Annotated in this window: 56 protein-coding genes (2 of these 56 cut by a window edge); 21 read left to right on the top strand and 35 right to left on the bottom strand. The window is 63.9% G+C overall.

Annotated elements, in window-relative coordinates:
• The 9 genes from HYR72_23925 to HYR72_23885 form a co-directional block, all read left to right on the top strand.
• Positions 1-85, top strand: partial view of an LLM class F420-dependent oxidoreductase gene (locus HYR72_23925; GenBank protein ID MBI1818040.1) — the end only. It extends 761 nt beyond the left edge of the window; only the last 85 of its 846 coding nucleotides appear in the window; its start codon lies beyond the left edge, outside the window; it ends in the stop codon at positions 83-85.
• A gap of 12 nt (positions 86-97) precedes the next feature.
• Positions 98-613: an AAA family ATPase gene (locus HYR72_23920; protein ID MBI1818039.1), complete on the top strand. Its 516-nt coding sequence runs from the start codon at positions 98-100 to the stop codon at positions 611-613.
• A gap of 50 nt (positions 614-663) precedes the next feature.
• Complete coding sequence (locus HYR72_23915) at positions 664-1,320, top strand: class I SAM-dependent methyltransferase (protein ID MBI1818038.1); 657 nt, start codon at positions 664-666, stop codon at positions 1,318-1,320.
• Positions 1,317-1,913, top strand: a complete 597-nt coding sequence (locus HYR72_23910) for a hypothetical protein (GenBank protein ID MBI1818037.1) — start codon at positions 1,317-1,319, stop codon at positions 1,911-1,913. Before HYR72_23915 ends, HYR72_23910 begins: the two co-directional genes overlap by 4 nt.
• Positions 1,914-2,172: 259 nt before the next feature.
• A complete protein-coding gene (locus HYR72_23905) occupies positions 2,173-2,790 on the top strand; it encodes a RedB protein (GenBank protein MBI1818036.1) in 618 nt (205 codons plus the stop codon).
• Positions 2,791-3,374: 584 nt separating this feature from the next.
• Positions 3,375-5,126 carry a response regulator gene (locus tag HYR72_23900; GenBank protein MBI1818035.1) on the top strand — a complete coding sequence of 584 codons (1,752 nt, stop codon included), beginning with the start codon at positions 3,375-3,377 and terminating at the stop codon, positions 5,124-5,126.
• A 111-nt stretch (positions 5,127-5,237) separates the two neighbouring features.
• The gene (locus tag HYR72_23895; protein ID MBI1818034.1) at positions 5,238-7,106 is read left to right on the top strand and encodes an alkaline phosphatase family protein; all 1,869 of its coding nucleotides are present in this window, start codon (positions 5,238-5,240) and stop codon (positions 7,104-7,106) included.
• A gap of 84 nt (positions 7,107-7,190) precedes the next feature.
• The gene (locus HYR72_23890; GenBank protein ID MBI1818033.1) at positions 7,191-7,688 is read left to right on the top strand and encodes a signal peptidase II; all 498 of its coding nucleotides are present in this window, start codon (positions 7,191-7,193) and stop codon (positions 7,686-7,688) included.
• A complete protein-coding gene (locus tag HYR72_23885; protein MBI1818032.1) occupies positions 7,669-8,346 on the top strand; it encodes a hypothetical protein in 678 nt (225 codons plus the stop codon). The genes HYR72_23890 and HYR72_23885 overlap by 20 nt, the downstream gene beginning before the upstream one ends.
• A 27-nt stretch (positions 8,347-8,373) precedes the next feature.
• Here HYR72_23885 and HYR72_23880 read toward each other — a convergent pair whose 3' ends face one another.
• The 7 genes from HYR72_23880 to HYR72_23850 form a co-directional block, all read right to left on the bottom strand.
• Positions 8,374-9,582 (bottom strand): aminotransferase class I/II-fold pyridoxal phosphate-dependent enzyme, encoded by a 1,209-nt coding sequence (locus tag HYR72_23880; GenBank protein MBI1818031.1) that lies wholly within the window; start codon positions 9,580-9,582, stop codon positions 8,374-8,376.
• A 91-nt stretch (positions 9,583-9,673) separates the two neighbouring features.
• Positions 9,674-11,080 carry an MATE family efflux transporter gene (locus tag HYR72_23875; GenBank protein MBI1818030.1) on the bottom strand — a complete coding sequence of 469 codons (1,407 nt, stop codon included), beginning with the start codon at positions 11,078-11,080 and terminating at the stop codon, positions 9,674-9,676.
• 121 nt (positions 11,081-11,201) lie between these two features.
• Entirely contained in the window at positions 11,202-12,032 is an 831-nt protein-coding gene (gene folP, locus HYR72_23870) for a dihydropteroate synthase (GenBank protein MBI1818029.1), read from the bottom strand.
• The gene (locus HYR72_23865; GenBank protein ID MBI1818028.1) at positions 12,032-13,225 is read right to left on the bottom strand and encodes a CoA transferase; all 1,194 of its coding nucleotides are present in this window, start codon (positions 13,223-13,225) and stop codon (positions 12,032-12,034) included. The genes folP and HYR72_23865 overlap by 1 nt, the downstream gene beginning before the upstream one ends.
• Positions 13,226-13,351: 126 nt before the next feature.
• Complete coding sequence (locus HYR72_23860; GenBank protein MBI1818027.1) at positions 13,352-14,452, bottom strand: HAMP domain-containing histidine kinase; 1,101 nt, start codon at positions 14,450-14,452, stop codon at positions 13,352-13,354.
• 18 nt (positions 14,453-14,470) lie between these two features.
• Positions 14,471-14,908: a response regulator gene (locus HYR72_23855; GenBank protein MBI1818026.1), complete on the bottom strand. Its 438-nt coding sequence runs from the start codon at positions 14,906-14,908 to the stop codon at positions 14,471-14,473.
• A 278-nt stretch (positions 14,909-15,186) separates the two neighbouring features.
• A complete protein-coding gene (locus HYR72_23850; GenBank protein MBI1818025.1) occupies positions 15,187-16,386 on the bottom strand; it encodes an acyl-CoA dehydrogenase family protein in 1,200 nt (399 codons plus the stop codon).
• Positions 16,387-16,605: 219 nt separating this feature from the next.
• Here HYR72_23850 and HYR72_23845 point away from each other — a divergent pair, with 219 nt between their 5' ends.
• Positions 16,606-19,890, top strand: coding sequence for an AAA family ATPase (locus HYR72_23845; GenBank protein MBI1818024.1), 3,285 nt, complete (start codon positions 16,606-16,608; stop codon positions 19,888-19,890).
• A 120-nt stretch (positions 19,891-20,010) separates the two neighbouring features.
• Positions 20,011-20,916, top strand: a complete 906-nt coding sequence (locus HYR72_23840) for a hypothetical protein (protein ID MBI1818023.1) — start codon at positions 20,011-20,013, stop codon at positions 20,914-20,916.
• On the opposite strand, the gene HYR72_23835 is transcribed toward HYR72_23840, so the two are convergent.
• Together HYR72_23835 and HYR72_23830 are read right to left on the bottom strand one after the other, a co-directional pair.
• Complete coding sequence (locus HYR72_23835) at positions 20,868-22,124, bottom strand: metallophosphoesterase (protein MBI1818022.1); 1,257 nt, start codon at positions 22,122-22,124, stop codon at positions 20,868-20,870. The two genes, HYR72_23840 and HYR72_23835, sit on opposite strands and share 49 nt — an antisense overlap.
• Positions 22,124-23,362, bottom strand: coding sequence for an MBL fold metallo-hydrolase (locus HYR72_23830; protein MBI1818021.1), 1,239 nt, complete (start codon positions 23,360-23,362; stop codon positions 22,124-22,126). The genes HYR72_23835 and HYR72_23830 overlap by 1 nt, the downstream gene beginning before the upstream one ends.
• Positions 23,363-23,482: 120 nt before the next feature.
• Here HYR72_23830 and HYR72_23825 point away from each other — a divergent pair, with 120 nt between their 5' ends.
• From HYR72_23825 to HYR72_23815, 3 genes are all read left to right on the top strand, one after another.
• Positions 23,483-24,478, top strand: a complete 996-nt coding sequence (locus HYR72_23825) for a hypothetical protein (GenBank protein MBI1818020.1) — start codon at positions 23,483-23,485, stop codon at positions 24,476-24,478.
• 6 nt (positions 24,479-24,484) lie between these two features.
• A complete protein-coding gene (locus tag HYR72_23820; protein MBI1818019.1) occupies positions 24,485-24,925 on the top strand; it encodes a PaaI family thioesterase in 441 nt (146 codons plus the stop codon).
• Between the two features lie 327 nt (positions 24,926-25,252).
• Positions 25,253-26,560 (top strand): 3-hydroxyacyl-CoA dehydrogenase family protein, encoded by a 1,308-nt coding sequence (locus tag HYR72_23815; protein ID MBI1818018.1) that lies wholly within the window; start codon positions 25,253-25,255, stop codon positions 26,558-26,560.
• Between the two features lie 7 nt (positions 26,561-26,567).
• On the opposite strand, the gene HYR72_23810 is transcribed toward HYR72_23815, so the two are convergent.
• Together HYR72_23810 and HYR72_23805 are read right to left on the bottom strand one after the other, a co-directional pair.
• Positions 26,568-26,981, bottom strand: coding sequence for a PIN domain-containing protein (locus HYR72_23810; protein MBI1818017.1), 414 nt, complete (start codon positions 26,979-26,981; stop codon positions 26,568-26,570).
• Positions 26,978-27,211, bottom strand: a complete 234-nt coding sequence (locus tag HYR72_23805) for a ribbon-helix-helix protein, CopG family (GenBank protein MBI1818016.1) — start codon at positions 27,209-27,211, stop codon at positions 26,978-26,980. Before HYR72_23805 ends, HYR72_23810 begins: the two co-directional genes overlap by 4 nt.
• A gap of 182 nt (positions 27,212-27,393) precedes the next feature.
• Between HYR72_23805 and HYR72_23800 the strand changes: the two genes are divergently transcribed.
• A complete protein-coding gene (locus tag HYR72_23800) occupies positions 27,394-28,620 on the top strand; it encodes a thiolase domain-containing protein (protein MBI1818015.1) in 1,227 nt (408 codons plus the stop codon).
• A gap of 78 nt (positions 28,621-28,698) precedes the next feature.
• Here the strand turns inward: HYR72_23800 and HYR72_23795 are convergent, their stop codons facing one another.
• Both HYR72_23795 and HYR72_23790 read right to left on the bottom strand, forming a co-directional pair.
• A complete protein-coding gene (locus tag HYR72_23795; protein ID MBI1818014.1) occupies positions 28,699-28,938 on the bottom strand; it encodes a hypothetical protein in 240 nt (79 codons plus the stop codon).
• Between the two features lie 187 nt (positions 28,939-29,125).
• Complete coding sequence (locus HYR72_23790; protein ID MBI1818013.1) at positions 29,126-29,782, bottom strand: hypothetical protein; 657 nt, start codon at positions 29,780-29,782, stop codon at positions 29,126-29,128.
• Between the two features lie 724 nt (positions 29,783-30,506).
• On the opposite strand from HYR72_23790, the gene HYR72_23785 reads away from it, so the two are divergent.
• From HYR72_23785 to trmB, 4 genes are read left to right on the top strand one after another with little or no spacing between them, the layout of a single operon-like run.
• Positions 30,507-31,679, top strand: coding sequence for an NADP-dependent malic enzyme (locus HYR72_23785; protein ID MBI1818012.1), 1,173 nt, complete (start codon positions 30,507-30,509; stop codon positions 31,677-31,679).
• Positions 31,680-31,685: 6 nt separating this feature from the next.
• Positions 31,686-32,291: a hypothetical protein gene (locus HYR72_23780; GenBank protein MBI1818011.1), complete on the top strand. Its 606-nt coding sequence runs from the start codon at positions 31,686-31,688 to the stop codon at positions 32,289-32,291.
• Positions 32,292-32,345: 54 nt separating this feature from the next.
• Entirely contained in the window at positions 32,346-33,086 is a 741-nt protein-coding gene (locus HYR72_23775; protein MBI1818010.1) for an SDR family oxidoreductase, read from the top strand.
• The gene (gene trmB / locus HYR72_23770) at positions 33,076-33,627 is read left to right on the top strand and encodes a tRNA (guanosine(46)-N7)-methyltransferase TrmB (GenBank protein ID MBI1818009.1); all 552 of its coding nucleotides are present in this window, start codon (positions 33,076-33,078) and stop codon (positions 33,625-33,627) included. The genes HYR72_23775 and trmB overlap by 11 nt, the downstream gene beginning before the upstream one ends.
• A 2-nt stretch (positions 33,628-33,629) precedes the next feature.
• On the opposite strand, the gene HYR72_23765 is transcribed toward trmB, so the two are convergent.
• The 11 genes from HYR72_23765 to HYR72_23715 form a co-directional block, all read right to left on the bottom strand.
• Complete coding sequence (locus tag HYR72_23765; GenBank protein ID MBI1818008.1) at positions 33,630-35,498, bottom strand: transketolase; 1,869 nt, start codon at positions 35,496-35,498, stop codon at positions 33,630-33,632.
• A gap of 4 nt (positions 35,499-35,502) precedes the next feature.
• The gene (locus HYR72_23760) at positions 35,503-35,865 is read right to left on the bottom strand and encodes a MoaD/ThiS family protein (protein MBI1818007.1); all 363 of its coding nucleotides are present in this window, start codon (positions 35,863-35,865) and stop codon (positions 35,503-35,505) included.
• Positions 35,865-37,145, bottom strand: coding sequence for an NAD(P)/FAD-dependent oxidoreductase (locus HYR72_23755; GenBank protein MBI1818006.1), 1,281 nt, complete (start codon positions 37,143-37,145; stop codon positions 35,865-35,867). Before HYR72_23755 ends, HYR72_23760 begins: the two co-directional genes overlap by 1 nt.
• A 29-nt stretch (positions 37,146-37,174) precedes the next feature.
• A complete protein-coding gene (locus HYR72_23750; protein ID MBI1818005.1) occupies positions 37,175-37,663 on the bottom strand; it encodes a 4Fe-4S dicluster domain-containing protein in 489 nt (162 codons plus the stop codon).
• 82 nt (positions 37,664-37,745) lie between these two features.
• Positions 37,746-39,110, bottom strand: coding sequence for an amidophosphoribosyltransferase (gene purF, locus HYR72_23745; GenBank protein MBI1818004.1), 1,365 nt, complete (start codon positions 39,108-39,110; stop codon positions 37,746-37,748).
• Positions 39,111-39,164: 54 nt separating this feature from the next.
• Positions 39,165-40,376 (bottom strand): molybdopterin-synthase adenylyltransferase MoeB, encoded by a 1,212-nt coding sequence (moeB, locus tag HYR72_23740; GenBank protein MBI1818003.1) that lies wholly within the window; start codon positions 40,374-40,376, stop codon positions 39,165-39,167.
• A 91-nt stretch (positions 40,377-40,467) separates the two neighbouring features.
• Positions 40,468-41,067 carry an NADH-quinone oxidoreductase subunit I gene (locus HYR72_23735; GenBank protein MBI1818002.1) on the bottom strand — a complete coding sequence of 200 codons (600 nt, stop codon included), beginning with the start codon at positions 41,065-41,067 and terminating at the stop codon, positions 40,468-40,470.
• A gap of 49 nt (positions 41,068-41,116) precedes the next feature.
• Positions 41,117-41,767, bottom strand: coding sequence for an LON peptidase substrate-binding domain-containing protein (locus HYR72_23730; protein ID MBI1818001.1), 651 nt, complete (start codon positions 41,765-41,767; stop codon positions 41,117-41,119).
• Between the two features lie 43 nt (positions 41,768-41,810).
• Positions 41,811-42,233: a transcriptional repressor gene (locus tag HYR72_23725; protein MBI1818000.1), complete on the bottom strand. Its 423-nt coding sequence runs from the start codon at positions 42,231-42,233 to the stop codon at positions 41,811-41,813.
• Entirely contained in the window at positions 42,230-42,820 is a 591-nt protein-coding gene (locus HYR72_23720) for a DUF3501 family protein (GenBank protein MBI1817999.1), read from the bottom strand. Before HYR72_23720 ends, HYR72_23725 begins: the two co-directional genes overlap by 4 nt.
• 50 nt (positions 42,821-42,870) lie before the next feature.
• On the bottom strand, positions 42,871-43,296 hold the full coding sequence (locus HYR72_23715; protein MBI1817998.1) for a rubrerythrin: 426 nt from the start codon (positions 43,294-43,296) through the stop codon (positions 42,871-42,873).
• A 152-nt stretch (positions 43,297-43,448) separates the two neighbouring features.
• On the opposite strand from HYR72_23715, the gene HYR72_23710 reads away from it, so the two are divergent.
• Positions 43,449-44,195 carry a hypothetical protein gene (locus HYR72_23710; protein ID MBI1817997.1) on the top strand — a complete coding sequence of 249 codons (747 nt, stop codon included), beginning with the start codon at positions 43,449-43,451 and terminating at the stop codon, positions 44,193-44,195.
• Positions 44,196-44,208: 13 nt separating this feature from the next.
• Here HYR72_23710 and HYR72_23705 read toward each other — a convergent pair whose 3' ends face one another.
• From HYR72_23705 to uvrC, 11 genes are all read right to left on the bottom strand, one after another.
• Positions 44,209-44,958 (bottom strand): urate hydroxylase PuuD, encoded by a 750-nt coding sequence (locus HYR72_23705; GenBank protein ID MBI1817996.1) that lies wholly within the window; start codon positions 44,956-44,958, stop codon positions 44,209-44,211.
• 56 nt (positions 44,959-45,014) lie between these two features.
• A complete protein-coding gene (locus tag HYR72_23700; protein ID MBI1817995.1) occupies positions 45,015-45,620 on the bottom strand; it encodes a glutathione S-transferase family protein in 606 nt (201 codons plus the stop codon).
• Between the two features lie 82 nt (positions 45,621-45,702).
• A complete protein-coding gene (gene lipA / locus HYR72_23695; protein ID MBI1817994.1) occupies positions 45,703-46,575 on the bottom strand; it encodes a lipoyl synthase in 873 nt (290 codons plus the stop codon).
• Positions 46,572-47,219 carry a lipoyl(octanoyl) transferase LipB gene (lipB, locus tag HYR72_23690; GenBank protein MBI1817993.1) on the bottom strand — a complete coding sequence of 216 codons (648 nt, stop codon included), beginning with the start codon at positions 47,217-47,219 and terminating at the stop codon, positions 46,572-46,574. Before lipB ends, lipA begins: the two co-directional genes overlap by 4 nt.
• A 3-nt stretch (positions 47,220-47,222) precedes the next feature.
• On the bottom strand, positions 47,223-48,365 hold the full coding sequence (locus HYR72_23685; protein ID MBI1817992.1) for a 2-oxo acid dehydrogenase subunit E2: 1,143 nt from the start codon (positions 48,363-48,365) through the stop codon (positions 47,223-47,225).
• 50 nt (positions 48,366-48,415) lie between these two features.
• Positions 48,416-49,069: a ribonuclease HII gene (locus tag HYR72_23680; protein MBI1817991.1), complete on the bottom strand. Its 654-nt coding sequence runs from the start codon at positions 49,067-49,069 to the stop codon at positions 48,416-48,418.
• Positions 49,070-49,117: 48 nt separating this feature from the next.
• Positions 49,118-49,636: a VanZ family protein gene (gene vanZ / locus HYR72_23675; protein MBI1817990.1), complete on the bottom strand. Its 519-nt coding sequence runs from the start codon at positions 49,634-49,636 to the stop codon at positions 49,118-49,120.
• A 502-nt stretch (positions 49,637-50,138) separates the two neighbouring features.
• Positions 50,139-51,263, bottom strand: a complete 1,125-nt coding sequence (locus HYR72_23670) for a response regulator (protein ID MBI1817989.1) — start codon at positions 51,261-51,263, stop codon at positions 50,139-50,141.
• 51 nt (positions 51,264-51,314) lie between these two features.
• Positions 51,315-52,508, bottom strand: a complete 1,194-nt coding sequence (locus HYR72_23665; protein ID MBI1817988.1) for a Coenzyme F420 hydrogenase/dehydrogenase, beta subunit C-terminal domain — start codon at positions 52,506-52,508, stop codon at positions 51,315-51,317.
• Positions 52,509-52,586: 78 nt separating this feature from the next.
• Entirely contained in the window at positions 52,587-55,052 is a 2,466-nt protein-coding gene (locus HYR72_23660; protein MBI1817987.1) for a DNA internalization-related competence protein ComEC/Rec2, read from the bottom strand.
• A gap of 41 nt (positions 55,053-55,093) precedes the next feature.
• A complete protein-coding gene (uvrC, locus tag HYR72_23655; GenBank protein MBI1817986.1) occupies positions 55,094-56,968 on the bottom strand; it encodes an excinuclease ABC subunit UvrC in 1,875 nt (624 codons plus the stop codon).
• A 349-nt stretch (positions 56,969-57,317) separates the two neighbouring features.
• On the opposite strand from uvrC, the gene HYR72_23650 reads away from it, so the two are divergent.
• Positions 57,318-57,671: the 5' portion of a response regulator gene (locus HYR72_23650; protein MBI1817985.1), read on the top strand. It continues 78 nt past the right edge of the window; the window shows 354 of its 432 coding nt (coding positions 1-354); the start codon lies at positions 57,318-57,320; its stop codon lies off the right edge, out of view.

The following is a 57,671-nucleotide window of genomic DNA, read 5'->3' as shown; positions in this document are numbered from 1 at the left end:
ATCGTTCGCCCTCCCACCTGCCGATCGCGACACCGTGCTACCGCTGCTCGATCGCTACGCAGAGGTCATGCGCCAAGCACGGTAGTAGGATGCGGTAGTGAGACGCGTAGCAATCATCGGTTCAGGCGGAACGGGCAAGAGCACTCTCGCAACGCTCGTCTCCCAGCGCACGGGGCTTCCCGTCGTTCACCTCGACCCTCTTTTCTGGCGGCGAGAGTGGACCCAGGCACCGAGGGACGAATCGCTGCGCGACTTCGACGCGGTGATCGCTCGTGATCGGTGGATACTAGACGGTAACTTCCTTGTGGGTCAGAGCGGCAAGGAAGACGCCCGCTTCGGGCGGACGGACACAGTGATCTTCGTCGACCCGCCGCGCACCACGTGCCTGTGGCGAGTTCTCCGGCGGTTGGTGCGGGATCGGAACGCGTTGCGCCCGGACTTGCCGGAAGGCTGTACTGAACGACTCGACTTCTCCTTCTTGCGATGGGTGTGGTCGTATCCGCAGACCACGCGCCCGCGCGTGCTCGAACTCCTTGAGCGAATCCACCAGAGGGTAGACACCTATCGTCTCTTCTCGCGCGCGGATGTAAAGCGATTTCTCGATTCCCTGTGAGCAGTGAGTCGCGGACCAGCAGCACCTGGCGATTCATGGGAGGCACGAGCATGGATCAACCCGAGCGAAGCTACATCCCAGCCGCGGGACAACACTGGCTCCTTCGGCTCTATGATCCGCTTCTGTGGATTCTGCGCGGGGACGCTCTCAAGCGGCCGTTGATTGAGCAGGCGGCCATCACACCCGGGTTCCGTGTGCTCGATGTCGGATGCGGGACCGGCTCGCTGACGGTCCTCATCAAGAGGCTGCACCCACAGGCTGCGGTCGTCGGGCTGGACCCAGACGACAAAGCGCTCGCGATCGCGAAGCGGAAGGTGGAACGGGCTGGATTGTCAGTCGAGTTCGATCGAGGCTTCGCAGACCGGCTGGCCTACCCGGATGCGTCGTTCGACCGCGTCTTCTCATCCTTCATGTTCCATCACCTGACGCGGGACGAGAAGTCAGCGACGCTTGGCGAGATTCGCCGCGTCCTCAAGGTGGGCGGCTCACTGCACCTGCTCGACTTCGCCCCGCCGCGGAGTTTCCTCTCCCGAGTTGTCGGTCATCTCTTCCATCAGGCGGCGCACGTCGAAGACAACGTCGCCGGGCGTATTCCATCGCTCATCGCTGAGGCGGGTCTCGTCGATTGCGAGGAAGTGGCACATCGGAATACCCTCGTCGGAAGCATTGCCTACTACCGCGCCGTCACTATCGAGGGTTCGCCGTGAAGGTCGCGCTCGGCTTGAAGGCCCACTCGGGATGGGCGGCCCTCGTTGTTCTCGGCACACGCGGCGGCGATCTCCACGTCGTCGATCGGCGCCCTATTGAACTCGTCGCGCCGAACGATGCGCGCTGGGCGAAGCAGCCGTACCACGCTGCCGAACACTTGCGCCCTAACGATGCGCGAGATCTGGTCAAGCGGGGTCTCGCGGCGGCATACCGGAGCGCGGTCCGCGAGATGCGCGCCGCGGTAAGCCGAACCCGTGAAGACGGACACGAGATCGCCGCGTGCGCTGTCCTGGTCGCCAATCCCATGCCCAGTTGGACTGTTGACGAAATCCTCGCCGTGCACTTCCGTATGCACAAAGCCGAAGGGGTGCTGTTCCGCGACGCGCTAGCTCGCGCTGCCGAGGCATGCAACTTGAGGCTCGTGACCATTCCAGAGAAGCGCCTGGTTGAGCACGCTGGGGCCGCGCTGGCGATTTCCGTGAGCAGCTTGGTGAAGACGATCGCGACCGTTGGACGATCCGTCGGCGCTCCTTGGGGCAAGGACCAGAAGGAGGCCGCGCTGGCTGCGATGATTGCACTGCGAGGCGAGTGAAGTGAGCACTCGTGCGGCCAGCCGCCGGAAATCGGTTGATCGTCGCCCAAGCGTCGCACGATGGCCGTTCTGCGAGATTCGCCACTTCTGACTCACCCCGCCGCCGCGCCGAGTCTTGCGCTCACGCCTACGGACTCCCCCCTTCGCACGGGCATGCCACATGCTCTAACCCGGCAGGCGAATGACCGGGTCGACAGTGGGGCGAGCACATGCCCTATCGAATTGCTCAGCGCGTCGACGACTTCCGCGAAGGCGCCGGGTGAATCGCTCGCTGGTCGGCCTCGGTGTCGTGTGGGTCTGCGGAGTCGGGTTGGGTTTGTGGATGTTGACCGATTACGCAAACGCTCCTGGCCGGGCGGCGGACACTCCGGCATTGTGGCCGATCGCGAGCAGCATCGCGCGCGTTCCCGGTCGCGCCACCTTGATCATGTTGGCCCATCCGCGATGCCCCTGTACGCGCGCGAGTATCGGCGAACTGGCTCTACTCATGGCACAGACGACGGAGTTGGTCTCAGCGTACGTGCTGTTTCTGAAGCCAACTGGCTTTGACAGTGATTGGTACCGCAGCGACTTGTGGGACAGTGCCGCAAGTATCCCGGGCGTGACGGCGCTGGCGGACGAGGGTGGGCGAGAAGCTCTTCGCTTCCACGCCGCCACCTCTGGCCAAACCATTCTCTATGCTGCCGACGGGCACTTGTTGTTTAGCGGAGGCATCACTGCCGCGCGCGGACATTCCGGGGATAATAGCGGGCGCACTGCGGTGCTGTCGCTACTCACCACTGGCGCGGCGGACAGGACCGAGACCGCGGTATTCGGTTGCGCATTGATCGAGGGAATCGCCGCGACCGACGACGGAGCACTGGTATGTCGTCAGTAGGGCGAACGCACATTCATGCCGCGCGTGCGACAGTCCTCTTCAATGAGCACCGGCGGCGCATCTTCGAGCGCACCGATCGCATGTTCGCCGGCCTGATGGCGTTGCAATGGTTCGCCGGCATCGCCGCTGCCTATTGGATCTCGCCCAAGACCTGGACCGGAACGCTGAGCTCGACACATCCACACATCTGGGCCGCAGTGCTTCTCGGCGGCACGATCAGCAGTCTGCCCATCGTTCTCGCCATCGCGCGACCGGGCCGACCCGCCACGCGCTACGTGATCGCGGTCAGTCAAATGCTGTGGTCATCGCTATTGATCCATCTCAGCGGCGGACGGATCGAGACCCACTTCCATGTCTTTGGCTCCCTGGCATTTCTTGCCTTCTACCGCGACTGGCGGGTGCTCGTGCCCGCCACCGTTGTCGTGGCGGCGGATCACTTTCTTCGCGGTGTCTACTGGCCGCAATCGGCGTACGGCGTTCTGACCGTCAGCTCGTGGCGGTGGTTGGAGCATGCCGGCTGGGTCATCTTCGAAGATGCATTCCTCATGTATGCCTGTGTCCAGAGCGCGAGAGAGATGCAAGACATGGCTGGCCAGAGAGCCCAACTCGAAGCCGTGAACGAACGGATCGAAACGACGGTGCTCGAACGAACCGCTGATCTCAGCCGAGCGCACATCGACCTGCTGCAGGCCAAGGACGTCGCCGAGGCGGCCAACCGCGCCAAGAGTGAGTTTGTCGCCAACATGAGCCACGAAATCCGCACGCCGATGAACGGCATCATCGGCATGACCGAGCTGGCGTTGCAGACCGAACTGAACGCCGAACAGCGGGAGTACCTGCAAATGGTGGCCGCCTCCGGCGATGCGCTCATGGCGGTGATCGACGACGTGCTCGACTTCTCCAAAATGGAAGCCGGAAAGATCGACCTCGACCCGATCGACTTCGACTTGCGGAACGGCATCGGCGACATCATGCGGGCAATGGCCGTGCGCGCTCACCTCAAGGGTCTGGAGTTGGCCTACGAGGTCCACGCCGCTGTTCCCACCGCGATCGTCGCTGATCCCCATCGGCTGCGCCAAGTGCTGACCAACTTGGTCGGCAACGCCATCAAGTTTACCGAGCGGGGCGAAGTGGTAGTCTCGGTCGCGCTCGACTCGTTGGCGCACGACGAACTCCGCCTCCACTGCAGCGTGCGCGATACCGGCATCGGCATCGCCGCCGAGAAACGAGACGCCATCTTCCGCGCCTTCGAGCAGGCCGACGGCTCCACGACTCGCAAGTACGGGGGCACCGGGCTCGGCCTGACCATTTCGCGCCGCCTCGTCGAAATGATGGGCGGGCGCATCTGGGTGGACAGCGGAGTCGGGCGCGGCAGTACTTTCCACTTCACACTTTGCGCCCGCGTCTCTTCGAAACTCCTGGGCCGGGCGGCCCCGATCGAGAGCCTCAAGGATCTGCTGGTGCTGGTGGTCGATGACAATACGACCAACCGCCGAATCCTCAACGAGCTGCTCACTCACTGGCAGATGCGCCCCACCACCGTCGACAGCGGAGCGGCCGCGCTCGGCTGCATGATGCACGCGGTGGCCAACGGCGCACCTTTCCCGCTCGTCCTCGTTGATGTGCACATGCCCGAAATGGACGGCTTCGAGCTCGCCGAGCGGATCAAGCACACGCCCGCACTCGCCAGCGCCACCATCATGATGCTGTCCTCCGCCGATCTGATGGGTGAAGCGGCGCGCTGCCGTGAGTTGGGCGTGGCCGCCTTCTTGACCAAACCGCTGCGCCAATCCGAGCTCCTCGACGCGATGCTGCTAGCCCTCGGCAGCGTGACGCAGCTCGCGCCGCCGACCGGGCACCACTTACCGCCACCGGACGCTACGACGCGGACGTTGCGCGTCCTCCTCGCCGAGGACAACGCCGTGAATCAAAAGTTGGCTCAGCGCCTCTTGGAGAAACGCGGCCATACGGTTCGTGTCGCTAGCAATGGGCAGGAGGCGTTGGCCGCCTTCGCCGCGGAAGCCTTCGACTTGATTCTGATGGACGTGCAGATGCCCGAGATCGACGGCCTCGAAGCGACCGCCGCCATTCGCGCACGAGAAAGAGTGAGCGGCACGCACACTCCAATCATCGCATTGACCGCGAACGCGATGAAGGGCGACGAGGAACGCTGCCTAGTCGCAGGCATGGACGGCTACGTCAGCAAGCCCCTGCAGCCGGCGAAGTTGTATGAGGCGATCGAGCGCCTTGTCCCTGCCCCGGCGGATCCAACGGAGGATTCAATGATCTCGGAAGGGCCGGGATGTGCAAGAGAGTATGCCGCGGCCCGACCATGACTGCGGACTCATAACAAGCGTCCCTCGGGACTGGACCGTTGGTGTTTGCCGATGAAGCTCGGGGTTTGTCGGTCTCGCCGCGCTCTTGTATGAGTCGCCGCCGAGCCGACGATGACCACCGACACGCAATCAGCCGCAATCGGCCGCCGCATCGTCGTCGCCGCCGGCGCCTGGGCGAGTGTGGGGGCGGTGTTCGGCTTGTTTGTTGCCTATCTCACCGTCATCACCAATGAATCCTTGATCGGTTCCGGGGCGAGTCTGCGGTTCGCGCTATTCGTGAGCGTCACGTACGCCGGCATCTGTTTGCTACTCGGCGGGATCGTGGCCAGCGGCGGCGCCTTGAATCAACGAAGACGGCGGTCACGTACCCTCAATCCGGCCGACGCGTCGCCCCCGATCGCTCCTTGGTTCACCGCTCATCTGATCGCGGCGTTAGCAGCGCTGCTGGTCGTCACCGTGGGCGGTATGCTGGCGCGGAAACCGCATCTGCGACGATATCCTGCGAGCGCGACTGCGACCACAGCGATGGCCGGCTTCGCAGCCGCCGCGGCAGTGGCGTCGCGCGCCACGAAGCGCTTGCGAGTTCGGCGTTGTTGGTCGTCTGTGCTTGCGTTGTTCGCGATTGCGGTCACCCTTGTGCTCGTTCTCCTCTCTCTCGATCGGCCACCAATGCGACCGGACCGAGTCGCACTGCCGAGACGCAGCGCATCGGCGGCGCGCCTGATGCTGCTCGGTCTCGACGGGGCGGATTGGCGGCGGATTCGCCCGCTCGTTGCCCGCGGCCGGCTGCCGACGTTCGCGACCCTGATGCGCGATGGCGTCACGGCGCCGCTGCATACGATGCGCCCGACAAACTCACCGATCCTGTGGAGCACGATCATCACCGGCACGACGGCTTCGCAGCACGGTGTGTACGACTTCAACGAGACGCCACTACCCGGCCTCCCGTGCGGCGTGCAACGCCTGCACGTCGCCCGCTTCCTGCCGCTGCTGGGCGGCATGCGCGCACTCATGCGGGGGCTGCACGACGCCGGCGTACTCGCCTTGTTCCCGGTGACCTCATGCCATCGGCGCGCCAAGGCGCTGTGGAACATCCTCTCGGATCAGGGCGAGCGCGTCGCCGTCATCAATTGGTGGGCAACCTGGCCGAGTGAGTCGGTCAATGGATATCTCGTCTCCGACAACAACCCGTGGCGCGCTGCCCGCATCGCGTTGATTTTCGACCACGTCAATCCGGCAATCCAAGGCGTCACGTATCCAGAGGGCCTGATGGCCGAACTCGCGGCGGTGGCGCCAATGCCGACGCAACGATCGAACGACGAAATCCTGGCCACACCGTTCTTCGCCGACTTGAACGCGGCGGACCGCCTCGCGCTGACACGGGCTGCAACCCTGAAGTATCTCGACACCACGCGCGCGGTCGATGCCTTCAGCGCTGCCAGCAGTTTCTACCTCGCCGATAAGGAACGCTTCGCATTGCTCACGGCCTATCTCCCCGGCATCGACAACTCGAGCCACTACGCCGGGCACCAGCCCGCCGTCATCGACCACTACTACGAGTTCGTCGATGGGTTGCTCGCCGGATTCTTGCAGCGTATGGATGCGAACACTACCCTCGTCATCGTTTCCGACCACGGCTGGGACTACGGGCGCCGCAGGAGCTTTGGACATGAGAGTGGACCCGACGGGATTTTGCTGCTCTACGGCGCCGGCGTGCGGCGCGGCGTCGAGCTGTCGCAGACGCCGTCGCTTCTCGACATCACGCCCACGCTGCTAGCTCTGCTCGGCCTTCCGGCATCGGACGAAATGCCGGGGCGCGTCATCGAAGAGGCGCTGCAACCCGACGTGCTGGCGGCCGTGCCACGCACGCCTCTCGCCAGCTACGGCGCGTACACGCCGCCCGCGCGCATCCCCTCCCGCAACGACGAGCTGACGAGCGAAACGATGGAGAAGCTGCGCGCGCTCGGCTATGTGCGCTAAGACGCATAACGCTAGCGCACGAATTGACCGCCTTCTATGACGTTCTCTCGCCTTCTTCGCGCTCTCCTCATTCTCGGAACCGTCGTGTCGACCATCGGATGCGACCAGGCCACGAAACACCTCGCCCGCTCGCATCTCGCTGGTCTGCCGCCACGCTCCTTTCTCGGAGGTTTTGTGCGCATTGCCCTCGCCGAGAACGAAGGGGGCTTTCTGAGCCTCGGTTCGTCCCTTCCCCCTGCGCTACGGGCTACCGTGTTCTTTCTCGACGTCGCCGCCGTTCTCGCCCTCGCCGCGGTCTACCTCGTTCGTCCCGCCGGGCTGCGCTTCTCGGTGCTTCTCTGCGCGTGGGGCATCTGGGCCGGCGGCCTCAGCAACTTCCTCGATCGGATTCTGTTTGAGGGTCGGGTCACCGACTTCATGATCGTCGGTCTCGGGCCACTGCACACCGGCGTCTTCAATGTTGCCGACGTGGCGATTGTCGCGGGCGGTGTCTTCCTCGCTCTGTCGGCTTGGCGAGTCCACCCAACCGGGCCTGGACCTGACGGAGTTCATGAGGGCAATAGTGAACGATCAATCGAGTAATCGAATTGCCGCAGTTGCCGCGATAGGTGGCGCACTCCTCCTCTTTGTTGGCACCTATCTTCATCCGATGGGCGCAGATCCAAATGTGCCATTGGCCGCCTTCACCGAGTACGCCGCCGATCATCATTGGGTGGCGAGTCATCTGATGCAACTGTTTGGCGTTGCGCTGATGGTGATGGCGATGGTCCTCCTGTCCCGCTGCTTGGCAGGCGGTCCCGCCGACACAGCCGCTATCTGCGGCATGGCTGCTGCGGTTGCGAGTCTGGCCCTCGCCGGCGCACTGCAAGCTGTTGACGGTGTCGCGCTGAAGTCTATGGTCGACGCGTGGGCGGCAGCACCGGAATCAGAGAAGGTGGCTCTCTTCCATGCCGCACTTGCGGTCAGGCAAATCGAGATCGGACTGGCGAGTATCGCCAGCTTGCTCCTGGGTCTGACCGCGACGATCTATGGCGTCGCGCTGTTGATTGATCCGCGTTTCCCTAAATGGTCGGGCGCACTGGCGCTTGTCGGTGGACCACCGACCGCGGTCGCCGGCGTGGTGATGGCCTACACCGGCTTTTCGGAGCTGGCGATGGACATCAACATGCCCTCTAGTGTTCTGCTGCTGTTGTGGATGATTGCTCTCGGCGTCCATCTGTGGAAACGCCGCGCGCTGTAGTTAGCGATCTTCTCGCGCCGATCGACCCTACATCTCCGCCAGCAACGCCTCGATGCGCTGGAAGACCGTCTGAATGGTCTCCTCGTCGGGCAGGATCGTAATGCGGAAGTGATCGCTGTAGTCGACGTTGAACGACGAGCCCGGTACGACCAGCACATGCTTCTCATCGAGCAACGCCATTGCGAAGGCATTGTCGTCGAAGTTCGGCAGGACATCCTTCTTGGCACGGATGAAAGCGTAGAGTGCACCGCTGGGCGCTGTCAGAGTGAGGTAGCGTGAACGCGCGACCCCGTCGATGACGGCTTGGCGCTGGCGACCCAATCGTCCCGTCGGAGCCGTCAGGTCGTAGATACTCTGCACGCCGCCGAGCGCGGTCTGCACCGCCCACTGCCCCGGTACGCTGGCGCACAGCCGCAGCGACGCCAGCATTTCGAGGCAGCTCAGATACTCCGCGGCGTGCTCGCGCCGGCCGCTGAAGAACACCCAGCCGGTGCGGAATCCGCACGCGCGGTACACCTTGGAGAGACCACCGAAGGTGGCACACAGCGTGTGCTCGCAGAGCGTCGCCACCGGAACGTGTTTGGCGTCGCCGTAGAGCACGCGGTCGTAAATCTCATCGGAGAAGATCGCAATCTTCCGCGCCTCGGCGACACGAACGAGCCCCGCGACGACATCGCGCGGATACACTGCGCCGGTGGGGTTATTCGGATTGACGATGACCAGCGCCTTGCAGCGCGGACCCACCAGCCGCGCGACCTCCTCCGGGTCGGGAATGAAGTTCGCCTCGGGACGGCACTGATAGTAGATCGGTGTCCCACCGGCGATCACCACGGCCGCGGTCCACAGCGGATAGTCCGGCGCCGGCAGCAACACCTCGTCGCCCGGTTCGAGCAGCGCCTCCATGGTCATGAGGATCAACTCCGAGACGCCGTTGCCCATGAACACGTCTTCGGCGCTGACGCCGGGAATGCCCCGCGTCTGCGTGTCCATCACCACCGCTTCGCGCGCCGGGAAGATGCCCTTCTGATGGCAGTACCCCTCGGCTTGCGCGAGGTTCTCGAGTAGTGCGAGGCGCAACGTCTCCGGTGGGCGGAAGCCGAACGCCGCCGGGTTGCCGATGTTCAGCTTGAGCACCTCGTAGCCCTTGCGCTCGAGCTCCTGCGCCCGCCGCGAGAGCGGGCCGCGGATCTCGTAGCGCACATGCGCGAGGTGCCGCGCCGGCAAAAGATGTGGCAGCGTTGAGTCTGGCGGCGTCATGGCGACCTCCGCCTTATGCTTCGCGCTGCACGATTGCGCAAGTGCCGGCTCTCCCAGCGCGATCCAGCGCTCACGCCGCTTGTGCCTTCTCGGCGCGTACCGATGCGCGAAAGTCGCCGGCGAGTTCTCGCACGCGCAGCGTCCACACAACGAGCAGCACTGTTGCCACCGCCACGAGTCCAACGCACAGTCCGATCCACAAACCGATCACGCCCCAGTCGAGTTTGAAGCACAGCAGGTACCCCAACGGCAGTCCCAGCAACCAGTGGCCAATCAGGTTGCTCAGCAACGCCGTGCGCGTGTCGCCGGTACCGCGCAGGGCGCCGGTGGCCACGACTTGTATGCCATCGAACAACTGAAACACCGCGGCAATGATGACCAGCGTGGCGCCGATCGCAATCACCGTTGGATCGGCGGTGAACACACGGACGATCGCCGCGGGAATCGCGAGAAACACGACCCCAGCACTAATCATGAACAACCCGCCGACTAGCAGTGCCGTCGAACCAGCGTGCGCCGCCGCGTCCGCTTGGCGACGGCCAAGCGCTTGGCCAACCCGCACCGCAGCCGCCGCAGAGATCCCGAGCGGGACCATGAAAGTGAAGCTCGCTGCGTTGAGCGCGATCCGAGACCCCGCCAGCGCCGACGCATCGAGCCGCGCGGCCAGCGTCGTCACCGCCGCAAACACGCCGCACTCGAGCGCCATTTGCACCGCCGCCGGCAGGCCGAGCGTAAGCAGTCGCATGAAGCGCCGACGATCCAGTCCACGCGGGACGCTCAACAACCCGCCGTGCCTGCCACGCTCGCGCCACCACATGTAACCGATCAGACACGTCGCCATGTAGACCCGCGCCAAGCATGTTGCCCATCCCGACCCTTCAGCACCGAGCGCGGGAGACCCCAAGTGCCCGAACACCAACACCCAGTTCGCGCCAACGTTGATTAGGTTGGCACTCACCACCGTCACCATGATCGGCATGACCACGTTGGTCGCTTGCAGGTACCGCCGCGATGCCGTGAGCAACAGGAGCGGCAACAGACTCCAGCTCAGCGCCCGCGAGTACGGGACCGCATGTCGCAGCACCTCTGGGCGCACCCCAAGGGCTGCGAGGTACGGCATGCTCCACCACAAGAGCGCGATGCCGGGTATCGCCGTGAGCAGCGCCAGATACGCGCCTTGCACCAACCAACGATGCGCGTCGTCGTGCTCCCCAGCAGCGAACGCGTGCGCGACGGTGTAGTCCATCCCGAACAACAACCCCATGCCGAACAACGCCACGGTGAAGAAGATCGAGCCGCCCAGGCCGACCGCGCCGAGCGCTTCCGGGCTAACCCGTCCGACCATCATGCTGTCGACGAGGCCCATCGTCATCCAGCCGACTTCCGCGGCGACCACCGGACCCGCCAGTTGCAGCAACGGACGGAGTTCCGCGCGCAGCCCGGCGCGCGCGCGGCTAACGAGTGTTTGATGTGTCATGGCATCCAAGCGCCTACCATCCCACTCTTTGAATGACGCTTCGAGGCCTCCGTCTCTGCTGCTCTGCGTCAGCCTCTTCAGGTTTCGGAAGTGGTTGCGGGAGGCCGAGACTTCTTCCGACTCAACTCCGCAGGCGTTCCGCCACGCGCACGGCGTCACGGGTCGCCGCGACGTCGTGCGTCCGGATCAACGCCGCGCCGTTGTATACCGCGATCGCGGTCGCACTGAGCGAACCGAACAGCCGATCGGCAGCGACGGATTTGTCGGTCCACTTGCCGATAATCGACTTGCGCGAAATGCCGACCAACAGCGGCCGCCCGAACACCCGCAGTTGATTCAGCCCGTTGATGATCTCGCGGTCGATGTCGTCCCACGACAACGCACTGCCGCGGTGAAATCCGATTCCTGGATCGAGCACGATCTGCTCGATCGGAATCCCGGCGCGCTCGGCACGGGCGAGGATCTCACGAAACTGATGCTGGATCATTTGCAACGGAGGCTGTCGCGTGGCGCGATTGCCGGGCGCCATCAGAATCAGTCCCTGCGCGCGTCGTGCAACGCTGGTCATCTCGGCATCCGCGCTGAGTCCACTCACGTCGTTGAGAATCGTTGCCCCGGCATCGAACGCCGCCGCCGCAACTGTGGCGCGCTGCGTGTCGGCCGACAATGGAACATCAACGGCACTCGCCAGCGCGCGCATCGCAGCTGTCATGCGCGCGACTTCCTCGGCTTCGCTGATCTGCGTTCGCAGATATGGCGCCGTCGACATGGCGCCGACGTCAAGAATGTCCGCGCCTTCGCTCACCATCACGCGAGCCTTCTCGATGAGCGCTCTCGCATCGGTTACGACCGAACCACCGTAGAACGACTCTGGGCTGACGTTGATGACGCCGACCAGGCGTACAGGCTGCCCGTCACCGACCGGAACGCCAGCTAGGGTGGCGACGCCCATCACACCACCTGACGCGACCGAAGCTGCTGAACATCGCCCGCGGACATGCCGAGCAGGTCGTGCAGGACTTCTGCGGTCGCATCTCCCAACAGCGGTGCGGGACGAATCTCGCGCGGCGACTCGGACAGCTGCACCGGACAGCCCGGCATGCGCACCGTCCCATGCTGAGGATGGTCCACGTCGACGATCATGCCGCGCTCCTGCAAATGCGGATCATTCACTACGTCGTTGGTGTCGAAGACCGCGCTGCACGGCACGCCGCTGCCAGCCAGCGCGTGCATCGCATCCCACTTCGAGCGCGCGCGCGTCCACTCGGAGATCATCGCGAACACTTCATCACGGTGCTGATTGCGCGCCGCCAGCTCGGTGTAACGCGGGTCGCCGATGAGATCGCTACGGTCGATGGTGCGCAGCAGGGCATTCCACATCTCCAACGTGGTGAGGAAGATGTAGACAAAGTCGTTCGCGCCACCGGGATCGCATGGGTACAGATCGATCGGCACCATCTGCGCCACCGTGTTGCCCAAGCGCGGCACGGCCATGTTCGCAATGTACTGGCCGAGCATTCGCACGCGCATGAAATTCACTACCGCATCCTGCATCGCGACTTCGACCCGCTGGCCCCGGCCGGTCTGCTGCCGTTGAATGTAGGCGGCGAGAATCCCGACCGCGGCATGCACGCCGGTGCCGGTGTCACCGAGCGTGGGTCCGGGCGAGCACGGCGGCGAGTCGGGAAATCCCGTCACACTCAGCGCCCCGCCGGCGGCCTGCGCAATGGTGTCGAAGCACTTGTACTCGTGATACGGGCCGTAGGTTCCGAACCCTTTGATGGTCGCGTAGATCAGACCCGGGTGAAGTTGGCTCAGCGTTGCGTAGCCGAGTCCTAACCGCTCCATCACACCGTAGGCGAAGTTCTCGACGAGCACATCGAATTGCGGCACGAGGCGTAGAAACAACGCGCGGCCTTCTTCCGATTGCAGGTTGAGGGTAACACTGCGCTTGTTGGCATTGAGGACGACGAAATAGAGCGAGTCCTTGCCCGGCTTGACTCCAAACGCGTGGCGCCCCGGCTCGCCGCGCGGCGGCTCGATCTTCACTACCTGCGCGCCGAGAAATCCCAGCAACTCGGTGCAGGCCGTGCCGGCTTCGAACTGGGTCAGATCCAGAATTCGCAAACGGGTGAGTGCTGCCATGCCGACCTCCGCGCGCGCGGACGATACCGCAGCCGCGGCGTCGATGGCAACGTCGGTCAAAAGGACCAAGGGAGCGAGGAAAGCGAAGTGTAGCGCGGAGTAGAGTTGCCCAGGGGGCCACCAGTGCTATTGCGCCGCCGCCAGACGCCCGGCGGCGAGCGGCAAGCGCATGCACAACCGGCTGCCGCCGGTGTCGTCCACAACCAAGTCGCCGCCCTGAGCCTCGACGAGAGCGCGCGCGAGCGCGGTGCGTCCACGTCGAAACACCCCGCGTAGCTGCGGCGCCGTTTCGGATTTCTGGGCGCCCTGCCGCCGTGGCGCTTCGACCCGCACGCGCAGCGCAACGCGCAAGCCCTCCGCCTCGGTGGCGATGTCGATCAAGCCTCCTGTCGGTGTCCCATCGACCGCGGCGACGAGAAGATTGTCCAGCAACCGAGTCATCCGCGGTCGGTCCACCAGAACAGTCGGCAGCAACGCAGCGGGCCGGAATACCAGACGGCGATCGCTTTGCCGCGCGTGTGGCTCGACCGCACTCACCGCCGCACTCACCAGGAGATTGAAGTCCACTGGTGCGCGCATCAGTACAAGGCTTCCAGATTGCGCGCGCAGAGCGTCGAGTAGGCCGGCCACGAGATCCAGCGTGGTCTGCGCCAACGACCCGACGCGCCGGGCGATCTCGTCGCCGTCGCCCTTGCGAAGCTCCGGCTCGTTGAGAATCTCGGCGTACCCTAACAGAGCCGACAAGGGATTGGTGATGTCATGCCCGATGGCCGCCACGAGGTCATCCGACAGCAGTGCCGCCGGCAATTCGCAGCGCTGCGTCAGGTTGGCGAGCGTTCGGCGAGCGCTGGCGTGCTCACGCTGCAGCCGGTGGTACTCCACTGCTCGTCGCAGCACTAACGCGATCTCGTCTGCCGCATCCGCTCCCTGCCGGCGGACGACCCCCCAGGCTCCCCCTCGTTGTGCAGCTTTGGCCATCCGCGCATCGGCGGTGTAGGCGACGACACTGACGCCAGCGTCAGTCAGTTGCTGCACGACGTCGAGCGCGGTCTTATCGCCAACCTCGATATCACAGACCGCCACCGACACTTGGCTCAAACGACAGATTGCCAGCGCTTCGGATGCCCGGCGCGCGCGCAGCACCGCGGTGTTGGCTTCCGGCAGCGCCTGCGCACACGCGGCCGCAGCGATGTCGTCAGCACCGAGATACAGGATGGTTTCGGCCATTGCGTCGCCTGGCCTTGTCTAGTGCGTGGCGCGGGGCTTGTCGGGCAGCTCGACTACCTCGAGAAACAGCCCCAGTTGGCGCACGCGGTCGATGAACGCCTCAACCCCAACCGGTTTGACCACGTAGCTGCTTGCACCGAGCTCGTAGGCGCGGTTGATTTCGCGCTGGCTGTCTGTCGAGGTCACCATGACCACCGGAATATTCCGCCACCGAGGATCGGCTTTGAGCTGCGCCAGCACTTCGAAGCCGTCGAGCCGCGGCATGTTGACGTCGAGGAAGATCATGTCCGGCGCGTCGCCGCTTGCCACGCGCAAGAGTTCCAGCAGCTCGGCACCGTCGTGAGCGCGCTGGATGGCGTTGGCGATGCCGCCGCGGCGCAGGTTGCGCTCCATCAGTCGCGCATGGCCATCGTCATCTTCGGCGAGAATTATCTTGACCGACCGCTTCTCTACCACCGTCACGCTCCACTTCCTGTGCGCAACGAAAGAGCAAGCGACATGCCGCAAGCTCCACCAAGTGGTTCGGCGCAGGCAGTGGAACGGCTGGGCGCAACACGGCAGTCGCGTGACGCGCAGTGCCGCGTTACGGCACTCGGAACGAGCGTGTCGGAGCTATCGAGCGGCGCGATCGCTCTTGTCTACGTCCAAATGCACAAGAACATGACCGACCAGCCCGGACCCAGTGGTTGCCGGTTTGATCACCGGCTAATGGTTGCCCCTAGCCCTCGCAACCCTCACGACGCCCATTTGCGCAACTCGCGGCGGGCGATCGTCATCTTGTGCACTTCATCCGGTCCGTCAGCGATGCGCATCGAGCGGCCGTCGCGCCACATGCGGGCGATCGGCGTGTCGTCGGAGACGCCCATCGCACCGTGGACTTGAATGGCGCGGTCGAGCACGGTCAGCATCATGTTCGGCACCACGACTTTGATCATGGCGATCTCTTGCCGAGCCTCCTTCTTGCCAATGGTGTCCATCTTCCACGCGGCATTGAGCACCATCAGGCGCGCCGAGTCGATCTCGATACGCGAGTCGGCGATCCAGGTCTGAATGATTCCCTTCTCCGCCAGCAAGCTGCCGTGGGTGTAACGCGTGTTGGCGCGCTTGCACATCAGCTCGAAGGCGCGCTCGGCGGCGCCGATGCAACGCATGCAGTGATGGATGCGGCCGGGACCGAGCCGCGCCTGGGCGATGGCGAAGCCCATGCCCTCTCCGCCCAACACATTGGTCAGCGGAACGCGGCAGTTCTCGTACAACACCTCCGCGTGACCGCCGCCACCGGTGTGACCCATCACCGGAACCGGCCGCACCAAGTTGAACCCCGGCGTATCGGTCGGGACGATGATCTGCGAAGCCCGCCGATGTGGCGGCGCATCGGGATCGGTCACTACCATGGCTATGGCAAATGCCGCGCCGTAGGCGCCCGAGGTAAACCACTTGTGCCCGTTGATGACGTACTGATCGCCGTCGCGCACCGCGCGCGTACGCAGCAACGTCGGATCGGAACCGGCGGTCTCCGGCTCGGTCATCGAGAAGCAACTGCGGATCTCGCCATCGAGCAACGGCTGCAGCCAGCGTTTCTTCTGCTCCGACGAACCAAACTCGGCGAGGATCTCCATGTTGCCAGTGTCGGGCGCGTTGCAGTTGAAGATACGCGACGCGATTTGGCTGCGCCCCATGACCTCGCAGAGCACGCCGTACTCCTGGTTGTTCAGCCCGGCGCCGTACTCTTTGTCGGGCAGAAACAAGTTCCACAGTCCTTGCGCGCGCGCCTTCTTCTTCAACTCCTTCATGATCGGTGGTTCGAGGTGTTGGTCGCCGGAGGCATGCACTTGCTCGGACGCAACCTTCTCGGCCGCGTACACATGCTCGTCCATGAAGGCGATGAGCCGATGGCGCAGATCTTCGACTTTGGGGCTCAGTGAGAAATCCATGTGTTCCTCCGTTCCTTTCGAGAGTGGCGCGATGCGGCCACCGATGTAACCCGATCGCACGCAGAAAGGAAGTCGCTCCTCGACTGGCGTTTCGGCTGCGGAAGGGATGAGGAGGTTTACAACGGATTGAACGGATTAAACGGATTCGGCAAACAAACACTCGATCTCGTCTTCCGCAAATCTGTTCAATCTGTTTAATCCGTTGTAGAGACTCCGCTCATGGCCCGCACTGAAACCGTCACCGTCGTCTTCACCGACCTCGTCGGCTCCACCGAGCTGGCGAGCCGGCTCGGGCACGACGCCTACGAGGCGCTGCGCCACGAGCACTTCACCGCCTTGCGCGCGGCGGTGGCGAAGCACGGCGGCACGGAGGTGAAGACCACCGGCGATGGCTTGATGCTGGCGTTCGCCAGCGCCGCCGACGCGGTCGCCGGCGCCGTCGGCATGCAGCAGGCCACCAACGGCGCGGTGCAGATCCGCATCGGCCTGTCCTCCGGTGAAGCGACGCGGGACAATAACGATCTGTTCGGCGCACCGGTGGTAGAGGCGTCACGCTTGTGCGCCGCGGCAAGTGCGGGCCAGATCCTCGTCTCCGAAGTTGTGCGCTTGATGGCGCGCGGACACGGTCACTCGTTCACCTCGATCGGCGAGCTGACGCTCAAGGGACTGCCCGAGCCGGTCGCTGCATATGAGGTGAAGTGGGAACCGCTGGAAGCGGTGGGGCTGCCGCTGCCGCCGCGTCTGGCGATGGCGCAGACAGTCGCCATGGTCGGTCGCGAGGCAGAGCTCGCCGTGATTGCAGGTGCCTACCAGGTCGCGAAGAGCGGCCAGCGTCAGATCGTCCTTCTCGCCGGCGAGCCTGGCATCGGCAAGACGCGTCTCGCCAGCGAAGCCGCGCTCGCCGCGCACGCCGACGGCGCCACGGTGCTGCTCGGCACCTGCGACGAGGACACCAACCCGCCGTATCAACCTTTCGTCGAGGCGTTGCGGCACTACGTCGCACATGCACCGGAAGCGGTGCTGTCCGCCTACGTGCGCGAGCACAAGGGCGAGCTGACGCGACTCATCCCAGAGCTCGGCAAACGCGTCGCCGATCTACCGCCGCCGCAGGTCGCTGAGGCGGAGACTGAACGCTACCTGCTCTTCGAAGCGGTGACCGGATTGCTCTCTGCCGCCTCGCAAGACGCGCCGATCGTGCTCATCCTCGACGATCTGCAATGGTCGAGGACACCCGAGCTGGTACTGCTCAAGCACGTGCTGCGCTCGGCCATGCCGCTGCGCCTGCTGATCGTCGTCACCTACCGCGACAGCGATCTGACGCGGGCGCATCCGCTGACCGCCGTGCTCGCCGATCTGCGGCGCGAGGCCGGTGTGGAGCGTATCGCCCTGCACGGTCTCGACGAGCGGGCGGTAGTGGCGCTGATGACCGCCGCGGCCGGACACGGGCTGACGCAAGCGGGGCTGCTGCTGGCGCACGCCATTCATGAGGAGGCCGAGGGCAGCCCGTTCTTCATCGGCGAGATCCTGCGCAACATGAGCGAGTCCGGCGCGATCTTCCAGGAGGGCGAGCGCTGGACGTACAAAGGAAGCGTCGCCGGGCTCGGCATTCCCGAGGGCGTGAAGGAAGTGATCGGCCGGCGCCTCAGTCGACTGTCGGAAGCGACGAACAAGGTGCTGAGCCTGGCGGCGGTGATCGGCCGCCACTTCGATCTCGCCTTGCTGACGCGCATCGCCGAGCAACCCGAAGATGCCGTTCTCGACGCACTCGACGAGGCGACGCGTGCGGCGCTGGTGGCCGAGGTGCCGGGGAGCGCCGATCAATTCAGCTTCAGCCACGCGCTGATTCGCACCACGCTCTACGAAGAGTTGAGCGCGGCTCGGCGCGCGCGCTTGCACCGCAAGGTGGGCGAGGGACTCGAAGAGCTGACGGGATCGACGCCGGAAACGCGCATCGACGAACTAGCGCACCACTGGTTGGCGGCGACGCAGGTCGCGGACATGGCCAAGGCGATCGGCTATGCGCGGCAAGCGGGCGATCGGGCGCTAGCGAACCTCGCCTTCGAAGAGGCCGCGGCGCACTACGAGCGCGCGCTGTCGGTGCTCGTGCCGCACGACCGAGCCGGTGAAGAGCTGCGCTGCGACCTCCTGCTCGCCCTCGGCGACGTGCAGCGGCGGGCCGGGAACCCGAGCTATCGCGAGACGGTCGCCAAGGCCGTCGACGTGGCGCGCGCGCTCGGCGACGGCGAGCGCCTCGCGCTCGCGGTCCTCGGGCACGCGCGCCTGGGCGGGACGGTGGCCAACACCGCTGTCTTCGACGAAGGCTTGCAGACCCTCTACGAGGAGGCGAGTGCCGCGCTCGGCGAAGCGGACAGCCCCCTGCGCGCGCGGGTGTTGGGCCAGCTGGCGGCGGAGCTCTCCTACACCGGCCAACGCGAGCGGCGCCACGCGCTCTCGCGCGAGGCGGTCGCAATCGCGCGGCGGCTCGGCGACTTGCCCGGCCTCGGGCAGGTGCTCAGTCTCCGGCTCCATGCCATCTACGACCCGTTCACGCTTGCCGAGCGACTGGACCTCACGGCCGAGCTGGCGGCGCTCGCCGCGCGGGTCGGGAGCAGCGAGCTCGCCTGGCAGGCCGCGTACCATCGCGGTGGCGCCCTGCTCGAGTCGGGAGACATCGTCGGCGCCGAGCAGTCCTTCGTCGAGTCGGAGCGGCTTGCTGGCGAGCTGCGGCAACCTTTCTATATGCAGCAGGCCAGGCAGGGACGGGCGATGCTCGCCGTGATGCGCGGCGCGCCCGACGCCGAGGCAGAAGTATTCGCGGCCTTCGAGCTGGGCATGGCCGCCGGCGTGGCCGATGCGGCGAACGCGTTCGGCGCTCAGGTCTACCTCCTGCGTAGTAACCAGGGCCGCCTCGCCGAGCTCGTCGACATCCTGCGCGGAAATTCCGACGCCCAGCCGCACATGCCGGCGTGGCGAGCGGTTTTGGCGCGGGCCTACTGCGAGACCGATCAGATGGAAGAGGCGCGTGCCCAGGTGGACGCTCTCCGTGCCGGCGGATTCGACTATCCGCCCGACCAGCAATGGTCGGCTATCGCGGTGGCTCTAAGCCAGGTAGTCAGCGATCTCCAGGACTCGTCCGCCGCGGCGGTGGTCTACGAGCGGATGCGTCCCATCGCCAAACAGGCGGAGGCGTTCGCCGTCAACCTGAACAGCCAAGGATCCTACGGACAGTTCTGCGGCATGCTCGCCGCCTGCCTCGGCCGCTGGGACGATGCCGAGCGCCACTTCACAGACGCGCTCGAGATGAACGAGCGTTTCGGCGCGCGCCCCTACGTCGTCCGCACGCGCCGCGCCTGGGCCGCGATGCTCCTCGACCGCAACGATCCATCTCGTCCTGGCGACGCCGCCCGCGCCCGCGAGCTCATCGCCGCCGGCCGCGCCGAGGCCGAGCAGCTCGGCATGGCGCGCGAGCTCGTGCGCTTCGATCGGCTCAATGAAAGACTATGAAGCTCTACCGCTGACTACGCGGATTACACGGATTCGGATGCCAAGAGCTCAACCCAGTTACTCTCTTCTCCTCCGAGAATCCGTGCAATCCGCGTAATCCGCGGTAAAGCATCTCCAAACATGACCGGTACCGGCGGCTACTGGCCCAAGCGGATTCGCAGCAAAGCTTTCAAGCGAACGCTGACGACTGCCGTTGCGGACGAACTGCGATCGCTGGCCGGCGAACGTATCGAAGACGTACTCGACGGCAAATTAGTGCGCGCGATCATCGCGGACTGGGACACCCGGATGGTCAATCGTGAGTTCGTTGCGGATCTGCTGATCGAGAACACGCGCCGCGCCGGTCGGCGCCTCGCACGACAGAATGAGTCACTGCTCGACTTGCTCGATGCCGAAATGGTCGCCGACATCGACCAACTGCTTAGTGAGCTTGCCGAGTTGCCGCCGAGCGCGGAGGACCTGATCGCCAAGATGATGCAGCAGGAGTTCGTCCGCCGCCTGCTTACCGACGTCATCTACAGCGCGATTGTCAACTTCTACGAAAAGGCGAATCCGCTGTTCGGTGCCCTCACCGCTCGCGTACTCGAAGAACAGATCAAGGGCTTCATCCGGCTCTTCATGCCGATGCTGCAGAAGCAAGCGACGGCCTTTGCCGTCAACAAACAGAATCAACGCCTCGTGCTCGACTTCGCCCGCACGATCATCCGACAACTGCTCAACGAACCGTTGCGCCACTTCGCGGCGACCGCTATGCCCACCCAGCGGCGCAAGACCGAGGCGTTCGTCCACAAGGCTCTCGGCAATCCAAACGTCGGCGCGTTGCTGCGAGAAGTCGCACTCGCCACGTGGGACGATCTCTACGAATCCATCAGGCACAAACGAGTCGGAGAACTCCTGCAGATCGAAGCGCACAGCGCGTGGCTCGCCGACCGTTGCGTCGAAGTGATTCTCCCGGCGCTGGCGCGTCCGGGCATCCTTCAATTGCTTGGCGCCGAGATCGGGCTGGCCGCCGGCGGCAAGCCATAGCCAAACAGGCGATGCCACGCTCCCAACTGCGCCGGCTGCGGACACACCTTGCCATCGTCGCACGCCGTCGTGCCGACGAACTCGACCTCAAGTCGCTGTCGCGTCGCGGTCAACAGCGCAAAGCCATTCTGTGATGCCGAGAAGATCGTATTCGATCGCCGCATGAGCGGTGAACACTTCGCGGCGGACCCGGATACCACCGTCAGCGGCTGCCCTGCCCCATTGGCTGCGAGTAGTTCCAGCGCGTGTTCGTGCCCGGCGAGGAATACGTCGATGCGACGCTCGGCGAAGAGCTGCTCCAGGCGATCACGATAGCGACGATACCTCCACTCGTACGCGCCTTCGTTGCCGTACACGAACGGCGGGAAGACGAGCAGGTGGAGGGGATAGTACAGCGCCTTCAACATGGCGCCGGTCCACCCCGCGCCATCGTGCGGGCCGTTGGTGTAGAGCGGATGGTGCCCCGCAACGAGCCGCCAACGATACGACCCGTGCGCTAGCAACTCGCGCAGGCGATCGAGCGACGCGTTCAGAACATCGCCATCCTCGATCATCTGTTCACTATCGATGAAGACGATCTGCACCAGGTCACCGACGATTGCCTCCGTTGGCAATCCGGAACGGAACTGCCAGCGGTCGCCCCACGCGCGCGCGGGCGGCAACCATTGGTCGATGTCCGCCTCGTTCTCCAGCGACTTGAGTCGCGGACATCCGTGATCGTGATTGCCCGGCACGACATACGTGGTGGTCTGCTGCCGCAGGAACTCGAACGGCGCGATGACGGCATCGAGCTGCTGCGTGATGGCCGCCGGATCGCCCGCGCTTCCCCACCATGGGCAACGCGTTCCGCCAATCAGCCCGGCATTGTAGAAATTATCGCCGAGCAACACCGCGGCAGCCGGAGTGAGCGATTGCGCGCCGAGGAACGCCTTCAGCGCGGCGCCGACCGCAGCGCCTCGTCCTTCGTCCGCACTGCCGAAGTCACCGAGCGCGACAATCGATACGGCCTCGGGTTCTGCGACGAATTGACGATCACCGCCATCGCGGGCGCAGCCGCGAATGGTGGAACCGGGGTAGGCGATGAACGTGCAGCCGGATGCGCTGACGAACGCGGCGATCAGCAGCGCAACGAGAGAGCCCCTCGATACGCCCGCTTCGCGGGCTACTCGGGGAAACGGATGATGTCTGTGGGCGAATGGTGCATTCATTATGAACGTTGCGCCTCGTCCGCCGCTCGCGCGGCGCCGTTGCGGAAGATGTTGCGCGCGATGAAGCTCGGTTCGACGTCAGCGCGGGCGTTGAGCAACTCGCTCTTGAGTTGCAGCGCGTCGCTCCGCCGAGCGTGATCGCCGCCGTCGATAACTAGATCGACGAGATGCAACGCGAGTTGTACATCGGTTGCACGCAAAGCGCGGGCACGTTCGAGCAGACGGCCGCCGTCGGCGAGATTGAGCACCTCGCGCGCAATCGCTGCGGTGCGTGAGGGAAACAAGTTGGCGGCGTTGCCGTCGAACCAGCCGCCGTAGCGGCGCAGAATGCCGTGCACGATGAACGTCGGGCAGCCGTAGATCGGCCGGAGATACGCCTTCGATGCGAGATCCGGCGGCAGCGCGTTGACCTCGGCGACGATTTGCTCCGCCCACTGTCCTTCGTTCAGCCGGCGCACGACTTCGTCGTGCAGCCAACGCAGCGCCCGCGCCGTTTCGAGACAGGCTTCGCGCACGCGCGCCGCGCCAGTGATCGCGGGACCGTGGCCGGGCGCGAGGCCTTCTGGATTGACCGCCGCGATGGCTTCGAGCGCCGCGGCCCATTCGATCTCGTAGCGTTGCACCTTGAACGGATTGCCGATGTTCGGACACGACCAGATGAACAGATCGCCGGTGCACACTGCCCGGCGCTCGGGAATCCACACCCAGGTGGCGTCGTCGGTCTCGCCCATGCCGTGGCGCAGTTCGAGGGTCAGCTCGCCGACACGCAGCAACATGCGCTCCGCATAGGTCACGTCGGGATAGAAGAATGTTCCCTCCTCCGACACCTTCGTTTTCGATGGCAACGCAAACTGAATACGATTGATGTGGTCGTGTTGGCCGGCGAGCTCGCGATAGCGATCGAACCGCTGCGGCACCTTCTCGTGCGCGACAATGATCGGCCGCGGCCAGCCGCGTTGCTTCGCTTCGTCGAGCAGCGCCCACACGCCGAACGCGTGATCGAAATGGCCGTGAGTGTAGATCACGTAGCGGATCGGCTGGTCGCTGATGCTGCGAATCTCCGTCAGCAGTTTGCGCCCCATCGCCCGCACGCAGGCGTCGACGATCACCAGCCCATCGTCGGTCTCGATACAGGTCGAGTTTCCAAAGCCAGTGATCAAGTGCACACGATCAGCCACCGCTTCGGGGTTGTCGCTGCTGTAGTACAGCCCATCCATCGTCGGCCATTCATCCGCCATCGTGCGCTCCTTGTCCCGAGACACCTGTCACCGTGACAAGTCTTCGCATACCCTCATCGCCGTGCGCGACACAAGGCCGGGGCTGGCAGGCCTGCGCTATCCTCGCTACACGTATCCGCCATGACGCCGCACCTTACCTTCTTCACCGAGCTGACATCCGATCGCTTGGCCGAATTGTTTCGCGATGGCCGCGCGGCGAACTTTCTCGCCCAGGGTGGACACGCACTGTCGATGGGTCTGTTGGACCTTGCCAGCGAACGCGCCGCGATTGTGCGAGCGCTCGAAGCACGCCAGGTGCCGGTGACCGCGTGGCTGCTGCTTGATGTTGCCGACGGCTACTGGCTCAACGCCGACAATCCCGCAGTCGCGCGTCGCCGCTACGAAGACACGATCGCCTGGGCCGCGCGCGAAGGACTGCGTCTGCATCGCATCGGGCTCGACATCGAGTTTCCGCGCAGCGATGCCGAACTGATGATGCGGCGCGGTTTGCGTGGGGCGCTCACGCTGCTGAGACGGCGTCGCACTGCGAGTCAAGTCGCCGACGCCGAGCGCGCCTATGTGCAACTGGTCGAGCAGATCCGACGCGATGGGCGCTCGGTCGAGACCTACCACCTGCCCCACTTGCTCGATGAGCGGCGCGTCGGGTCGACGTTGCTGCGCCGTACCTTTGGACTCGTAGATATTCCCGCCGACATCGAAGTGCACATGCTGTACGCAAGTTATCTCGGGGCTGCGGGCGCACGCGCCTATTTCTCCGAAGCACCCGCGATCGCGCTCGGAGTCACCGGCGGCGGTGTCAACGCGCACGACGATTCGCAATCCGGTCGCCTGTTGAGTTGGGACCGCCTCGAAGCCGACTTGTTGGCCGCGGCCGGTGCTGGCGACGTCTACATCTTCTCGCTCGAAGGTTGTGTGTGGCACAACCTGCTCGATCCATTGCGGCGCATGGACTGGGACAGGGCGTCCTCCGCACTTCCCGACGGCGCCCTGCGACGAGCGCAGCGCAACCGCCGCCTCCTACGGCTGGCGCTGCGCGCCGAACCGCTGCTCGATCTATTCTATCCAGTGCGGCGCGCTGCCGTGCCGGTTGACAGGTCCAACCCCGCCGCGCAATGAGACGGCATGGCCGACCTCGCTCCGCTCACCGCGCTCAATCGCGCCATTCGCGACAACGACGTCGCTGAAGTCACGCGCCAGCTCAGCGGCGAACCCGCTCTGCGCGCTATCGAGTGTGCGCCCGGCGTGAGTCGATGGGAATGGGACGTGACGGAGTCGCGGCTGATCAATCCGTTCGGTTTGGTGCGCGGCGGCTGTCTGTCGATCGTCGCCGATGCAGCGATGTCGTCCGCCATCGGCTCGGTGCTCGATGACGGCGAACTGGCCACCACCGCCGAGTTGAAGATTTCCTTTTTGCGCGCCGCCAAGCCAGGGCTACTCCGCGCTGAAGGGCGCGTCGTGCAGAAGGGCCGGCGCCTCGCCTTTCTGGAAACACAGATCCGCGACGCGAGGGGCGAACTAGTCGCCACGGTGACGAGCACGTGGACGGTCATGCGCGCCGATTGAGCGCCCGTCGGTAGTGGTCAGTTTGATTTGTTCCCTGCAGTCGCACGGTGTCGTTCTGAGCCATCGCACTTTCGCGGCGAAGAATCTTCCGTCGCTACGAAGAAGATCCTTCGCGCCAGATGGCGATGCTCAGGATGACGGTCACGAAGCGTCGATGGAATTCTAAGTGACCCACTACCCGCCCGTCAGTTGACTCCGTTCGCCAAATAGTGCCACTTACTGCGCCGGGTTCCGCAAGGGGCACAAATCAGGAGAACGGCTCGCGCGCTGACGAGCATCGAGCTTTCAGCCGACACCCGTCCTCAGTTTAAGGACTGACACGCAGCAATGATTGACATCAAACGTGTGGTGATTCTCGGTGCCAACGGCACTATGGGCGCGGGCAGCGCCGAAACCTTTGCCGCTGGCGGGTGCGACGTCGTGTTGCTCGCGCGCGCCACCGAGCGCGCCCGCGAGGGGCTCATCGGTGCGCAGAACATGGCCAAGTCGGTCCGCATCGCCGATCGCATGTCGGTCGGCACTTACGATGGGGACTTCGACGAAGCGGTCAGCAAGGCCGACCTGATCTTCGAAGCCCTTGCTGAGGACATCGAATTGAAGAAGGGCTTCTTCGAGCGGGTCGACAAGCATCGCCGTCCGGACTCGATTGTCGCCACGGTTTCTTCCGGTCTCTCGATCGCCGCGATGGCAGCGCCGCGCAGCGATAGCTTCAAGCAGCATTTCCTCGGCATCCATCTATTCAATCCACCCAACGTGATCGTCGGCACCGAAGTCATTCCACACACCGGCACTGATCCCGCGCTCGTCCCTGCCGTCGTTGAGATGTTGGAGAGGCGCTTCGGACGCGTCGTCACGGTTTGCCGCGACATGCCGGCGTTTGCCGGCAATCGCGTTGGCTTCAAGGTGCTGAACGAAGTCGCGCAGCTCGCCGCCAAGCACGGCGTTGCTTTCGTGGATTACCTGATTGGTCCATACACCGGTCGAGCGATGCCACCGCTCGCGACTGTCGACTTGGTCGGTTGGGACGTCCACAAGGCGATCGTCGACAACGTCCATGCGCTGACCAACGACGAAGGGCACGACGCGTTCGCGCTGCCCACCTACATGGCCGAGTTGATCGACGAAGGACATCTCGGCAACAAGACGCCGGAGCGCGGCGGCTTCTACCGCCGCACCAAAGAGGGTGGCAAGACCATCAATCTGGTGCTCGACCCGAGCAGTGGCGGCTACAAGGATCCCACCGACGTCAAAGTGAAGCCGCTCGCGTTCGTCGAGAAGATGCGCGAGCTTCACCGCATCGGCTGTTACGTCGACGCGTTCAAGCATTTCCTCACAGCCGAGGGCGCTGAGGCCGACATCGCCCGCAAGGTCGTCTTTGGCTACGTGAGCTATGCGCTCAACCGCGTCGGGGCCACCGAGGTCGTCGACCAGCCGCGCGACGTCGACCGCATCATGGGATTCGGTTTCAACTGGGCGCCGCCCACCGTACTCGCCGATGTCATCGGCGTGAAGGAGACGATCAAAGCGATAGAGCGCTGTGGCCTCAGCGTCCCAACCGTCCTCACGCAAGCGAAGGCCGGCGCACGCTTGTTCCGCGAGCCGAACATCAACGTCGGTCGATTCTTCGCGGCGTAGACGCGGATTAGAGATCGCGCGGAAGCAGCTTTAATTTGCCGCGTAGCGACACTGCACTGAAGTGGCGCAGATCGAGCGTCGCGATTGCCTCTGCATGTCGTCGCTCTGCGATCGCCATCACGATCCCATCAACGAGTCCCAACTGGAGCGCGCGATATCGCTTATTCAGCTCGTAGGCGCGATCGATGTCGGCGTCGTTTCCCCACTCCATCACGAACGAACCACCCGCGACGTCTGCGAGAAACGCCTCCGCGACGCGTTGGCCCAAGTGCGTATGGGCGAGGTAGTCGACCTCGGGTAGGATCGCCCAAGGCAGCAGCCAACGAGCGGGTTGTTCCTCGAATAGCGCACGCATCACCTCATGGTGATGGTCATCGCCATCCAGCAACGCAATGATCGCACCCGTATCGGCCACGATCATCGGGCGCGGCCCATTCCCTTCAGCAGAACCTCGGCGCGCTCGCTGAGATTGCCTTTGCCGCTGCGGCCGGCACCGAGGCTGCGCGGCACGCGAGTGCCCCGCCGGGCATACGCGGCGACGGCTTCGCGCACGAGCTCGGCGGGCTTGCGCCCCTGCCGCCGCGCCATCGCCTTGAGTCGCTGATAGTCCGCGCTATCGAGATAGATCGTGGTCTTTTGCGTCTCATTCATATGGTTGCCATATATGGTATGATCCGGCGGATTGCAAGGGATCGCTGCGGGCACGGAGCCCGGCACTGCGAGGCGACCACGGCGTGCACCCGCCGTCGCGCACCCATCTTGCGCGAGGCGGAACCACGATGGTAGGTTGCCAATCGTCGGGCGGGTTGAATCGCCCACCAACGGAGGATGCGATGGCAACGCCCATCTATGTGCTCGGCGGATATCAGACCGACTTCGCCCGCAATTGGAACAAGGAGAGCAAGCACATCGTCGCCCTAATGCGCGAGGCGGTACTCGGTGGTCTGGAAGACACGGCCATCGAGGCGAATGAGGTCGAAGTCGGCCACGTTGGCAACTTCGCCGCCGAACTCTACGCGATGCAGGGGCACCTTGGCGCCTTCCTCGTCGACATCGATCCGGAGTTCTCCGGTCTGCCCACGGCGCGCCACGAAGCCGCATGCGCGTCGGGCAGTATCGCGATTCTCGCTGCCTCGGCGGAGATCGAAGCGGGGCGCTACGATCTCGCCATGGTTGTCGGCGTCGAGCAGATGAAGACCGTTGACCCCGCCAAGGGTGGCGACTTCCTCGGTACCGCTGCGTGGTACGAACGCGAAGCCAAGGGCATCGAGTTTCCGTTTCCGAAACTCTTCGGCAAGCTTGGCGACGAGTACGACAAGCGCTTCGGGTTGAAGGACGAGCACCTCGCCCACATCTCGGCGGTGAACTACTCCAACGCCAAGCGCAACCCGCTGGCGCAGACGCGCAACTGGTACATGACCGAAGACCACGCGCGCTCGCAGGACAAGTTCAACAGCATCATTGGCGGCCGCATCAAGGTGTCCGACTGCTCACAGGTCACCGACGGCGCGGTGAGTTTATTCCTCGCCTCCGAGCAGTACGCGACGGTGTACGCCAAGCGTCGAGGCATTGCGCTGGGCTCCATTCCGCGCCTGCTGGGGTGGGGTCATCACACCGCTCCGATCGAATTCACCGCGAAAGTCGCCGAGAGCAAGAACAATCCGTACGTCCTGCCGCATACTCGTCAGACGATTCTCGACGCCTTCAAGCGCGCGGGCGTCGCGCAGTGCTGGGACGTCGATGCGATCGAGACGCACGACTGCTTCACGACCTCGGAGTACATGGCCATCGATCATTTCGGTCTGACCAAGCCGGGCGAGTCGTGGAAGGCGATTGAAGACGGCACCATCGAGATGGGCGGCAAGTTGCCGATCAATCCGAGCGGTGGCCTGATCGGCTGTGGTCATCCGGTCGGCGCCACCGGCACGCGCCAGGTGCTCGACGCGTACCGGCAGATCACCGGTCAGTGCGGCGACTACCAGGTCGAAGGCGCCAAGAAGATCGCTACCTTGAACATCGGCGGGAGCGGTACCACCAGCGTCGCGTTCGTCGTCGGCTAACGCCTTGGCGATGACCCGGCGGCGCAGGACACTCCGCGGCGAGCAGCCCAGTTCAAGCCGGTCGGGTCCATCGCCGGGTTATGCGACGTGTTGCATCTTGTTCGCGAAGTCACGCCCGGCGGTCGGCGGAGGGAGCGGTTTGCCGTCCGTCTTGTAGAGGGTGATCGCGTCCTCCACGATCTTGCACAGCTCGTCGAACACGTCTCGTTCGTTGGCGCCGTGGCATCCTCCGTAGACCAAGCCCGGTGAACTACCCACGTAGCAGTGGTCCTCTTCCGACCACTCAACAATCTTGACGTAGCGAGCGCTCTCTTTCATTTGTTGGACTCCTCTATCGCGAGCTGCACCGCCCGAACTTGGTAGCGCTTGGCATCATCTCCCAGATTGCCGGACATGACCACAGGTTTGGCAACTCTTGGGTGGACAAAGTTCCGATGACTTCCCTTCCCTCCACGGTCGTCGTTCGACAGGGTAAGAGTCTGCTTGCTGCTCTTCTCGTCCACCGTCAGCTTGACGAGCCAAAAGTATTCTTCTGTTTTGTTGCGTCAGCAAAGACAGACTCACAGGGGCGATACTCGGTCTCGCTCTCAAGAGCTGGGACGTTTGCCGTACCCGAGAAGTAGTATTTCCTCTCTGCGGTGAGCTTGGAATAGTGATTGCCCGCAGCCGATGCCACCTTCCGGGCCTTGTCGTGGGCCGCCGAAGCCGCCTCGAAATTCCCCGATGCGATTGCCTTGAGCGACGCCTCGAAGGCTGCGCGTTCTGCGCTATCCTTTGCATCCCTGTCTGCTTTCGCACGTTGAAGGAACGGTTCAAGACGCGCGACCTCAGACGACGCCACAGCCCGCTTTGCCGTCAAGAGCTCATGGAGAGAATCCATTTCGAGTACGCCGATCTCTACCAACCCGAGCTTGTAGTTCTCTCGGCCTCTGGTGACGATGAACACTTCTCCTTCGAGCACTCGCTCAGGCGGCGACTTGAGGCGCAGTAGTTCGGCTTCAAGGGCCTGCTTTGCCGTCGACAGCTCCGCGTTGACCGATCGGAGTGAACTCACCGACGCATTTGCCGTTCGGATCTCGTTCATTGCCTCCTTCAGCTTCCAGGCCAGCAGGAAGATGACCAGCAAAAGAATGAGCGAGCACGCGGTAACCAGCCGATTCATGAGATTGATGATCTATGCCGAACATGAATTCGGCGTCCGAAAACCCTCGGCAACCCAAGCGAGCGTCACTTCGTATCGCCGAGCACGATCGGTGGATTCGTCGCTGCGAATGTTCCGGAACGTTGGCATGTTGGAACTCGCTTCCTCGCGCGGCCGGTGAAGCCTGCTATGCGACCTAGGCTGCTGGCTAACGCCGACCTGCTGGCGTTGCGCACAATCCATCGGCACTCCATCAACCGGAGCCCCGATCCATAGAGGATCATTGCCATGATCCAAGAAACCCCGTCAAGCGCTGCCAGCAACACCTCAACCTCCGACCGCGTGAGCACGACCGGCAAGCGCTGCGACCGTTTCGCGCGCACGACATCGTCAAGCCACCCCGGATCCAGTTGCGCGGTTTGCCAAGGTTCCCTGTGCCCTTCTTAACGTCATTGAGAATGAGGTCTTGGGAGGGCGAGGCTCCCGCCGAGCCGCCGCACCATCGCCGCGCCGGCGGCTCGCCAGAAGACTCGCCCTCCCAGATTCGCCGACCGATGTCACAGATCTGGATCAAGGCGCCCGCTGGACGATTGCGGGCATGACGGCCCGGGACCGGAGCCACGGGCTGTCTCTCAGAGGAAGTCAGCCCGCAAAGCCCTCCGCGGACGACTTTGCCGTGGCCCTTCATTGGCCGAGCCGCACCAGCTTGCAACTTCGCTGGCAACCGGCCACAGTACACGCCCCTATGGAAGATCTCGCTCGCGAGTCGGTGGCGCTGCACGCCCAGATCCACGGCAAGTTGGAGGTGAAGAGCAAGGTTGAGCTCAAGACGCGTAAGGACTTGAGCCTGGCGTACACCCCCGGCGTGGCGCAGGTCTGCCTTGAGATCGCCAAGGATCCGGCAAAGGTCTTCGACCTCACGATCAAGCGCAACACCGTCGCCGTGGTCTCCGACGGCTCGGCCATTCTCGGCATCGGCAACCTCGGCGCTGCGGCCGCGTTGCCGGTGATGGAAGGCAAAGCGGTGCTGTTCAAAGAGTTCGCCAACGTCGACGCCTTCCCGATTTGCCTCGACACGCAGGACGTCGACGAAATCGTGCGCGTCGTACGCGCGATTGCGCCGGTATTCGGTGGCATCAACTTGGAGGACATCTCGGCACCGCGCTGCTTCGATGTCGAAGCGCGGCTGCAGGATCTCGGCATTCCCGTGTTCCATGACGATCAGCACGGCACCGCGATCGTCGTGCTCGCCGCGCTGCTCAACGCGTTGAAGGTCACCAATCGCAAGTTGAGTGACTGCACCATCGTCTTCAGCGGCAGTGGCGCCTCGGCGATCGCTTGTGCGCGCTTGATCCAGCACTGCGGCCAGGAGCCCGGCGACATCATCCTGTGCGACTCGAAAGGCATCGTGCACGCGGGCCGCACGGATCTCAACCCGCACAAGCGCGAGATGGCCGCGCACACCAATCGCCGCGGTCTCGCCGGTGGTCTCAGCGACGCATTGCGCGGAGCGCACGTCTTCATTGGCTTGTCGCAAGCGAATATAGTCACGCCCGAGATGGTGCGCACGATGCACCCGCATCCCATCATCTTCGCGATGGCCAACCCGACGCCGGAGATCCTGCCCGATGCCGCTCGCGCCGGCGGCGCCGTGGTCGTCGGCACTGGCCGCAGCGACTTCCCAAACCAGATTAACAACGTTCTCGCCTTCCCCGGCGTCTTTCGCGGCGCCCTCGACGCGTGCGCGACGGCGGTCAATGAGGACATGAAGCTGGCGGCCGCGCACGCGCTCGCGAGTTACGTCATCGAACCCACGCCCGAGCGCGTGTTGCCCGATCCGCTCGACAAGAAGGTCGCCTATCAGGTCGGCACGGCGGTCGCGGATGCCGCGCGCCGCACCGGCGTCTGCCGGCGTTAGTCTCGTATGCAACGATTGGCTTTCACGCTCGTACTCAGCTTGGCCGCTCGTATCGCGGCGGCGCAAGTGATGGACGGGGGCAGCGACCCCATCGGTCAAGGCAGCGGCGCCCTCTCCGACGTGAGTACGAGCGTTCATAACCACACCCTGTCGCTTCACGAAGCGAGCGCGGGCTCCATGCACTCCGGCTCCGTACGCGATGCCAGCGTCGGCAGCATGCTGAGCGGATCGGTTTCCGATATCAGCGCCGGCCCGGTCAGCGGCAGTGGGGGCACGTTCGCGACCATCAGCGTCGATGACGCCACCGTCGGCGCGGTGAAGATGGACCGCGATGCCGAGCTCGGCGAACGCATCGCCGAGCCCCTGCACGATCTCCGCTCGCTGCGCGAACAGTTGCTCGCGATTGAGCCCGTGCAGCAGGATTCGCCACAACTCGAAGGGTCGAGCGTGGCCCAAGCCGATGCCGGTGAGGCGGACCTCGGTGATGCGCCAGCGGATGAAGCCACCGGCGATCCGCCGAGCGACAACGCGGTCGTTGATGACACGGAGCCAGCGCCGCTGGACGCCGCGGAAGCTCCGCCAGCAGAAGATTCCGGCTCACCCGACGAGTGACCGGCTTTGGTCGGCGTCCGGTGTCGCCCCGCGTTGTTTACGCGACAACCCCACATGGAACTACGTGACGCGATCGCCGTCGTAACTGGTGGCGCCCGACGCCTAGGGCGGGCGACGGTGGTTGCTCTCGCCCGCTCGGGGTGTCACGTCGTCGTCAACCACCATCAGTCCCCGGAAGCAGCGGCCGATACCGTCCGTGAAGCGCAAGCCTTGGGCGTACGCGCGGAAGCGTTTCGTGCCGACGTTCGAGAGCGTGACCGCGCCCACGCGTTGATCGACTTCGCTATCGCGACGTTCGGTCGTCTTGATCTGCTGGTTGCCAACGCGGGAGTATTCCGGCGCACGCCCATGGCTGATGTAACCAGCGACGACTGGGACGATATGATGCGGAGCAACCTCGACACACTTTTTTACTGCGCGCAGCGAGCGGCGCCACATTTGCGCGAGCGCCGCGGTGCCATCGTCGCATTCGCCGATGTCGCCGCCATCCGCCCCTGGGTGGACTATATCCCCTACTCCATCGCCAAGAGCTGCGTCGTTGCGTTGGTCCGTGATCTCGCCCGGGAGCTGGCGCCGCAGGTGCGCGTGAATGCGATTGCGCCCGGCCCGGTGTTGTTTCCGGATGGCTTCGATCCGGCGCTGCGGCAGCGCGAGATCGACCGCACCCTGTTGCGGCGCGCGGGCACGGCGCAGGACATCGCCGACGCGGTGCTGTTCCTCGCGCGATCCGACTACATCACCGGCGTGGTGCTCCCGGTCGACGGCGGCCGCCTCCTGTATCGCCGTGAAGCCTGACCAGTTCTGGACGGTGATCTTCGGATGCTCGGCGCCCGTCGAGATCGAGATCGGCGCCGGCCGCGGCGCATTTCTGTTCGCTGCCGCCACCGCAGTGCCTGCGCACAACTTCCTCGCCATCGAACACTCCGCTACCCGAGCCGCCAGGCTGACGCGTGACAGTGGGCAGCGCGCCCTGGTGAACGTGCGCGTACTCCATGCGGACGCAGGATGCGTCGTCGAGCAGCTCGTTCCCGACAACTCGGTCGCGGCCTATCACATCTACTTTCCCGATCCGTGGTGGAAGCGGAAACACTACAAGCGCCGCTTGTTCACGCCGTCCTTCGTCGCAGCACTCGGACGCAGCCTCGCGCCCGGCGGACGCGTGTACGTCGCCACCGATGTTGAGCGCTACTTCCAGGAGATCGTCGGTTTGTTGGGCGAGCGACTCCAGCCCGACGAGGCACCACGACCGCACGCGATCGTCACCCGTTTCGAACAGAAGGCATTGGTGCGCGGCGCAACGACGCACGCTGCGGTGTTTCGCAAGGCGATGGCGTAGGCTCAGGCGGCGGCGATCACTTCGCCGACGACGGCAACGATCGCATCGGCGTCGATGCCATGCGCGGCCATCAGCTCGGCTGGCCGGCCAGAGCGCGAGACCACCGCAACCGCGAGCTTGTGAACGCGGACCCCTTCGGTAGCCAGCGCGCTTAGAACGGCGTCGCCAAGTCCGCCGTCCCAGTAATGGTCTTCAACCGTAATCAAGGTATTGTTGGTCGCGCGCGCCGCCCGCAGCAGTCCCTGGCGATCGATCGGCTTCACCGAATACGCATCGATCACGCGGATGCGGACGCCTTCAGCGAGCAGACGCTCGTACGCCTTGAGCGCCTCGAATAGCGTCACACCCGCAGCCACGACCGTAGCCTGGTCCGCATCGCTGGCCTTCAACACCTTCGAGCCGCCGATAGGAAACTGTTCGGAGCTTTCGTACAGCACGGGCGTCTTCGGACGCGAGAGGCGCAAGTACACGATACCATCGATCGCAGCAGCCGTGCCGACCAGGCGTTCCGCACTGACGGCGTCCGACGGGTACAATACGGTCGAGTCCGGCACCGCGCGCATCATCGCGATGTCCTCGAGGCCCATCTGCGATGGACCATCTTCGCCAATCGACACGCCGCAATGCGAGCCGCCCAGTTTCAGATTGGCTTGCGAGATGGCGGCCATGCGGATGTGATCAAAGCCGCGGGTGAGAAAGCAGGCAAAGCTCGATACAAACGGAATCTTACCGCACGCCGAGAAACCGACGCCCGCCCCGATGATGTTCTGTTCAGCGATAAATCCCTCGAAGTAGTGATCCGGGTGCGCCTTGAGAAACCGCTCGGCGAAGGTAGAGTTCTTCGTATCACCATCGAGCACAACGATGCGGGGATCGACATCGCCGAGCTTGGCCAGCGCGGTGCCGTAAGCTTCGCGCGTGGCGACTTCGTCCCCGAGCTTGTAGGTCGGTGCGGCCATCGCGGTCCTGCGGGCAGGCGCGGCGGCCGCGCTCGCGCGCTCGGGGCGGCGGATGTCCGCCACGCCAGGGTCGACGCCGTTGCTCTGCCGGACTTCGGCAATCGCGCGATCGAGCTCTTCGCCCTTCTTGAGCGGCTTGCCATGCCAGCCATCCTTGTTCTCGAGGAACGAGACGCCCTTGCCTTTGAGCGTGCGCGCGATGATGGCGACCGGCCGACCTTTCACAACCTCGGCGGCGTGCAGCGCGTCGACGATGGCGCCCATGTCGTGCCCGTCGATGCTGACCGCGTGCCAGCCGAACGCCTCAAAGCGTTTGCGGTAGGATTCGACGTCCCATTCGTACATCGTGCGTTGACTCTGGCCGATGGCGTTCACGTCGATGATCGCAACCAGGTTGTCGACCTTGTGGTACGCGGCGAATGCGGCCGCCTCCCATACTGAACCTTCGGCGGTTTCGCCATCGCCCATCAAGACGAAGACGCGGTACGGACGCTGGTCGAGATACTTCCCGCTGAGCGCGACGCCGACGCCGATCGATAGGCCTTGCCCGAGCGAGCCCGTGGCGCCGACTGTGCCGGCGAAGCGCGGCGTCGGGTGTCCTTCCAATTCGCTGTCGTAGCGCCGTAGCGTGAGCAGCCGATCGATCGGAAACAGACCCGCTTCGGCCCATGCCGCATAGAGCAGCGGTGCGGCGTGACCCTTCGAAAGAACGAAGCGGTCGCCGTTCGGATCCCGCGGATTGCTTGGGTCGTAGCGCATTACGGAGAAGAACAGTGCGGCGACGATGTCGGCGGCCGACAGACATGAGGTCGGGTGCCCCGAACCGGCTTCGGAGGTCGCGCGCATCGAGTGGACCCGCAGGTGCGCTGCGCGCGCGCGTAGAGCTTCCAATGTGGTGGCCGAAATACTCATCGACTCACCTGTTCGTGCGCCATCTTTCGCGCCGACATCTCGCAATTCGTTCGTCTGTACTGCCATGATCCACCCCTCCTCCGCCCAAGCGTTGTGTCAGCGCTCCGCGTGCCCGTATCCCATCGGACGTTCCACCAGCCATCGGTGGAAACACATTCAACTCCTGCCCGTCCTGTAGCACCGAAGTCACTTCCAGATACTCGTCACCCGATACCAGCATTCCGGCGTGTTTGGGCGGAATGCCGAGCTGGGCGATCACGTCGCCGACAGTGGCCCCTTCACGCAACTCGACATCGAAGCCGTCCCACTGATCGGCCTTCAGATGCTTGCGCAACGCCGCGTGCAATTTCACTCGCACTCGCATCATCACCTCGGCGATCCGTGCGCGGCGCGGGGCACCACACGGTTACGCCCATGGATCGTGGTCGCGTACGTGAAGCGCGGCAGCTGATAGTCGGCGAACTCGCGCCACTGCGCGCGCCGTTTGATCATCCCGTGAATCACGCCCATCTCGGCCACACCATTCTCGTCGCCCAAATACATCGCACCGACCAGCGTTCCGTCCTTGTCCACAACCAGCTTACGGTACAGCCCCTCACTGCCGCCCAGCAGCTTGACGTCGTCCGTCGGGCCTTCGCGAAAGCGGCCGAGTTCAGCGAGCGTGACGTTGAACAACTCGACGACATTCATCCCGAGGCTGCCGGGGTACGCGAGCCGCTTGCCCGCCATATTGCTGCCCGCGACGCGGCCCTGGTCCACGGCGGTCGGCCAGATCGCGTGAATCGTCTTCGCATCCGAGAGGAAGTCGTTCACTTCGGCAACATCGCCGGCCGCGTAGATATCCGTGCAATCGGTCTGCAAGAACTCGTCGACCACGACGCCCGTGTTCAGCGCACACGGACCACCCGTGAGCGCGCCAATGTTGGGCCTCACGCCCGCGGCAACCGCGATCATATCGGCGGCAATGGACTCGCCGCCCTTGAGCGACACTTCGATCTTGTCCGCCGTCGGCGCGACGGCTTCGACGAGCGAGCCGATCCGGACCGTTACCCCCTCGTCTTTCACGGCTTGCCCGAAGCGCTTGCCGCCTTCGCTGTCGAGCAGTTGCGGCAACAATTGCGGCGCCATCTCGACGATGGTCAGGCGGATGTTGAGTTTGCGAAGCGCTTCGGCCGCCAACATGCCGATGAAACCCCCGCCGATGACAACGGCCGTCTGCGCCTTCTCGGCCGCGGCTTTCATGCGCTTCGCATCGTCGAGGGTCCACAGATAGTGATGCGGAACCGTGTCGAGGCTATGGATCGGCGGTACGCTGCACTCCGACCCGGTCGCAATCAGCGCCTTACCGTAGCGAACTCGCCGCCCATCGGCGAGGACGATCTGCTTGGCGCTGGCATCGATGCTGGTGACCGTCGCGTCCTCCATCAACTCGACACCGGCGCGCTCGTAGTCCGGGCGTTGGCGGATCAGTAACTCATCGAGCGCCATCTCCCCCGCAACGAAGTACGGCAGCGCGACGCGCGAGTACGCGGTACCGTGTTCGCGGTTGAGCAACACGATTTTACCGACTCGATCGAACTTTCGAATGGAATCGATCGCCGCCAGCGTGGCGGCGCTGTTGCCAATCAGAACGTACTGACATTCCATGGATGCGACGACTCGACCGACGCGCGCCCTCAGTGGGACGCCGGCGTGGTGAGGGATTGTTGAATCGTGGCAGCGTAGATCTTTTGTTTCGCGGTGGCCGTGGTCTCGATCTCGGCATACTCGAGCGCTTGTGGAACGCAGAACTGCACGCACTGGGGGCCTTCGGGAACGTTGCGGCAGAGGTCGCAATTCTGCGCGACGCCGACCTCGGGATGAAAGCTCATCACGCCAAACGGGCACGCCAGCAGACACATCTTGCAGCCGATGCAACGGTCTTCATGAATCAAGATCTGGCCGTCGGGTTCCTTTTGGATCGCAACCGTTGGACAGACGGTGGCGCACGGCGCATCGGCGCAGTGGACACACGTCATCGGCAGGTAGAACTGCTCCTCGTAGAAGTCATTCACGCGGATGCGCGACAAGGCGGGAACGAATGCACCTTCATGGGCGAACGAGCAGGCCACCTCACACTCGCGACACGCAGTACACTTCTCTTGGTGGACGATGATCTGCTTCATGCCCTCCCCCTTCTCCCCATCTCGACCGACGGTCTCGCTGTCGGCCGTGCGACGCCACGCATTGAAGAACGCATTACCAGAATCACTGTGGGACTCCAAGGGAGTTTCCGGCACCAACGTGGAGCGGATACTGCCCGGAGAAACAGCCGTGGCAGACGCGGCCATCCGGCTGGGCCGCCCGCATCACCCCGGGCAGCGACAGATAGCCGACTGAGTCAACACCGAGGACACGCGCGATCTCCTGCTCGTCACGGCCGACGGCAATAAGGAGCCGCTCGTCGGGAATGTCGACGCCGAAGAAGCACTCGTGGCGCAGCGGCGGCGCGCTGATTCGCATGTGGACGGCGCGTGCTCCCGCGTCACGCAACAGCGCCGCGAGGGCGCGCGTCGTGGTACCGCGCACCAGCGAATCATCGACGAGTACGACCCGCTGACCGCGAATGGCCGGGCCGTAGATGTTGTACTTCAGGCGTGCGCGCAGGGCGCGCGTCTCTTGTTCGGGTTCGATGAAGGTACGGCCGACGTAGTGATTGCGAATCAGTCCATGCACCAACGGCAGGCCGGCTTCCTCTGCAAAGCCCTGGGCCGCGAAATTCCCGGAGTCCGGCACGGCAACGACGCAGTCCGCGTCTGCTGGCGCCTCGCGCGCCAATTCCCGCCCGAGAGCCACTCGCACTTCGCCTACGCTGCGGCCGAAGACGACGCTGTCGGGTCGCGAGAAGTAGATCCATTCGAAGACGCACGGACTCGCCTCGGCATGACCGATGTGGCGACTCTCGATCCCCGCATCGGTGATGCATACGAGTTCGCCCGGCGCGATCTCGCGGCGCACCTGTGCCCCGACTAAGTCGAAGGCACACGACTCCGAGCCGACGACCCAACCGTCGCCTAGCGTGCCCAACACCAGCGGTCGAAACCCGTATCGATCGCGCACAGCATACAACGCTCGCCCGTGAACCATCAGCAGCGAGAACGCGCCGACGGCGCGGCCAAGAACCTCGACCACCGCGCTCGTCCAGTCCCGTCGATCGATCGCGCGGAGCGCTTGTGCAAACACGCGCGTGTCGGATGTGCCGTGCGGCAACGCCGGCGCCAGCTCTTCAGGATTGAGCAGATTGCCGTTGTGACAGACGGCGACCAGCTCTGACCCCTCACCATTCGCGAGCGGCTGCGCGTTGTCGAGGGTCGAGGTGCCGCTGGTGGAGTAGCGGTTGTGGCCGATCGCGACGTCGCCAGAGAGTCCGCTGACGATGGTCTCGTCGTAGACCTGATCCACGAGGCCCATGCCGACGTGACGCTGCCAGCGCGCACCGTCACCTACCACCATGCCGGACGACTCCTGACCGCGATGCTGAAGCGCATGCAGGCCGAGATACGTGAGCCGCGCGGCCGCGGGCAGGCCGAAGACGCCGAAGACACCGCACTCGTGGCGCAAGCCCGTAGTCATGTTGTCTCCCTCAAACGACGAGGGCCGATCCCTATGGACCGGCCCTCGAATCACCTACGCGCTCGCGTGCGCGCCGGCGGGTGGCGCGTCTGCTGCGTGGCCACCGCGAAGGCCGCAGAACTCCTCGTAGTCGATCAGCTTCGTCACCGTCGGGTTGGGACCGCAGACGGGACAGTTCTTGTCCTTGCGCAGCTTGTGGATACGCAGTTCCATGCTGAGCGTATCGAAGTAAATCATCCGCCCGATGAGCGGCTTGCCGATGCCGAGGAGCAGTTTGATGGTCTCAAGCGCTTGCACGGTACCGACCAACCCCGGAAGTACACCTAAGACGCCGGCCTCTTGGCAACTCGGCGCGGCGCCCGGCGGCGGTGGCTCTGGGAACAAGCAGCGGTAGCACGGTCCACGATGCGGATAGAACACCGAGGCCTGGCCTTCGAACTGAAAGATGCTGCCATGCACGTTGGGCTTTCCGGTCATCACGCACGCGTCGTTGACCAGGTAGCGAGTCGGGAAGTTGTCGCAGCCATCGACGATCACGTCGTAGTCTTTGATGATTTCGAGGATGTTCTCCGACGAAAGCCGATCCTGGTATCCGATCACCTTCACGTCGGGGTTCAGCGCGTTGAGCGTGAGGCGCGCCGACTCCACCTTCGACACGCCGACGCGGTCGTTGGTGTGGAGAATCTGGCGCTGGAGGTTACTCATGTCCACCACGTCGTTGTCGACGATGCCAAGCGTGCCGACACCGGCGGCGGCGAGATAGAACGCGGAGGGTGATCCCAGTCCGCCCGCGCCGATGAGTAGCACCTTCGATTCCAGCAGTTTGGCCTGCCCCTTTTCACCGACCTCAGGCAGGATGAAGTGGCGGCTGTAGCGATTGAGCTGTTCCTTGCTGAACTGGAAGTCCTGTTCCCAGGGGTAGCCGGCGCCCTTCCACGCGGAGTAGCCGCCGGTCATCGAGATCACTTTCGCGTAGCCCATCTCGCGTAGCTGTTTGGCCGCCAGTAACGACCGTGTCCCACCGGCGCAGTAGGCGATGATCGGTGCATCCTTGTCCGGCACGGCCTCTTCGGCGCGGATTTCGAGGAAGCCACGCGGCAGCGAGACGGCACCGTGCAGATGCCCCTCGCGATACTCCTCGCGCTCGCGCACGTCGATCAACGTGTACCCGCCGCCATTCGATAGGCGCGACCGCACCTCGTCGATCCCCCACTCAGGCACGGCCTGCCGGGCTTCTTCCATTAATTCCTTAAACGTTTTCGCCATGGCTTATCCCTCAGCGCGTGATCGGTTTCCGGCGGCAAATATAGCGCCCCGCCACCGTCGCGTCTATCCGTCAAGGGTCCGTCGACGCAATCTAGTACGCGGCCTTCTCGGCGTCTCGGTAGCCGGCGAGGAGATCCTCCAGCAGAGCGTCGCGGCCACCTTCAGCGAGCCTCTTCGAGCGACCCATCAGCACCTCTTTCGGTTCGATGAAGTCGGCACGATTGTAGCCCCAGATCTTCGGATGAACGTAGGTGTCCATCCGAATCGCGTCGCACGGGCAGGCTTCGACGCACATGCCACAGTAGATGCAGCGCAGCGTGTCGATCTCGTAGCGCAGGGGAAACTTTTCCACGGTCGGGTCAGGATGTTGGCCGGCTTCGATGTAGATGCAATTGGCCGGGCACGCGGTCGCGCACAGGAAGCAGGCGGTGCAGCGCACCGAACCGTCGGTCTTGAGCGTAAGCCGGTGACTGCCGCGGTAGTTGTCCGGGTAGCGCTTGTGTTGCTCGGGATATTGCACGGTGATCGCCGCCTTGCGATTTTTCGCAAGACCAACCGCGTGCATCGCGTGCAACGACAGGTTGCGCCAGAAGCGATAGCCGGTCACCACCAGTCCGCGGAGGAGTTCCCGAACGTACCAGCGTTCGAGCAGAGTTAAGTCTCTTGCTTGTTCCATAGAGTATTCGGACATCTCGTATTCAGCGACAGCCGCAATGTCAATGTGATGTAGCCGCGGCCGCTCAGTGGCAACGATCATTCCCGAGCGGAGCGCGGCCGGCGAGGCGCAACTCTTCGAGGCGAAATTCGAGCACCTCGCCCAGCGCGCCAGCGCGCGCATCGAGAGACGTCATTTCCAGCAGCCCCTGCTTCTCCAGGGGCGCTAGCTCGAGCGCGTAGCAGAAGAAGTTGACCAGCAATTCGTCCGAGAGCGAGGGATCCCGCAACAGCTTGCGAGCCGGAGTCTCCGGTTGGCTCATCAGGAAGCGATCGAGAAGCGTCGACAGGTAGCGGCGGCGCTCGCTGCCGATGGTCGCCCCCAACACCGACGGACGCCACACGATCTCGGCCTGGCGATACATTTTATCGCCAGTCTCCCGCACAATGCTGAACTCGCGGATCCCGTGCAACAGAATGTTGAAGCGACCGTCGGGGAGCGCTTCGGCGCTGACCATTCGACCAGCGCAACCCGTCAAGAAGATCGGTGGAGTGCCGTGGTAGTCCTTTTGCCAGTCGCCACGAAGCAATGTCATGCCGATCACCTGATCGCTCACGCGGGCATCACGGACCATCTCCCGATAGCGCGGCTCGAAGATGTGCAACGGTAGTGGCACGCCGGGAAACAGCACGACATTGGGCAGCGGAAAGATTGGAATCAGCCGCGGCAAGTCCATGCACGGCAGACCTTAACAGGTTCGATTGGCCACGAAAAGACGGTCACTCGTGAGCTCGTCGGCACGCGGGACAGAGCCCAAAGAAGGTAAGCGTGTGGCGGTCGATACCAAATCCGGCTCTGCGGAGGTGTGCCGCGCCCGCCAGATTCCCGGCGTTCGTCGGCAGATCACTGATCGACCCGCAGGCGTCGCACATGAAGTGTTCGTGCTCGTCGAGTCGTCCATCAAAGCGGGTACGGCGCGGCCCGAGTTCGACGATACGGATGCGACCCTCGGCCGCCAGTTTTTGAAGATTCCGGTAGACCGTCCCGAGACTGACACGGCGTAGCCGCCGGCGCACACGCTCGTGCACTTGCTCGGCCGCCGGATGGTCGTGTGCCGCCTGTACCACGTCATAGGTTGCGTCGAGCTGGCGCGTGCGCCGTGCGCTGGAGCTTCGCGGAGTCTCGGGGTGCGCGGCCTTCATGCTGTGCGGCCGTCGGCGAAATCGTCCGCTAACGCGCGGCGCACGACGTCATCAAGGAGTGTCGCCGCTTGATAGTGGGGATGATCCACAACCAATCGAACGGAATCGCGGCCACTCACAAACCGTTGGCGCGCAGCCGCGTCGAACGCGAAGCGCACGTACTGCACCGCGCTCAATTTGTCTTCTTTGCTACGGCCGGCCTCGAACTCACCCTTGACGCCGACGTCGCCGATCTCGAACCGCACGGCCTCTTCGATGCCGTGAAGGCGCACCAATCGCTCGCGAATGTGCTCCTGCTCAGTGATCTCGATCAACATCGTGCTGCTCAGTTCACCGGGGTGCGGGATGAGTTCATTGTAGCAGTCCAGTTCCTCGCGCACCTTGTCGAGATCGGTGATGCGTTCGGCGCGCAGCATCTCTTGAATCTGGAAAAAGACCGTATCCCGATTCTCGAAGACGAACGTAATGTCCTCGCCCACGCTCACGCGGCGATGCTTCTTCAACGCGATAATGCGGCGACGAAACTCGTCGCGTTCGCGTTCGTATCGATCGAGGCCGATGACTTGGTCGAGACGGATCGGTTCCATGGCGAGAACACTGGGCGGCGGCGGACATTCTCCCGCCGCCGCCAAAATGCTTACAGGGACAGGCTGTCCAATCCCTTCTGGAAGCGGCCGGCGTGCGACTTCTCGGCACGCGCCAGAGTTTCGAACCACTCGGCGATCTCGTCGAAGCCTTCGCCTCGCGCAGTCTTCGCGAACCCGGGATACATCTCGGTGTACTCGTAGGTCTCGCCTTCGACCGCCGACTTGAGATTCTTTTCGGTGTCACCGATCGGCACGCCGGTGCAGGGGTCTCCGACCTCCTTGAGGAAGTCGAGGTGGCCGAACGCGTGGCCAGTTTCGGCTTCCGACGTATCGCGGAACAATCCCCCAACGTCGGGGTAACCCTCGATATCCGCGCGCCGTGCGAAGTACAGATAGCGGCGATTCGCTTGCGATTCGCCCGCAAACGCGCCCTTCAAATTTTCGTGCGTCTTGGTTCCCTTCAGAGCCTTGGCCATCGTGATCCTCCTTATCAGGAATTATTCCTAGTTGTCGGCGTTATGTCTTAGCGGCATCGACGAGTCAAGGTGGCCAGACCCTGACTTGCCTCAACAACCGCGACCCCGTACACCGATTCATCGCAGCGTGAGGCTGCGCCAAGGAGATCGTGATGCTCAAGCAATTTGCGCTGGCACTATTGTTCGTCATCCTCAGTGCCGGCTGTTCGGACAACCAGTCGGCTCCCGCAAAGCGCCCGGTAACTCCGCTCGATTTGTCGACAGTCGGTTCGGTCGGCGGACGTGTGCAATTCGAAGGCGCCGCGCCACAACCTGCTGCACTGAAACTCGGCAGCTTCGCCGAGTGCGCCGCGCAGCACGACGGACCTATCTACCCCGACGATGTAGTCGTGAAAGACGGCAGCCTCGCGAACGTGTTGGTCTATGTAACGAACGGACTCGGTGTCCGCAGTTTCGCGGTTCCGGAAGCACCGGTGGTCATCGACCAGAAGGGTTGCGTGTTCGTGCCGCGCGTCGCCGGTGCTCAAAGTGGGCAACCGATTCGCTTCATGAACGGCGATCCCTTGGTTCACAACGTTCACGGGGTTCCCCAAATTGCGAGCGGATGGAACTTCATGCTGCCGGTACGGGGCGCGGCGCGCAATGTAACCATCGACAAACCCGAGGCCGTCATCGAACTCAAGTGCGACATCCATCCGTGGATGAAAGCCTATCTCGGTGTGTTCGATCACCCGTACTTCGCGGTGACCGGCGCCGACGGGAAATTCGAATTGCGCAACCTACCCCCTGGCGACTACGAGATCGCCGCCTGGCACGAACGCCTCGGGACCAGCAGCGCGAGAGTCTCCCTCGCCCCGAAAGAGGCCAAGGAAATCAGCTTCAGCTTTCCGAACAAATGAAGACGTGGGGCGACTAGAAACCTTTCACTTTGGGTGCGCGGTCGTAGAGGTGATAAACGAGGCCAAAACCGATCGGAACGATCGCCGCCACGATCAGCGGACTCGCAGCCGAAGGGACGTGCTGACTCACCATCATGAACACCAGCGGCACCGACATGTAGGTATTGTGGCGGGAGCGTAAGCCCGCCAACGCGACCAGCGCCGCGTCTGGCGCCTCCCCATTTTTGACCGCCGTGATGATCTTCTGTTGCGACGGCCAGATGCGGAACCAGACGTTGAAGGCCATGATGGTGCCGAACATCGCGCCGAGATGAATCGCGTAGCCCCGGTAGCTGAACCCGGCGAACCATGCCATCAGGCACACGACCACAGTCGCGAGGATCACGCCTCCAATGAAGCCCTTCTGCAAGTCCTTGAGTGGACCCTTGTAGAGGATGTCGTAGGCAAACACGCCGAGGAATGTCACCGCGATCATGATGAACGCCGGCAGACCCCAGTTGGACTGCATGTCCTTGAACACGAGATTCGAGTGGTAGTAGACCAGCAACAGCAGCAGTACGCCGGTCCCCCACGTCCACACCGCGCCCCAGCGGAACCAATAGAGGGCGCGCGGCATCAACTCAGGTACGACCTTCTTCTTGGTCTCCGCGTCCATGGTGGCCGCGAACGGGCCGTTCACGAAGTTGAAGAAGTAGAGGTGCCCAATCCAAACGATCCCGGCTAGCACATGGAGCCAACGGAACAGTCCATCCAGATATTCCATCGTTCCCCCTCCTCAATCGCTGTTCTGCGAGCTTGCCAGCTGCCGCTACGCGCCGGCTACGCTTCCAGTACTTGTACGCTGGGGCGTTGGCGCAGGCGCTCAATCCACGCCGGCACCTGACGCAAGCGCGGATCGAGCTCGACCCCCAGCTGGGGCAGGATCAATACCCGCGGCGCGAAGGCGACATCGGCGAGTGAAAACTCTCCCGCTAGAAACTCCTTGCCATCGAGCGCGCCTTCCAAGCGGATGAGCGCGCGCGCCAATTCGGCTTGGTACCGCTTCAGCTTCTCGTTGTCGCGCTCGCCCTCGCCCTTGGCCAATTCGGTCAACACCAGTGTCGCCACTGGCAGAAAGGAATTGTCGCAATAGTCTTCGAGAGTGCGCACGCGCCCCCGACCGGCGGAATCCGACGGCATCAGCGGCGGGTGGGGATACTCGTCCTCCAAATATTCGTTGATGATCGTCGAATCGTAGACGACCAACTCCTCATCGACGAGCACCGGTACCTTGCCGTAGGGGTTCAGCTTGAGAAACTCGGGGGTGCGCTGCTCGCCCGCTCGCAGATCGACGAACACCCGCTCAAATTCCAATTCCTTCTCGGCCAGCACCACCCGGACCTTCTGAGCAAACGGACAATCCGGATGGTCATACAATTTGATCATTCACCGCCCCCTCGCGCCTGCAACTCTGCCAAACCGCCCGCGACCATTGCAGAAAACCCCCGCAGTGTCCACCCAGTCGGCGCTACAAGACGTGTTCCCAGGCGTGATAGGAGCTGCGCACCAGCGGCCCAGATTCGACGTGCCGGAAGCCGAATTGGAGCGCTTCAGCGCGCAGCGCGACGAATTCATCGGGCGGCAGATATCGTTCGACCGGCAAGTGACTCGCGGTCGGGCGTAGATACTGGCCGAGGGTAAGAATGTTGCAGTCGACCGCTTGCAGGTCGGCAAAGACACGCCGCAGTTCGGCACCCTCTTCACCCAAACCGAGCATCAGTCCTGTCTTCGTGATCAGATCGGCACGCCGGTCACGCGCTTGGCGCAATACGCCCAACGTGCGCTCGTACCGCGCGCCAGCGCGTGCGCGCTTGTAGAGCCGCGGCACTGTCTCGGTGTTGTGGTTGAACACGTCGATCGGTGAGTCGACCACTGTCTCGACCGCCGCCAGATCCCCCTGGAAGTCGGGGACCAAGACTTCCACCTTACAGCTCGGTACCAGATCCTTGATGGCGCCAACCGTGGCCGCGAAGTGCCCTGCGCCGCCGTCCACCAGATCATCGCGATCGACGGAGGTTACCACCACGTGCCGCAAACCGAGCCGCGCGACCCCTTCAGCGACGCGCATCGGCTCATCGGGGTCGAGCGTCGTCGGGCGGCCGTGCGTCACCGCGCAGAAGCCGCAGTTACGCGTGCAAACGTCGCCCATGAGCATGAAGGTCGCCGTGCGATGGCTCCAGCACTCGCCGATGTTCGGACAGTGCGCCTCTTCGCAGACGGTGTGCAGCCGCAGTTCGCGCACGGTCCGCTTGGTATCGTGAAACACCTCGCCGCCAGGCGCGCGCACTTTGATCCAATCGGGATGCCGTCGCCGCACCACGGATGCCTCGGTTACACTCACGCCGCCACCTCTTCCATCGCGCTCGCCACGAACAGGTCACTGAACTCGCGGGCTACAACCGTGGCAACCTGCTCAACCGTGGGGGCACTCGGTAGGAGCTCCGCTAACGAGGTGACGCGTAGGCCAGGCAAACGACAGGGTACAATCGCGCGGAAATACGAAAGATCGGTCGAGACATTCACAGCAAGTCCGTGAAGCGTGACCCAGCGCCGCAGGCCGACACCGATCGACGCAACCTTCGCGTCGCCAACCCATACGCCCGTACCGCTTGAGTGGCGATGGGCGACTACGCCCAGCGCCGCGCAACTTCGAATGACCACGTCCTCGAGGCGCTGCAGGTACCATCGTACATCGCGTCGGACTCCCGTCAATTTGATGATCGGATACGCCACCAACTGTCCCGCTCCGTGAAACGTAACGCCACCGCCACGACTGACGCGGAACGCCGGCACACCGAACTGCACCTCCGCACCGCGCAGGTCCGCGGCATCGGCGCCGCGTCCGAGGGTGTAGACGGGATTGTGTTCGAGCAGTAACAACTGATCCGGGACGCGATCGGCGATCCGCTCGCTGACGAGTTCTTCCTGCAGCGCAAGTGCCTCGGCGTAGTCGATCCGACCTAGTTGCCGCACGGTCAGCGTCATCCGCTACTCCATCACCAGCGCTACCGGATTTTCGAGTAGCCGCTTCAACTCTTGCAAAAACTGCGCGCCCTCAACGCCGTTGAGCACCCGATGATCGCAGGAGAGCGTCACGCGCATCGTTCTGGCGACAACCAGCGCGCCAGCGCGCGCAATCGCGCGCTCCTTTACAGTGCCGACTGCCAAGATCGCGGCCTGTGGCGGATTGATCACGGCGGAAAACTCTTCGACGTCGAACATCCCGAGGTTGGAGATCGTGAACGTACCACCCAACATTTCGTCGGCTGAGAAGCGGCCGCCGCGGGCCTTCCCGCTGAGCGCGCGGGCGGCGGCCGCGATCGTCTCCAAGGACAGTCGCTCGCACCCTTTCAACACGGGCACGAGCAAGCCATCGTCGACGGCAGTAGCGATTCCAATGTTGACCGCCTCGGAGAACCGCAGGCCATCGTTGTCCCAGGCCGCGTTGACCCGCGGATGACGCTGCAGCGCGAGGGCGACCGCTTTGATCAGCAGATGAGTCACGGTGACCGGCTCGCGCATCTTCCCGGTCTTTTCCAACGACGCTCGCAGCGCGATGGCGGCATCCATCTCGACTTCACCGGTGAGGTAAAAGTGCGGCACGTCGCGTTTCGCCTCGGCCATGCGCTTCGCGATGGTGAGGCGCATCTTCGAAAGCGCCACTCGACCCGCTGGCGCCGCTGGCACGACTGTCGGTGCCGCTTGTGGCATCGGCTCAACGTCACGCCGGACGACGCGCCCGTGACCTCCGCTGCCAGCGATGGCCTGGACCGCAACACTACGCTCCTGCGCGGCACGTCGAGCCAGCGGAGTCGGTGGGGGTACGGGCGCGGCTGGCTTTGCCGGGGGCGCCGACTTACTCACTCCGCCGTCTCTCGCGGCGACGCCCTCGTTCTCCGCGCCCAGGACCGCGATCACTGCACCGACGGGAGCCGTATCGCCTTCGTTGACGGTGATCGCCGTCACAACACCGGAGTGCTCCGCCTCCAGTTCCATGTCGGCCTTGTCAGTTTCAACCTCGGCTAAGATGTCTCCGGCCGCGACACGATCACCGACGTGCTTGAGCCAGCGTACGATGGTGCCTTCGGCCATCGTGTCGGTCAGCTTCGGCATGGTGATGTCGGTAGCCATTTGGGGGGATTATACCTACGCCGGCACGCGGCGAAAGGCGACGGGACAAATCAGCTCACAAAAAGTCTCGGAAGGCGTGGCTGCCGCACCGGAGCAAAGGAGCGCCGATGCACGGGGCACGGGCCGCAGCGCTCAATGGCCTCAAGGTGGGCCTTGGTGCCGTATCCCATGTTGACCGCGAATCCGTAGTGAGGATAGCTCGCGTCGAGTTCCACCATCATGCGATCGCGCGCCACCTTCGCCACGATCGACGCGGCGGCGATGGAGAAGCTGCGCGCATCACCCTTCACCAACGGCAACTGCGGCACGTCGATTCCCGGAACGCGTCGGGCGTCGACCAGCAGGTAATCGGGTTCCACGCTAAGGGCAAGAATCGCAAGCCGCATGGCCTCGAGCGCGGCGTGATAGATGTTGAGCCGATCGATGTCTTTGACGCTCACGACGCCGATTCCCACCGCGGTCGCTTGTGCGTAGATCGCTTCCACCAGTTGTTCGCGCGCCGCCCGGCGAACGATCTTCGAATCATCAACGCCGCAAATGCGGGCGGTAGCCGGGAAGACGACCGCCGCCGCCACCACCGGACCGGCGAGGGGCCCGACGCCCACTTCATCCACCCCCGCGACGCGCTGATATCCGCGCTGCCAGAGATCACGTTCGGGTCGTAGGAGCACGCCCATTCGCGCCGCTTGTCGCCGCCGATTCACCACCACCTCCGCGCTCGCTTCATACGACCCGGCGCACACGGTCGTCAACTAGCCGATCACGCCGCGCCGACGCAGCCGCCGATGATGACGGTAGACAGCGAGTTGACTGACGACCGCTCCGAAGAAGTCGACGCCGCTATCAGAGAGGGACGGAGTACGGCTCGGCACGAACGCTTGATGCGCTTCGTCGAGCAGAGCATAGCCACCCGCGATGATGAGCGCCTGCAGCATCCAGCCTGCGCGCCACTGCTCGACGCGGCCACGCCGTGAAGCCCAGAACACCAGCCCGCCGAGCACGAAGAATTCGCTGAAGTGTGCGACTTTGCGCACCGCCGTGTGCGCGGCCAAGATGTCGGGGGTCGCCCATCCCGGAAACAGCCAGCGCAAGAGGGGATCGATATAGCGGTTGGTATTCGTCGCAGAGAACGCGTCGGTCGACAGCAACGAGATCACCGCCATCCAAGCGGCCACCGTGCCCCAGTACCAGAGCAAAGTCAGCCAGAGCCGCTGCCGCGACACGGGCGCTGCGGCGCTGAGCACGCGCATGGAAACCGGTTCGTCACTCATCGCACTGCTGCGCTTGTACTGACGTGCGCCAACGCCCGCAAGCCGTGCACGACACGCGCAAGTCGACTTCTCCCACCAAAGGCACTAAGAGCAGCCCTCATGGCTCGACTCGCGCTCGTAGTGCTCGGCATCGCACTGGCCGCAGCGCTCGCGCTGTGGCTGCTGCAGCCCGCCCCACCGCCATCGGTGCCGCCCAAGCCCCTGCCGACGGCGACGGTTCCGCCAACAGCCGCAACCCAGTCTGCACCATCGTCGCCGCCACGATTCCGTCTCGCGGGGGTAGCCTCTGGCGGGGCTAACGCGTACGCCGCCATCGAAGATCCCAACGGAGTGAGTGCGTTGTACCGAGTCGGTGATGAAGTGACCGGGCTCGGTCGCGTCGCCGGCATCACCCCACAGGAAGTTCTACTCAGCACTGAGAACGGGCCGCTGACCCTGCGGGTGCGACCTGCGCCGACCAAGACCCCGGCGCCCGCCACGGCGCGGCCCACGACCGCCGAGCCTACGGCTTCTCAGCGGGTTTCGCGGAGACGGACTGCGCGACCACCTGCTGCGGACGACAGCGCTCCAGAATCGCCACCTTGAGGCGCTCCGGATCAACTGGCTTCTTGAACAAAACGCTCTCCAACCCTTCGAGGCGGCTGCGCTTAATCACGTGGTCGCGATCGTAGTAGTAGCCCGTCATCAGTATCACTGGCGTCTGCCCGCGCCGCTTGATCTCCATGAATAGATCGTAGCCATCGAGGTCGGGCATCACCACGTCAGTGACGACCAGATCGACCGGCGCCCTCTCCATGACGCTGAGCGCCTCGAGCCCGTTGTTAGCGGTGAACACGTTGCAACCCTCCGCGACCAGGAGGTCGCGCAACGAGCGACACACGCCGAGATCGTCGTCGACAACCAGAATACGCAAGCCGGCAAGGGGCTGCGCGCTCACCGGTGCGGGCTTGGCGCCCAAATCGGTCATCTGCTTTCCGTCCAGATACTCGCGCGTATCGTACTCGCCGCCGCCGGCCATCTCGACGAGCCGATTGATCACGACCTGGATCTGATCGATCTCACGGCGAATCGCTTCGAGTCGCTCTTCCTCAACCACCGCCTGCTCGTCGTTCGCCACTTCACGCACGAAGCGCCGCAGCAACTGCGCCTGGTTGAGAATGATCTCGAGCGGACTGTTGATCTCGTGGCACAGCGCCACCGTCACCTCTCCGAGTGTAGCGAGGCGATCCTTGCGGCGGATCTCACGGAGGTCTTTGGCAAACCCGATCGAGCCAATTTCGATCCCGTCCTCGTTACACAAGATGGAGCCGGAGATCGCCACGGGGAGGTGTTCGCCCCAGCGGTTCACGAAGATGGTTTCAAAGTTCTTCACTTTGCCCGGCCCGCCGTGCTCGCCGCTGCGCATGGCCATCATCACGCGATGCGCTTCCTCGTAGGAGGGATAGAGCCGCAACACATTCTGCCCGAGAATCTCGGTTGCCGTATACCCGAGATTCTTCTCCGCTCCGTCGTTGTAGAACATGACGAGACCCGAACGATCGGTGGCCACCACGATGTCAGGTGACGATTCGATCAGTCGCTCAAAGTACTCAGGCGGAAACTGTGTGAGTTTGGTTGGACTGGCCATCGGGCCACGTTGGGACGCCGCTGAAGATGCCATAGGGTTGAACTGTGCTGCCTAGTGAGGGTTGCGAAATCCGTCAGGTCGCACGAAAGTCTCCGCGCGACCTGGCGGGGTGGGTACTCGCTCGCGTTGCTTGCGATTGAGCCGCAGCAACACCTTCATCGAATTCTCGAACTGTTCGATCGGCTGGACATCGAGCACGCCGTCGCGCACCGCCGCATCGAAGACTTCCTCGCCTGTGCGGCTGCGGATGATGGTAATCGTCCAGTTGCTCGCGCCCACGCCGCCGCACGAGATGTCGGCGAGTTCCGCCGAAAAATCCGCACAGTGATGGCACTCGGGGCGCGCGTACTCTTGCGACTTGCGCAGATTCATTTCCACCAGCGTGCCGTCGTGCTTGAAGATCTGCACTTTGCCCTTCACGTTGAACTGCCGGATGTCGCTGAGGGCGATCCCCATCTGGTTTTGAATCGTATCGATCATCAAGCCATCGAAGCTGAACACTTCGCTACACAGCAAGCCTATATTGAACGCGACCCGCGCCCCGTACCCCTTCAGAAACTTGGTCTGCCGTTCGATGTGCTTGTCCTTCTTGCGGCCATTATTCAAGTACGATTCGTCGGTCGCCTGCATCTTGCGCACCGGGGTGATCTGACAGGGAACACCCACGAACGCGACTTTCGTCAAACCCAGTTTCTCGGCATCGGCGAGCGCAAGGTTGTTGGGACAGTATGTGTACCAAGAGCTGGCGCTGGCGATGATGTCCTCGACGCTAGTGACCACCTTCGGTACCGGTTGGCAGGGCTTGTCCTTGTCGACTGCCGAGACGATTGCCCCGTCGATCCGCTCATTGCGCCGCAGCCACGCGAGCAGTGTGGTGACCACGCCGCCATCTTCGCAACGCGCCAGTACTTCCGGGTCCTTGGAACGCGCCGCCACGATGCGCCGGTACGCGCCGAATGCCCCCCAATAGGTGTCCTGCGCCGCCAACTCATCGGCAAAGACCCGCTCGGTGAGGTGGTGTTCGCGGTCGCCCAAGCGCGGGCACACCTGCGCGCACACGTCGCAACCGATGCCCTCGCTGATACCGCAGTGGTCGAAGGCGGCGGTCGCTTTGGCAACCTGTTTCGGTTTCCCGTCGATGTAGTCGATGACATTGTGCGGACAGACCAGTACGCACGAGCCACATTCGCAGCAGCTCCCGTACGCCACCACCTCATTCATCATCTGCTTGAAGCTCGGATTCATACGCGCCGCCGCCCTTGAAAAAAAAGCAGGACGCTTGGCCCCGCCGAGGAAAAACCATAGACCCCGGTTCACATGCTGTCAACGTACGTTAGAGGTGGCGGCCGAATGCTGCGTCCGAGCCACCATCTCCCCACTTACCGCGACGCGCACGGTGATTGCCCCATCGCGATCGGTACGGAGCAGTGGCACCCCGGCAGTGCGATATGTCGCCTCAGTTCGCACAGCGGGAAAGCCGAATCGGTTGTCCAGCCCCAGCGAAACGACCGCCAGCCGTGGCGCGACCGCGGCGACAAAGGCGGGCGTACTCGACGTCGCGCTGCCGTGATGCGGAACCTTCAGCACGGTGCTCTGCAGTTGCCCGTCGGCTGACGCAATCAATGCCGCCTCGGCTCCGTGCTCGATGTCGCCAGTAAACAACAATCTGGTCGGCCCGCGCTGCAGCTGAACCACGAGCGAACGATCATTCGTCGAGGCGACCCCGTCCCCAGGAGCCAGCACGCGAACTCGCGCATCGCCACAGGGCCACTCCATTCCAGGAACCGCTATCACCGGGCGGACACTTGCCTCCGACAGCGCCTGCTCCAATTCGGCAAAGCGCACGCCACCGGCTGCAACTTCACCCGTCGACCAGAATTCGCCCGGGCTGAAATGCCTTGCCAAGAACGTTAGGCCGCCGAAGTGGTCCCACTGCGGGTGACTCATCACCAGCGCGTCGACATGCGCGATTTTGCGACTCCACAGGAATGGCGCGAGTACGCGTTCGCCGACATCGAATGAGCCGTTGCCCATGCCGCCGCCGTCGATCACCATCACGCTGGCTCCAGGACACTCGACCACCGCACTGTCGCCCTGCCCCACACTGAGGAAGGTGACCTGCAAATCGGTGCGATGATAGCGCGCGCCGTACCACCACAACACGTCGCACACCCCGACGATTGCGACAGCGCAGACTCCGAGTCGGCGCCACCGACCGGGAGCACGTACGACGATGAAGAGCGCCCCATAGACAATGCCCAGTTCCAGCACCGTCGGCGTCACCACGCGCAGCGCTGCGTACGGGATCGCGGCGAACGCCCACACCCCAAGCCGCCCGAGCCACAGAAACGGCCACGCTAACCACACCAGCACTCCGGCCAAGCCGCGCGACAACGGATACACGAGCGCCGCCGTCAGCCCGAGCGCGACCGCCGCCGTACCGATCAGCGGTACCACCACCGCATTGGCCAATAGGGCGACCAGGGACACCTGATTGAAGTGAAACGCGGTCAATGGCGCGGTGCCAACAAACGCGGCGCCGGAGACGGCCAAATAGGCGGCGACCGGCCGTGCAAACCGAATCGGCCCGTGTCGCAGCCGCACCAGATGCCGTTCCTCCCATTGGCGCCACCACGGCCAAAATCGCTCCAGCGCCAGCACCAAACTAAGCACCGCCATGAACGAGAGCTGAAAAGAGATGTCGAGCGGCGCTCCTGGCCACAGGACTGCGATGAGCAACGCGGCCGCTGCCAGGCTCACAACCAGGTCCCGCTCACGATCGACCAGCACAGCGCCGAGGAAGACCAGAATCATGATCAGCGACCGCAGCATCGCTGTGCTGCTGCCCGCGATGCCAGCATAGAGCAGTACCGGAATCACCGACGCGGCCACCGCCAGCTTCGGTACGTGCGCGCGCAACAACAGCCAGCGACTGCGCGCCAGCAGCCAACGCCACACCACATACCCGACGGTCGCCACCATGCCGACGTGCAAACCCGAGATCGACAGAACGTGATTGACACCCGCAGTCGTGAACTCCTGCTGCAACGGTCGAGACAAACCCGCGGTGTCGCCAATGATCAAGGCGCGCAGCAGCGCACGATCGTCTCCAGCGAGACGCTCGTCAATCAGCGAGCCAACCCCGCGGCGCCAGCGCGTGAGCCAACCGGCTGACGGCTGCCGATCGATTAGCTCGACCGCACTGTCATCACTCAAGAACGCGGTCACATAGATTCCCTGCCTTGCCAGGTAACTTTCGTAGTCGAACTCGCCCGGATTGCCAAAATTGCGCGGCCGGCGCAGCCGCACGGGCACGCGCACCAGGTCGCTCGCGAGCCAGTGTCGTTCGAGATCATGGACGGTCAGCAACACGCTACCGTGGACGGCGCGCATCGCACCTTCGTTCTCCAAGCCCTCTACGTCCAGCCGCACTCGCCCACCTTGCGGCCCGGCGCTACTATCTTCGCTCACTCGCGCCTCAATCACCCGCGTCACTCCATCGCACCACCGCGTGATGTGATCGCGATCAAATGACGGATTGAGCACCCCTTGCGTAGACCAATTGCCCCACGCGAATGCTCCGACCATCAACGCGGCAAGTCGTCCGCGGCGCCACAACGCCAGTGCGATCACTATGAGGCTCAGGAGCGCCAGCAACCACCCCGGCGCCAAGAGTTGCCGCCCGACGAGCAGTTGTCCAATGATCAAGGCGAGCGCCACCGCGACCAGCGGCGGAACGGCCGCCCGCGTAGATCGCTGTGTCGATGCTGAGCCCGCTTCGGTGGTCATGCCGTCGCTATCCCACGTGCGGCGTCAGGCCGCGCAGCCAACTAGTTCTCGTTCTCGAATTGCGCGGGTGTTGCGGTCGCATTCGATCCCGCCAGCGCCCGTTCGATGCTCTCGGCCAAGGCTGAGGAGATGCCCGACACTTCGGCCAGTTGTGCCGCGGTCGCATCGCGCATGCGGCGGACGCTGCCGAAATGACGCAGCAACCGCTTGCGACGGGTCGCACCAATCCCGGGGATGCCATCGAGCAACGACCGCAGTCGTTCCTTGCGGCGCAGCGCCCGGTGATAGGTGATGGCGAAGCGATGGGCTTCGTCTCGCACGCGTTGGAGCAAGAACAGCGCGCTCGAATTGCGCCTCAACACCACCGGGTTCTTCCGCCCGGGCAGGAACACCCGCTCCTCGCTGCGCTCGATCTCCGGCGCGCGGGCGTCGCGCTCGACCCGCATTTTGGCCAAGCCCGCCGCGTCCACTTCCGTGATCTCTAGTTCACGGAGCACTTCCAGAGCGACGTTGAGTTGCCCGATCCCACCATCCACGACGAGCAAATCCGGGAAGTCCGCCTTCTCCTTGGCGCGGCGATAGCGGCGGGTGAGCACCTCATACATCATGCGAAAGTCGTCCGCCCCTTCCACCGTACGGATACGAAAGCGGCGATAGCGGTTCTTGTCGGGCTCGCCCTCATCGAAGGTCACCATCGATCCCACCGCCAGCGTGCCTTGTATATTCGAGATGTCGAAGCACTCGATGCGCTTGGGGGCGTTGCGCAGGTGCAGCTTGGTCCGCAACTCCTCGAGCATGCGTTCACGCTGGTAGTCGCCATCCTGGCGCGCGCGGAAGCCCTGGCGCGCGTTCTCCGTCGCCATCGCCACCAGACGCACCTTGTCACCCCGCTGCGGGCACAAGAACTCGACCCGCCGCCCCCGCCGCTCGCTGAGATATTCCGCGCGCGTATCCGCGTCCTCGATCGCCACTGGCAACAGGATCTCATCCGGTAGGTAGCGATCGCCTTGGTAGAACTGCGTCAGCAAATCTTCGAGTACTTCTTCCGTCGAGAACTCGTAGTCCTCGATATGATAGGCCTGATTGCCGGTCAGCTTGCCACTGCGGATGAACAGCACCTGCGCTTCGATGAACCCGCCTTCCCGGTAGAGACCGAAGATGTCCTGATCGCCGCCCCAGTGCGATAAGACCTGCTGCGGTTCCTGCGTCTTCTCAATCGTGCGGATTTGATCACGCAAGCGGGCGGCGTCCTCGAAGCGCAGATCACTTGCCGCCGCGCTCATCTCATCGCGGAGTTGCCGAACCAACTGTTGATTCTTCCCTTCGAGCAACAACATCGCCTCGCGCAGGTGACGTTGATAGGTGTCTGCATCCACTGGCAGACAGCATGGAGCGAGGCAGCGCTTGATTTGATACTCCAAGCACGGCCGCGACCGATTGCGAAATACGCCGTCGCTGCAGGTGCGCAACGGGATCACTTTGCGAATGGTATCGAGCGTCTCGCGCACGCCAGAGGCCGACGAGAACGGACCGAAGTAGCGGCTTCCGTCCTTGACGATCTTGCGTGTGACCACAATCCGCGGCCAGTCCTGCTGAACGGTTACCTTCACACTGACGTACGACTTGTCGTCCTTGAGCCGGATGTTGTAGCGCGGCTTGTACTGCTTGATGAGATTGTTCTCGAGGATCAGTGCTTCCTTGTCGTTGCTGGTGACCAGCGTTTCAAAGTCGGTGACGCGCTGCACTAGAAAGCGGACCTGCACCCGCTCGTCGCCGCCGCGAAAATAGCTGCGGACGCGACTGCGGAGGTTCTTGGCCTTGCCGACGTAGATGACCTTGGCGTGTTTATCCTTGAGCAGATAGACGCCCGGCTGCGCTGGCAACGAGGCCAGCTTCTCCTCGCACTCATGCTGCAGCGCGCCCACTGCCGCCGCCGCTTCTTTGTCGGCGGTTGTTTGCTCAACCGAGTCGCTCACCCGATAGTCTCACTCGCGGAGGCGGAGCCTATACCCACCGCCCGCGCAGGGAAAGAACCTCGCGGCAGCGTCACCGCGGTGACGTTTCAGCGCGGAACGCTCTCGCCGCGTCGCGCGTGTATACGCACATGGACCGTAACACGGCCGACAACACGGCCAGCCGCTTCGCTCGCGAGATGGTACGCAACTCGCAGAGCACATTTCCTGTGTGACGCGCGCAATTTCGCTCGCAGAGACTGATGGAGCTGAGTCATTTATGGCAACGCACAAGGGCCAACAACCCCCATCCATGAGCAGCGGTCCTATCCTCCTCGTTGAGGACGACCCCGACGATGCCGATCTGACGTTGCGCGCTCTGCGGCGCGCTCGCATCCTCAACCAGTTGGTCACGGTGCCGACCGCCGATCAGGCGCTGGTGTTGCTCCAGCGGCAGCAATACGCCGACCCGCACAACCCGGCCGCCTTCAGCTTCGTATTGCTCGACCTCAATCTCCCAGGAATGGGCGGACGCGGACTGTTGGATGCGATGCACAACGATCGCCGACTCAGTGAAGTACCGATCGTGGTCCTGACTTCAAGCGATTCGACCATCGACCGCTTGCGCAGCTACAAGCGCGGCGCCCTCGCCTTCCTCGAGAAGCCG

The organism is Deltaproteobacteria bacterium (assembly GCA_016178705.1).
In the GTDB taxonomy this organism is placed as follows: domain Bacteria; phylum Desulfobacterota; class Binatia; order HRBIN30; family JACQVA1; genus JACOST01.
This window is presented reverse-complemented; position numbering and strand designations above follow the sequence as displayed.

Coding starts and splice junctions, on each gene's coding strand:
- HYR72_23915 (MBI1818038.1), top strand. CDS start 664: ATGGATCAACCCGAGCGAAGCTACATCCCAGCCGCGGGACAACACTGG.
- HYR72_23900 (MBI1818035.1), top strand. CDS start 3,375: ATGGCTGGCCAGAGAGCCCAACTCGAAGCCGTGAACGAACGGATCGAA.
- HYR72_23895 (MBI1818034.1), top strand. CDS start 5,238: ATGACCACCGACACGCAATCAGCCGCAATCGGCCGCCGCATCGTCGTC.
- HYR72_23875 (MBI1818030.1), bottom strand. CDS start 11,080: ATGACACATCAAACACTCGTTAGCCGCGCGCGCGCCGGGCTGCGCGCG.
- folP (MBI1818029.1), bottom strand. CDS start 12,032: ATGGGCGTCGCCACCCTAGCTGGCGTTCCGGTCGGTGACGGGCAGCCT.
- HYR72_23865 (MBI1818028.1), bottom strand. CDS start 13,225: ATGGCAGCACTCACCCGTTTGCGAATTCTGGATCTGACCCAGTTCGAA.
- HYR72_23860 (MBI1818027.1), bottom strand. CDS start 14,452: ATGGCCGAAACCATCCTGTATCTCGGTGCTGACGACATCGCTGCGGCC.
- HYR72_23850 (MBI1818025.1), bottom strand. CDS start 16,386: ATGGATTTCTCACTGAGCCCCAAAGTCGAAGATCTGCGCCATCGGCTC.
- HYR72_23845 (MBI1818024.1), top strand. CDS start 16,606: ATGGCCCGCACTGAAACCGTCACCGTCGTCTTCACCGACCTCGTCGGC.
- HYR72_23840 (MBI1818023.1), top strand. CDS start 20,011: ATGACCGGTACCGGCGGCTACTGGCCCAAGCGGATTCGCAGCAAAGCT.
- HYR72_23835 (MBI1818022.1), bottom strand. CDS start 22,124: ATGAATGCACCATTCGCCCACAGACATCATCCGTTTCCCCGAGTAGCC.
- HYR72_23830 (MBI1818021.1), bottom strand. CDS start 23,362: ATGGCGGATGAATGGCCGACGATGGATGGGCTGTACTACAGCAGCGAC.
- HYR72_23825 (MBI1818020.1), top strand. CDS start 23,483: ATGACGCCGCACCTTACCTTCTTCACCGAGCTGACATCCGATCGCTTG.
- HYR72_23820 (MBI1818019.1), top strand. CDS start 24,485: ATGGCCGACCTCGCTCCGCTCACCGCGCTCAATCGCGCCATTCGCGAC.
- HYR72_23815 (MBI1818018.1), top strand. CDS start 25,253: ATGATTGACATCAAACGTGTGGTGATTCTCGGTGCCAACGGCACTATG.
- HYR72_23810 (MBI1818017.1), bottom strand. CDS start 26,981: ATGATCGTGGCCGATACGGGTGCGATCATTGCGTTGCTGGATGGCGAT.
- HYR72_23805 (MBI1818016.1), bottom strand. CDS start 27,211: ATGAATGAGACGCAAAAGACCACGATCTATCTCGATAGCGCGGACTAT.
- HYR72_23800 (MBI1818015.1), top strand. CDS start 27,394: ATGGCAACGCCCATCTATGTGCTCGGCGGATATCAGACCGACTTCGCC.
- HYR72_23795 (MBI1818014.1), bottom strand. CDS start 28,938: ATGAAAGAGAGCGCTCGCTACGTCAAGATTGTTGAGTGGTCGGAAGAG.
- HYR72_23790 (MBI1818013.1), bottom strand. CDS start 29,782: ATGAATCGGCTGGTTACCGCGTGCTCGCTCATTCTTTTGCTGGTCATC.
- HYR72_23785 (MBI1818012.1), top strand. CDS start 30,507: ATGGAAGATCTCGCTCGCGAGTCGGTGGCGCTGCACGCCCAGATCCAC.
- HYR72_23780 (MBI1818011.1), top strand. CDS start 31,686: ATGCAACGATTGGCTTTCACGCTCGTACTCAGCTTGGCCGCTCGTATC.
- HYR72_23775 (MBI1818010.1), top strand. CDS start 32,346: ATGGAACTACGTGACGCGATCGCCGTCGTAACTGGTGGCGCCCGACGC.
- HYR72_23765 (MBI1818008.1), bottom strand. CDS start 35,498: ATGAGTATTTCGGCCACCACATTGGAAGCTCTACGCGCGCGCGCAGCG.
- HYR72_23760 (MBI1818007.1), bottom strand. CDS start 35,865: ATGATGCGAGTGCGAGTGAAATTGCACGCGGCGTTGCGCAAGCATCTG.
- HYR72_23755 (MBI1818006.1), bottom strand. CDS start 37,145: ATGGAATGTCAGTACGTTCTGATTGGCAACAGCGCCGCCACGCTGGCG.
- HYR72_23750 (MBI1818005.1), bottom strand. CDS start 37,663: ATGAAGCAGATCATCGTCCACCAAGAGAAGTGTACTGCGTGTCGCGAG.
- purF (MBI1818004.1), bottom strand. CDS start 39,110: ATGACTACGGGCTTGCGCCACGAGTGCGGTGTCTTCGGCGTCTTCGGC.
- moeB (MBI1818003.1), bottom strand. CDS start 40,376: ATGGCGAAAACGTTTAAGGAATTAATGGAAGAAGCCCGGCAGGCCGTG.
- HYR72_23735 (MBI1818002.1), bottom strand. CDS start 41,067: ATGTCCGAATACTCTATGGAACAAGCAAGAGACTTAACTCTGCTCGAA.
- HYR72_23730 (MBI1818001.1), bottom strand. CDS start 41,767: ATGGACTTGCCGCGGCTGATTCCAATCTTTCCGCTGCCCAATGTCGTG.
- HYR72_23725 (MBI1818000.1), bottom strand. CDS start 42,233: ATGAAGGCCGCGCACCCCGAGACTCCGCGAAGCTCCAGCGCACGGCGC.
- HYR72_23720 (MBI1817999.1), bottom strand. CDS start 42,820: ATGGAACCGATCCGTCTCGACCAAGTCATCGGCCTCGATCGATACGAA.
- HYR72_23715 (MBI1817998.1), bottom strand. CDS start 43,296: ATGGCCAAGGCTCTGAAGGGAACCAAGACGCACGAAAATTTGAAGGGC.
- HYR72_23710 (MBI1817997.1), top strand. CDS start 43,449: ATGCTCAAGCAATTTGCGCTGGCACTATTGTTCGTCATCCTCAGTGCC.
- HYR72_23705 (MBI1817996.1), bottom strand. CDS start 44,958: ATGGAATATCTGGATGGACTGTTCCGTTGGCTCCATGTGCTAGCCGGG.
- HYR72_23700 (MBI1817995.1), bottom strand. CDS start 45,620: ATGATCAAATTGTATGACCATCCGGATTGTCCGTTTGCTCAGAAGGTC.
- lipB (MBI1817993.1), bottom strand. CDS start 47,219: ATGACGCTGACCGTGCGGCAACTAGGTCGGATCGACTACGCCGAGGCA.
- HYR72_23685 (MBI1817992.1), bottom strand. CDS start 48,365: ATGGCTACCGACATCACCATGCCGAAGCTGACCGACACGATGGCCGAA.
- vanZ (MBI1817990.1), bottom strand. CDS start 49,636: ATGAGTGACGAACCGGTTTCCATGCGCGTGCTCAGCGCCGCAGCGCCC.
- HYR72_23670 (MBI1817989.1), bottom strand. CDS start 51,263: ATGGCCAGTCCAACCAAACTCACACAGTTTCCGCCTGAGTACTTTGAG.
- HYR72_23665 (MBI1817988.1), bottom strand. CDS start 52,508: ATGAATCCGAGCTTCAAGCAGATGATGAATGAGGTGGTGGCGTACGGG.
- HYR72_23660 (MBI1817987.1), bottom strand. CDS start 55,052: ATGACCACCGAAGCGGGCTCAGCATCGACACAGCGATCTACGCGGGCG.